At 62.8% G+C, this 56,170-nt stretch carries 52 protein-coding genes; 22 read left to right on the top strand and 30 right to left on the bottom strand.

The genetic code is table 11. The annotated features are described in order from the left end of the window. Positions 1–124: 124 nt before the first annotated feature. On the top strand, positions 125–793 hold the full coding sequence (locus LNV06_RS21270; RefSeq protein WP_263540317.1) for a response regulator transcription factor: 669 nt from the start codon (positions 125–127) through the stop codon (positions 791–793). Then, on the top strand, positions 793–2,241 hold the full coding sequence (locus LNV06_RS21265; RefSeq protein WP_263540316.1) for a sensor histidine kinase: 1,449 nt from the start codon (positions 793–795) through the stop codon (positions 2,239–2,241). The genes LNV06_RS21270 and LNV06_RS21265 overlap by 1 nt, the downstream gene beginning before the upstream one ends. Positions 2,242–2,262: 21 nt before the next feature. Here the strand turns inward: LNV06_RS21265 and LNV06_RS21260 are convergent, their stop codons facing one another. Further along, positions 2,263–3,180 carry a LysR family transcriptional regulator gene (locus LNV06_RS21260; RefSeq protein ID WP_263540315.1) on the bottom strand — a complete coding sequence of 306 codons (918 nt, stop codon included), beginning with the start codon at positions 3,178–3,180 and terminating at the stop codon, positions 2,263–2,265. Positions 3,181–3,270: 90 nt separating this feature from the next. Here LNV06_RS21260 and LNV06_RS21255 point away from each other — a divergent pair, with 90 nt between their 5' ends. The 3 genes from LNV06_RS21255 (at position 3,271) to LNV06_RS21245 (ending at position 7,152) form a co-directional block, all read left to right on the top strand. Then, positions 3,271–3,522 carry a DUF1127 domain-containing protein gene (locus LNV06_RS21255; protein ID WP_263540314.1) on the top strand — a complete coding sequence of 84 codons (252 nt, stop codon included), beginning with the start codon at positions 3,271–3,273 and terminating at the stop codon, positions 3,520–3,522. 654 nt (positions 3,523–4,176) lie between these two features. Beyond that, on the top strand, positions 4,177–5,700 hold the full coding sequence (locus tag LNV06_RS21250; RefSeq protein ID WP_263540313.1) for an AMP nucleosidase: 1,524 nt from the start codon (positions 4,177–4,179) through the stop codon (positions 5,698–5,700). A gap of 189 nt (positions 5,701–5,889) precedes the next feature. Next, positions 5,890–7,152: a tyrosine-type recombinase/integrase gene (locus LNV06_RS21245; RefSeq protein WP_263540312.1), complete on the top strand. Its 1,263-nt coding sequence runs from the start codon at positions 5,890–5,892 to the stop codon at positions 7,150–7,152. A 12-nt stretch (positions 7,153–7,164) separates the two neighbouring features. Here LNV06_RS21245 and LNV06_RS21240 read toward each other — a convergent pair whose 3' ends face one another. Both LNV06_RS21240 and LNV06_RS21235 read right to left on the bottom strand, forming a co-directional pair. Continuing rightward, a complete protein-coding gene (locus LNV06_RS21240; RefSeq protein WP_263540311.1) occupies positions 7,165–8,007 on the bottom strand; it encodes an arginase family protein in 843 nt (280 codons plus the stop codon). Between the two features lie 88 nt (positions 8,008–8,095). Continuing rightward, on the bottom strand, positions 8,096–8,329 hold the full coding sequence (locus tag LNV06_RS21235; protein WP_263540310.1) for a hypothetical protein: 234 nt from the start codon (positions 8,327–8,329) through the stop codon (positions 8,096–8,098). A 157-nt stretch (positions 8,330–8,486) separates the two neighbouring features. On the opposite strand from LNV06_RS21235, the gene LNV06_RS21230 reads away from it, so the two are divergent. Beyond that, positions 8,487–8,882, top strand: coding sequence for a hypothetical protein (locus LNV06_RS21230; protein ID WP_263540309.1), 396 nt, complete (start codon positions 8,487–8,489; stop codon positions 8,880–8,882). A 212-nt stretch (positions 8,883–9,094) separates the two neighbouring features. Here the strand turns inward: LNV06_RS21230 and LNV06_RS21225 are convergent, their stop codons facing one another. The 3 genes from LNV06_RS21225 to LNV06_RS22695 are packed head-to-tail and all read right to left on the bottom strand — an operon-like array spanning position 9,095 to position 11,276. Further along, positions 9,095–10,696: a plasmid recombination protein gene (locus LNV06_RS21225; RefSeq protein ID WP_263540308.1), complete on the bottom strand. Its 1,602-nt coding sequence runs from the start codon at positions 10,694–10,696 to the stop codon at positions 9,095–9,097. Beyond that, positions 10,693–11,076, bottom strand: coding sequence for a helix-turn-helix domain-containing protein (locus LNV06_RS21220; protein ID WP_263540307.1), 384 nt, complete (start codon positions 11,074–11,076; stop codon positions 10,693–10,695). Before LNV06_RS21220 ends, LNV06_RS21225 begins: the two co-directional genes overlap by 4 nt. A gap of 35 nt (positions 11,077–11,111) precedes the next feature. Then, a complete protein-coding gene (locus LNV06_RS22695) occupies positions 11,112–11,276 on the bottom strand; it encodes a helix-turn-helix transcriptional regulator (RefSeq protein ID WP_411970151.1) in 165 nt (54 codons plus the stop codon). Positions 11,277–11,676: 400 nt separating this feature from the next. Between LNV06_RS22695 and LNV06_RS21215 the strand changes: the two genes are divergently transcribed. Both LNV06_RS21215 and LNV06_RS21210 read left to right on the top strand, forming a co-directional pair. After that, positions 11,677–12,888, top strand: coding sequence for a sensor domain-containing diguanylate cyclase (locus LNV06_RS21215; protein WP_263540306.1), 1,212 nt, complete (start codon positions 11,677–11,679; stop codon positions 12,886–12,888). 89 nt (positions 12,889–12,977) lie between these two features. Then, positions 12,978–13,667: a GNAT family N-acetyltransferase gene (locus tag LNV06_RS21210; protein ID WP_263540305.1), complete on the top strand. Its 690-nt coding sequence runs from the start codon at positions 12,978–12,980 to the stop codon at positions 13,665–13,667. Positions 13,668–13,688: 21 nt separating this feature from the next. Here the strand turns inward: LNV06_RS21210 and LNV06_RS21205 are convergent, their stop codons facing one another. The 9 genes from LNV06_RS21205 to LNV06_RS21165 form a co-directional block, all read right to left on the bottom strand. Next, positions 13,689–14,669, bottom strand: a complete 981-nt coding sequence (locus LNV06_RS21205; RefSeq protein ID WP_263540304.1) for a diguanylate cyclase — start codon at positions 14,667–14,669, stop codon at positions 13,689–13,691. Next, entirely contained in the window at positions 14,666–20,401 is a 5,736-nt protein-coding gene (locus LNV06_RS21200) for a PAS-domain containing protein (protein ID WP_263540303.1), read from the bottom strand. Before LNV06_RS21200 ends, LNV06_RS21205 begins: the two co-directional genes overlap by 4 nt. A gap of 241 nt (positions 20,402–20,642) precedes the next feature. Continuing rightward, the gene (locus LNV06_RS21195) at positions 20,643–20,867 is read right to left on the bottom strand and encodes a CsbD family protein (protein WP_263540302.1); all 225 of its coding nucleotides are present in this window, start codon (positions 20,865–20,867) and stop codon (positions 20,643–20,645) included. A gap of 43 nt (positions 20,868–20,910) precedes the next feature. Continuing rightward, a complete protein-coding gene (locus LNV06_RS21190; protein ID WP_263540301.1) occupies positions 20,911–21,243 on the bottom strand; it encodes a BON domain-containing protein in 333 nt (110 codons plus the stop codon). Positions 21,244–21,295: 52 nt separating this feature from the next. Further along, entirely contained in the window at positions 21,296–21,808 is a 513-nt protein-coding gene (locus LNV06_RS21185) for a ferritin-like domain-containing protein (RefSeq protein ID WP_411970150.1), read from the bottom strand. A 142-nt stretch (positions 21,809–21,950) separates the two neighbouring features. Then, the gene (locus tag LNV06_RS21180; RefSeq protein WP_263540299.1) at positions 21,951–30,650 is read right to left on the bottom strand and encodes a glycoside hydrolase family 94 protein; all 8,700 of its coding nucleotides are present in this window, start codon (positions 30,648–30,650) and stop codon (positions 21,951–21,953) included. Continuing rightward, positions 30,651–30,899 carry a hypothetical protein gene (locus LNV06_RS21175; protein WP_263540298.1) on the bottom strand — a complete coding sequence of 83 codons (249 nt, stop codon included), beginning with the start codon at positions 30,897–30,899 and terminating at the stop codon, positions 30,651–30,653. Between the two features lie 17 nt (positions 30,900–30,916). Next, positions 30,917–31,858, bottom strand: coding sequence for an OmpA family protein (locus tag LNV06_RS21170; protein WP_263540297.1), 942 nt, complete (start codon positions 31,856–31,858; stop codon positions 30,917–30,919). Positions 31,859–31,907: 49 nt separating this feature from the next. Beyond that, the gene (locus LNV06_RS21165) at positions 31,908–32,318 is read right to left on the bottom strand and encodes a DUF4398 domain-containing protein (RefSeq protein ID WP_263540296.1); all 411 of its coding nucleotides are present in this window, start codon (positions 32,316–32,318) and stop codon (positions 31,908–31,910) included. A 289-nt stretch (positions 32,319–32,607) separates the two neighbouring features. On the opposite strand from LNV06_RS21165, the gene LNV06_RS21160 reads away from it, so the two are divergent. Together LNV06_RS21160 and LNV06_RS21155 are read left to right on the top strand one after the other, a co-directional pair. Beyond that, a complete protein-coding gene (locus tag LNV06_RS21160) occupies positions 32,608–33,324 on the top strand; it encodes a Crp/Fnr family transcriptional regulator (RefSeq protein ID WP_263540295.1) in 717 nt (238 codons plus the stop codon). Between the two features lie 124 nt (positions 33,325–33,448). Further along, positions 33,449–34,162, top strand: a complete 714-nt coding sequence (locus LNV06_RS21155; protein ID WP_263540294.1) for a Crp/Fnr family transcriptional regulator — start codon at positions 33,449–33,451, stop codon at positions 34,160–34,162. Positions 34,163–34,166: 4 nt separating this feature from the next. On the opposite strand, the gene LNV06_RS21150 is transcribed toward LNV06_RS21155, so the two are convergent. The 8 genes from LNV06_RS21150 to LNV06_RS21115 all read right to left on the bottom strand — a co-directional run bounded on the left by LNV06_RS21150 (position 34,167) and on the right by LNV06_RS21115 (position 39,606). Then, positions 34,167–34,823, bottom strand: a complete 657-nt coding sequence (locus LNV06_RS21150; protein ID WP_263540293.1) for an ABC-type transport auxiliary lipoprotein family protein — start codon at positions 34,821–34,823, stop codon at positions 34,167–34,169. After that, positions 34,820–35,815, bottom strand: a complete 996-nt coding sequence (locus tag LNV06_RS21145; RefSeq protein WP_263540292.1) for an MlaD family protein — start codon at positions 35,813–35,815, stop codon at positions 34,820–34,822. Before LNV06_RS21145 ends, LNV06_RS21150 begins: the two co-directional genes overlap by 4 nt. Then, positions 35,812–36,657 (bottom strand): ABC transporter ATP-binding protein, encoded by an 846-nt coding sequence (locus LNV06_RS21140; RefSeq protein ID WP_263540291.1) that lies wholly within the window; start codon positions 36,655–36,657, stop codon positions 35,812–35,814. Before LNV06_RS21140 ends, LNV06_RS21145 begins: the two co-directional genes overlap by 4 nt. Continuing rightward, positions 36,654–37,829, bottom strand: coding sequence for an ABC transporter permease (locus LNV06_RS21135; RefSeq protein ID WP_263540290.1), 1,176 nt, complete (start codon positions 37,827–37,829; stop codon positions 36,654–36,656). Before LNV06_RS21135 ends, LNV06_RS21140 begins: the two co-directional genes overlap by 4 nt. Before the next feature lie 24 nt (positions 37,830–37,853). After that, positions 37,854–38,255: a hypothetical protein gene (locus tag LNV06_RS21130; RefSeq protein WP_263540289.1), complete on the bottom strand. Its 402-nt coding sequence runs from the start codon at positions 38,253–38,255 to the stop codon at positions 37,854–37,856. A 68-nt stretch (positions 38,256–38,323) separates the two neighbouring features. After that, positions 38,324–38,665 (bottom strand): hypothetical protein, encoded by a 342-nt coding sequence (locus LNV06_RS21125; protein ID WP_263540288.1) that lies wholly within the window; start codon positions 38,663–38,665, stop codon positions 38,324–38,326. Beyond that, the gene (locus tag LNV06_RS21120) at positions 38,662–38,916 is read right to left on the bottom strand and encodes a hypothetical protein (RefSeq protein WP_263540287.1); all 255 of its coding nucleotides are present in this window, start codon (positions 38,914–38,916) and stop codon (positions 38,662–38,664) included. The genes LNV06_RS21125 and LNV06_RS21120 overlap by 4 nt, the downstream gene beginning before the upstream one ends. 165 nt (positions 38,917–39,081) lie before the next feature. Continuing rightward, on the bottom strand, positions 39,082–39,606 hold the full coding sequence (locus LNV06_RS21115; RefSeq protein ID WP_263540286.1) for a BON domain-containing protein: 525 nt from the start codon (positions 39,604–39,606) through the stop codon (positions 39,082–39,084). 229 nt (positions 39,607–39,835) lie between these two features. Here LNV06_RS21115 and LNV06_RS21110 point away from each other — a divergent pair, with 229 nt between their 5' ends. The 5 genes from LNV06_RS21110 (at position 39,836) to LNV06_RS21090 (ending at position 44,951) form a co-directional block, all read left to right on the top strand. Continuing rightward, on the top strand, positions 39,836–40,264 hold the full coding sequence (locus tag LNV06_RS21110) for a hypothetical protein (protein WP_263540285.1): 429 nt from the start codon (positions 39,836–39,838) through the stop codon (positions 40,262–40,264). Next, the gene (locus LNV06_RS21105; RefSeq protein ID WP_263540284.1) at positions 40,261–41,748 is read left to right on the top strand and encodes an ATPase domain-containing protein; all 1,488 of its coding nucleotides are present in this window, start codon (positions 40,261–40,263) and stop codon (positions 41,746–41,748) included. The genes LNV06_RS21110 and LNV06_RS21105 overlap by 4 nt, the downstream gene beginning before the upstream one ends. Before the next feature lie 27 nt (positions 41,749–41,775). Further along, positions 41,776–42,609 (top strand): GGDEF domain-containing protein, encoded by an 834-nt coding sequence (locus LNV06_RS21100; protein ID WP_263540283.1) that lies wholly within the window; start codon positions 41,776–41,778, stop codon positions 42,607–42,609. A gap of 75 nt (positions 42,610–42,684) precedes the next feature. Continuing rightward, entirely contained in the window at positions 42,685–43,524 is an 840-nt protein-coding gene (locus LNV06_RS21095; protein WP_263540282.1) for a Crp/Fnr family transcriptional regulator, read from the top strand. Next, a complete protein-coding gene (locus tag LNV06_RS21090; protein WP_263540281.1) occupies positions 43,521–44,951 on the top strand; it encodes a class II fumarate hydratase in 1,431 nt (476 codons plus the stop codon). Before LNV06_RS21095 ends, LNV06_RS21090 begins: the two co-directional genes overlap by 4 nt. Positions 44,952–45,018: 67 nt before the next feature. Here LNV06_RS21090 and LNV06_RS21085 read toward each other — a convergent pair whose 3' ends face one another. Continuing rightward, positions 45,019–45,504 (bottom strand): CBS domain-containing protein, encoded by a 486-nt coding sequence (locus tag LNV06_RS21085; protein WP_263540280.1) that lies wholly within the window; start codon positions 45,502–45,504, stop codon positions 45,019–45,021. A 675-nt stretch (positions 45,505–46,179) separates the two neighbouring features. Beyond that, positions 46,180–46,398, bottom strand: a complete 219-nt coding sequence (locus tag LNV06_RS21080; protein ID WP_263540279.1) for a hypothetical protein — start codon at positions 46,396–46,398, stop codon at positions 46,180–46,182. A gap of 263 nt (positions 46,399–46,661) precedes the next feature. Here LNV06_RS21080 and LNV06_RS21075 point away from each other — a divergent pair, with 263 nt between their 5' ends. From LNV06_RS21075 to LNV06_RS21060, 4 genes are all read left to right on the top strand, one after another. Then, positions 46,662–47,141 carry a PRC-barrel domain-containing protein gene (locus LNV06_RS21075; RefSeq protein WP_263540278.1) on the top strand — a complete coding sequence of 160 codons (480 nt, stop codon included), beginning with the start codon at positions 46,662–46,664 and terminating at the stop codon, positions 47,139–47,141. A gap of 63 nt (positions 47,142–47,204) precedes the next feature. Next, positions 47,205–48,932, top strand: a complete 1,728-nt coding sequence (locus LNV06_RS21070; protein WP_263540277.1) for an ABC transporter ATP-binding protein/permease — start codon at positions 47,205–47,207, stop codon at positions 48,930–48,932. Between the two features lie 140 nt (positions 48,933–49,072). Further along, positions 49,073–49,231, top strand: a complete 159-nt coding sequence (locus LNV06_RS21065; protein ID WP_263540276.1) for a DUF3309 family protein — start codon at positions 49,073–49,075, stop codon at positions 49,229–49,231. Between the two features lie 129 nt (positions 49,232–49,360). Next, positions 49,361–50,629, top strand: coding sequence for a PQQ-dependent sugar dehydrogenase (locus tag LNV06_RS21060; RefSeq protein WP_318013546.1), 1,269 nt, complete (start codon positions 49,361–49,363; stop codon positions 50,627–50,629). On the opposite strand, the gene LNV06_RS21055 is transcribed toward LNV06_RS21060, so the two are convergent. The 4 genes from LNV06_RS21055 to LNV06_RS21040 all read right to left on the bottom strand — a co-directional run bounded on the left by LNV06_RS21055 (position 50,613) and on the right by LNV06_RS21040 (position 53,089). Continuing rightward, complete coding sequence (locus tag LNV06_RS21055) at positions 50,613–51,101, bottom strand: hypothetical protein (protein WP_263540274.1); 489 nt, start codon at positions 51,099–51,101, stop codon at positions 50,613–50,615. The genes LNV06_RS21060 and LNV06_RS21055 overlap by 17 nt on opposite strands. Positions 51,102–51,172: 71 nt before the next feature. Beyond that, positions 51,173–51,547, bottom strand: coding sequence for a hypothetical protein (locus LNV06_RS21050; protein WP_263540273.1), 375 nt, complete (start codon positions 51,545–51,547; stop codon positions 51,173–51,175). 73 nt (positions 51,548–51,620) lie between these two features. Continuing rightward, positions 51,621–51,785 carry a DUF1328 domain-containing protein gene (locus tag LNV06_RS21045; RefSeq protein WP_263540272.1) on the bottom strand — a complete coding sequence of 55 codons (165 nt, stop codon included), beginning with the start codon at positions 51,783–51,785 and terminating at the stop codon, positions 51,621–51,623. Between the two features lie 224 nt (positions 51,786–52,009). Beyond that, positions 52,010–53,089, bottom strand: a complete 1,080-nt coding sequence (locus LNV06_RS21040; RefSeq protein ID WP_263540271.1) for a sensor histidine kinase — start codon at positions 53,087–53,089, stop codon at positions 52,010–52,012. A gap of 55 nt (positions 53,090–53,144) precedes the next feature. Between LNV06_RS21040 and LNV06_RS21035 the strand changes: the two genes are divergently transcribed. Continuing rightward, positions 53,145–53,777, top strand: a complete 633-nt coding sequence (locus tag LNV06_RS21035; RefSeq protein ID WP_263540270.1) for a response regulator — start codon at positions 53,145–53,147, stop codon at positions 53,775–53,777. Between the two features lie 26 nt (positions 53,778–53,803). On the opposite strand, the gene LNV06_RS21030 is transcribed toward LNV06_RS21035, so the two are convergent. Continuing rightward, a complete protein-coding gene (locus LNV06_RS21030) occupies positions 53,804–54,205 on the bottom strand; it encodes a response regulator transcription factor (RefSeq protein ID WP_263540269.1) in 402 nt (133 codons plus the stop codon). A 374-nt stretch (positions 54,206–54,579) separates the two neighbouring features. Between LNV06_RS21030 and LNV06_RS21025 the strand changes: the two genes are divergently transcribed. Beyond that, positions 54,580–55,380: a beta/gamma crystallin-related protein gene (locus LNV06_RS21025; protein ID WP_263540268.1), complete on the top strand. Its 801-nt coding sequence runs from the start codon at positions 54,580–54,582 to the stop codon at positions 55,378–55,380. A 197-nt stretch (positions 55,381–55,577) separates the two neighbouring features. Next, entirely contained in the window at positions 55,578–56,123 is a 546-nt protein-coding gene (locus LNV06_RS21020; protein WP_263540267.1) for a hypothetical protein, read from the top strand. Positions 56,124–56,170: the final 47 nt, after the last annotated feature.

Below are 56,170 nucleotides of genomic sequence, written 5' to 3'. Positions count from 1 at the left end.
GGAATTGGACTGCAGCAACTATCGCCGCAGAAAGCTCAGTGCAACATCAGCGTCTTCTTAAGATTGCATTAATGCAACGCAGTTCACCCCAGGGTCATCGGGCCCGCTTGGTAGAGTCGGCCCCATGAGAATTTGCCTCGTCGAAGATGACCTTGAGCTGGGCCACAGCCTGCAGGCGCTGCTGCAAGACGGCGGCCATGAGGTGGTCTGGGTGCGGCGCATCACCGAAGCGCGCTTTTGGTTGGACCAAAAAGGCTTTGACGCCTTGATCTTGGACTTAGGGTTGCCGGACGGCAACGGCCTGGATTTGCTGCGTCTGGCCCGACAGGCCAATAAGCAATTGCCGATTTTGGTGATCACGGCTCGAAGTGGTATTGAAGATCGCCTGCACGGTTTGGACAGCGGCGCCGACGACTATTTGGTCAAGCCTTTTGCCGGGCCGGAGTTGCTGGCGCGGCTGCGCGCGGTGGCGCGGCGCTCGGGCCTGCTGGGCCAGGGCGGCGAGGCCGACTCGCAGGAATGGCTGGTCAAGGACCTGAAGCTGGACGAACGCCGCATGACGGTCACGCGCAATGGCACGGCCATCAATTTGTCCAAGACCGAGTTCGCGATTCTGCTGGCCTTGCTGAAGCTGCCCGACCGCGTCATCACCCGGCGCGAACTGGAAGCCCGCGCCTTGCCCAATGCCGACAGCCATGCCTTGGATGTGCATATGTTCAATCTGCGCAAGAAGATTGGCGAGGGCTATGTGCGCACCGTGCGCGGTGTCGGCTTTGTCCTTGAACGCGCCTGATGCTGCAGCAAGCCTCCTCTGCCCCAAGCTCTGCAGCGCCGGCCGCGCCTGTCGCGCCAGTGGCCAACGCTTCGCTGTTCGGTCGCACCTTTGGCAGCTTTTTCCTGGTGGTGGCCACCATCTGGTGTGTGTTGATGGTGCGCGAGTTTCGCGAGGTCAGCGTCGTCAACACCCGCAACGGCCAGGCCGCCAACAAGATGTGGGCCGAACAAGCCAAGCAGCAAGCCCTGCTCTGGAGCGAGCGCTGGGACCAAGAACCCGAGCTCTTGCAACGCGGCCTGGCCGAACAAGAACATTTGCGCGAGCAAGAGTGGATGGAGATCGGCTACGAGCCGCCGGTCATCGCCCTGCAAGTCTGGCAAGGCGGACGCCTCATCTATCGACAGGGGCCGCCCGAGTTAGACAACCGCCTGACACCCGATGAGCAAAAGTTCGAGAGCGACGCCAGCTGGCTTTATGTGGAGGCTCGCGCGCCCGAGCGCGACATCGTGGTGCGGCGCTGGCAAGAGGTGCCCGGCGATTGGCATTTCAGCGCCCAAGGCCTGATCTACTACGCCCGGCCGCTGTTCTACAGCCTGCCCATCATGTTGATCGTGGCCTGGATTCTGCTGCGCGCCGGCTTCTCACCTTTGCGCCGCATCGGCCAGCAGATTTCGCAACGCTCGGCCAAAGATTTGTCGCAGCTGCCACCCAGCCCCTTCAAGGAGTTGGCCCCGGTGGTGGACTCGGTCAACGGCTTGATGGCCCGTTTGCAAGAGCGGCTGGAGCGCGAGCGCGAGTTCTTGCTCGATGCCGCCCATGAGATGAAGACGCCGCTGGCGGTGATCCAGCTCAATGCCGAATCGCTGCAACAAGACGCTCCGCCACGCCCCAACGAGGCCGAGCGCCGCCGCGAGGCCGTGCTGCGCATGAACGAAGGCGTGCGCCGTGCCACCCACACGGTGCACCAGCTCTTGGCCCTGGCGCGCTCAGGGGCGGACCACGAAGCCATCGACCTGCGTCGCCTCGACCTGGTCGCCCTGGTTCGAGACCGCATTGTGCTGAGCAGCCAACTTGCCTTGCAACGCGGCATCGAAGTCGAGCTGGAGGCGCCCGAGAGCTGCGAGCTGCCGATGAACCGCGAGAGCATAGGCGCCATGATCGACAACTTGGTCGATAACGCGGTGAAGTATTCGCCCAGCGGCAGTCTGGTGAGAGTGAGCCTTAGCCCCAGCGAGGCCGGCGTTGAGCTTTCGGTGCTGGACCAGGGGCCGGGCATTCCCGCCGCCTTCAGGCAAAAGGTTTTTGAACGCTTTTTCCGCCTGCCCGATCAAAGCCAATCCGGCAGCGGCTTGGGCCTGGCCATCGTCGAGCGCGCTGCGGCTCAGCATGGCGCCCAAGTGCGTTTGAGCGAAGGGCCCGAGGGGCGCGGCCTGCATGTGACAGTGAGCTTCCCGCGCGAGGCTTGAGCCCGCGCCTCCAAGGAAAGTTCAAGCCAAGGCTTCAGGCGCACGAGCAAAAGCTCTGAGCGCCGCCAAGACCTGCAAAGCCCCGGGCGGCAGCACCTCGGGCCGGGCATGCACCAGCACCGACTCGCGGGTCATTGCGGGCTTGAGCGGGCGGAGCTGCATGCGTTCATGCAAGGCCAAGACATGCGGCGTGCTGTCGCTCTCTTGCGGCATGATGCTCGCGCCATAGCCGGCCGCCACCATGCTCTTCATCGCCTCGGTGTAATTGAGTTCAATGCCGGTCACCGGGCTGAAGCCGGCTTGCGCAAACCAGGCCATGGTGTGACGGTACATCTGCGTGCCGCTCTCGTTCATGATCAGGCATTTGTCGGCCAGCCACTCGGGCGTGACCTGCGCGGGCGCCTCCCAGTGCGGCGGCAGATAGGCCAGCACCGGATCGCTGCGCCAGGCCTCCCGGTGCAAGTCGCCAAATTCAGCCGGCAAAGGCAGGGTCACCACGCCGAGATCTTGGCGCCCTTCGCGCAAGGCCTCCAGAGTGTGCTGAGTGCCCAGCACCGACACCTCCACCTCAATATCCGGGTGGCTTTGCTTCAGGCCCTGCAAGACCTGCGGCAACAGATAGACCAAGACCCCGGTCTGGGCCGCCAACCGCACCTTGCCCGCCAGACCTTGCGCATGCCGGCTCACCAATTCGGTCGCAGCTTGCGCATCGCGCAACAAGGCTCGGCCCCGCCCGACCAGGGCCTGCCCGGCCGACGTCAGCTCCACGCCGCGTTTGCCGCGCAGCAACAATTGAGCGCCCAGGCGCGACTCCAACTCGCTGATGTGCAAGCTGACCGTCGGCGGAGCCAGATGCAAGGCCTGCGCTGCGGCGGCAAACGTACCCAGGTCGGCAATCGCCACCAAGGTGCGCACTTGGTCCAGATTCAGTGATCGCATCAGGTTTTCTGAATTAAATGTTCAGATGATTCAACTTTTCAAACGATACACCAACTCGGAAGATGCGGCTCATACCCACGGAGCCCCATCATGCAAGCCGACACCCCCGCCCAAATTGCCTCCCCTCAGCCCGGCGCCTCTCTCAGCGTCTGGGTCTATCAACTGCTTTCACGAGGGTTCAGCACTTGGAACCAGGCTATGCAACAGCGCCGCCACAAGGTGCAACTGCGGACCGAGCTCCAAAGCCTCGAATCCCGCGAACTGGCAGACCTGGGCATCGGCCGGGGCGAGTTGGACTACTGGCTGACCGAGACTCAGCCCGGTGCTCGGACCAAAATCTAGCGCTTTGCGCGTGAGGCACGGCAGCCCAGGACGCCGCCGGGCTCATGGCTCGGGGGTCGGCCCTGGCGGGCCGACTGCCTTGCGCTGCTCACGACTTGGGGCCGGCGCCGAACTCACTGCACTCGCTGCGCTCGTTTCGTTCAGACACGCGGCGCCAAGTCAGAAGTTGAAGCGCGCTGCGCGCGCGCCCCAAATCGCTGCGCTGCTCAGCCCCTCACAAATCGCCCAGCAGCGTCCCGAACTGCCGTGCGCTTGCATCGCGAACGCACGGTTTCACCCACCGTCGCGAACCCCCGCTTCGATTGGACTCGGTCCGACGACGGGCGATTTGTGCGCGGCCGAGAGCGCAGCGTAGCGGGTCAGGCGCGCACAGCGCGCTTCAACTTCTGACTTGGCGGCACTTGTCTGAGCGCAGTGAGCTCCTGCGAACGCAGCGAGTTTGCCGCCGCTGACCTGCGTAGTGAGCACCGAGGGAAGTCGGCTCGCCAGAGCCGACCCGCGCACCATGAGCACGGCGGCGGGCCGAGTCAAAGCGCGAGTCAGAGCATCAACCGAAGAGCCGTTTCAGGCACCGAGCTGGAACAAAACCGCAGTCTCTGCATTGCCCCTCGTTCCGGCGCGCCACAATCAGCGTCAAAGTGAGGAGCCTTGCCGATGAGTTTCAGCCCACCGTTTTTTGCCCCTATCGTCTTCCGTGAGGCCGCCGCCGCGCTGGCCCAGGCGCAGCAGATTTACAGCGCCAGCCTCCAGCATTTGCGTGATGCGCTGCAGCGCTTCGTAGCCGGAGAGGACTTCCCGGACAAGGTGCGCGCTTGCTACCCCTTTGTGCGCCTGCGCAGCAGCACCAGCCTGCGCCCTGACTCTCGCCTAGCCTACGGCTTTGTGGCCGATGCCGGCGTGTTCGAAACCACGCTGACCCGCCCCGACCTGTTCGCCGACTACGACCTTCGCCAGTTCGAATTGCTCTTGGCCAACCACGGCGCGCAGGGCTCGGGCCTGGAGATTGGCAGCAGCAACCAGCCCATCCCACTGCATTTCGCCATCGGCGAGCAAGAGCATATTGAAGGCCAGCTGAGCACCGAGCGCCGCCGCCTCATGCGCGAGGTCTTTGATCTGCCCGACCTGGCCGCCATGGACGACGGCATTGCCAACGGCACGCAAGACCTGGCCCCCGGCGCGCCGCAGCCACTTTCACTGTTCACCGCGCCACGAGTCGACTACTCCTTGCACCGGCTGCGCCACTACACCGGCACCCGCGCCGAGCATTTTCAAAACTTCGTCTTGTTCACCAATTACCAGTTCTATATCGACGAGTTCGTACGCATGGGCCGCGAGTTGATGAGCACTGCGCCCGACCCGGCTCGGCCCAGCGAGTTGGACGACTGCATCGCCTTTGTCGAGCCCGGCAATGTGCTCACCCGCCGCGTCGGCTGCGCACCCGAGCCCCACGATGCGCTGGGTGCGCCGCCGCCCCGGCTGCCGCAAATGCCGGCCTATCACTTGGTGAGGCGCGACCGCAGCGGCATCACCATGATCAATATCGGCGTCGGCCCCGCCAATGCCAAGACCATGAGCGACCACATCGCCGTGCTGCGCCCGCATGCCTGGTTGATGCTGGGCCACTGCGCCGGCCTGCGCAACAGCCAGCAGCTGGGCGACTATGTACTGGCCCATGCCTATGTGCGCGAGGACCATGTATTGGACGAAGACCTGCCGCTGTGGGTGCCGATTCCGCCTCTGGCTGAAATTCAATTGGCGCTGGAGCAGGCTGTCGCCGATGTCACGCAACTCAGCGGTTATGAGTTGAAGCGCATCTTGCGCACCGGCACCGTGGCCTCCACCGACAACCGCAATTGGGAACTGCTGCCAAATGACCGCCACGGCGGCCCCGAGCGCCGCTTCAGCCAGAGCCGCGCCATCGCCTTGGATATGGAAAGCGCCACCATCGCCGCCAATGGTTTTCGCTTCCGCGTGCCCTATGGCACTTTGCTGTGTGTGAGCGACAAGCCGCTGCACGGCGAGATCAAGCTGCCCGGCATGGCCGACCAGTTCTACCGCGCCCGCGTTGATCAACATCTGCGCATTGGTCTGCGCGCCGTCGAGTTGCTGCGTTCGGGCTCGCTGAGCCAGTTGCACAGCCGCAAGCTACGCAGCTTCGCCGAGGTGGCCTTCCAATAGCTTCCGGTAGAGAATCCACAAAGGCGGCTTACATCAACTCAACAAGAGCAGCAAACCCATACAAATCAACGACTTACAAATTAAACCCGGATCAAGCCAGCGCAACACAACTCATCGAAACGCATGGCAAAACGGGGGTAACGGCTGGGGTAATGCACAATGCACCGCCACACCATCCAAAGCCCTGCCATGCTCACCGAACTACAGCTAAAGAACTTTTCATGCCCGGCAAACAAGACAAAGACCCGTCTTGCAGACTCCGATGGACTCTTCTTGGAAGCTACGCCAAATGGCTCCAAGCGCTGGTTCTATCGCTACACCCGGCTTGGCAAAGAGCGAGTGATTGCCCTGGGCCACTACTGCCGGGCTGGCAGCAAAACCGTCGAAACAAGCCTCAAAGATGCGCGAGCCGCCCGTGACTCGGAGAGGCTTAAGCTGAAAGCTGGGGCCGACCCAATACAGCAGCGCCAGCTTGATAAGGATGAATCCGGCCGGCGAAGCGCAAACACCTTCGGCGCCATCGCCCGCGAGTTCCATGCAAAGAAGGCGAGCCAATGGAGCGACAGGTATGGCAAGCAATGGCTTAAGGCTGTAGAAAAGTACCTGCTCCCCCGGCTTGGAACAATGCCTATTGCAGCCATTAACGTGCGGCTATTGTTGGATGTGTTGAGACCCGTTGAAGAGTCAGGCTATCTGAGTGTTTTGCAGAACTTGAAAGAGTCTGCAGACCAAGTTTTCCGCCTCGCTGTGCAGACAGACCGATGCGCCTTTAACCCTGCCAGCCAACTCAAGGATGCCCTGCAATCACATCAGGGCAAAAGCCACGCCGCGATCCTTGACCCAGTGCAGGCCGGCGACTTGATGCGGAAGATTGACGCTTGCAATGCACATCCATTTACCCGAGCAGCTTTGAAGCTGTCGGCATTGACCTTTCAACGCCCGGCGAACATCACAGGAATGGAATGGGCTTGGGTCGATCTTGAAAAGGCAATGATCTCAATCCCGCCTGAGCACATGAAGGGGACGAAAAAGCAGAAGGCCGAACGTACGCGGCCCCACCTAGTTCCACTTTCTACCCAGGCGGTAGACATTCTGAAGGGCTTAGGGCCACTTTCGGGCAGCGGTAAGTATGTGTTTCAAAGCAAGCTAAAGCGCGGTACGTCGATGGGCCGCATGACCATGAACAACGCTCTTCGAGGTATGGGGTACACGAACAGCCAAATGACTGCGCACGGCTTTCGTGCAATGGCCCGCACAATGATGGTTGAGCAACTGAATATCAACCCCGAGGCAATCGAAGCCCAACTTGCCCACGCAAAGGCCGGGCCTCTTGGGTCAGCTTATGACCGGGCGCAGTACATGCCTGAGCGGGTGGCCGCTATGCAGGCATGGGCCGACTATTTGGATAAGCTCAAAGCAGGCGCCCAAGTGCTGCCTTTCAAAGCGGCCTAAGCTGCAGGCAAGCTATTGCCTATAGAAGCCTTGCGCCCTGGTGGCTTCTTCCATAGTTTGCCGGTGCAACTTCAGCACTGGCTCGATTGTTCCGGCCTCGTCCGTCTGGTAGCCGCCTGCCAGATTGAACGCAACCGGAACACCCCACCGTGCGTAGGACTGGAGAACGTATTCGTCCCTGCGCTTCATTTCAGCGGTAGTCAACAAGCCGCCAAGCGGGTCTTTGATGTGCTGATCGGCGCCGGCTTGGTACAGCACAAGGTCAGGCGCCCGGCCAAAGTAGTCCCGCGTCGATAGGAGCATGTCGGTCATGCTAGACATGAAATAGCGCCCCATTCCCTCGTCAACCTCAAGGCCGGCGCGGATGTGGCAGATGCTTTTCTGCAGCCCCAGGCGCTTGCGGATATCGTCGGTTCCGTCCCCGTAGTGCATATCGAAATCCACAATGGCGATCCTGGCGCCGGGCTTCTGCGCCATGACTTCCAGCGCGGCAACCATCAGGCCATTGAAAGTGCAGTAGTCCCCCGCCTCCGCATACCTCGCATGGTGGAAGCCGCTCGACGGAGAGCAAGCAATGCCGCCATGCTCAAGCGCATGAGTAGCTGCAGCGACCATGCTGCCCACGGTGTAAGGCAGCGAGTCGGCAACCTCCCGACTTCGATTGCCAAAGCCATTGGGCAACTCACAGCGCATGATTCCATCAACATACGCTGGGCTATGTGCTCGCTTCACCTGCTCTTCAGTCGCCGGGTCGAAACTCACGACATCGACGCTCAGGCCGCACTTGATCCAATCGGCCACGGCAAGCGCTGGCTTGTTGCTGCTGGGGCTGAAGCTCTTGGTGTTGGCCGACATTTCAGGCCGATAGAAAACTGGGATCATCTGCAACACCTCTTGTTTGATTTCTTGGGAATCGCCCCATTGGCTTTGGAGACTGAATGAATCAATTGCCTATCGCCGCGCAATAGAGCACATAGTGAATCGCAGAGAGATACGCGAGCAACAGCCCAGTAACCCAGTTGGTTTTCTTGCAGCCCACCATTGCTTTCCCCTTCGCCTCTGACGAAACACGATTCCCCGAGTGAGTCGCATGAATGTCGTCTGCGGCACCAAAGCCCGACTTCCATACAGAAGAGAGGGCAATTGCAACGGGAACAATGCAAGTGCTGAAACTCATGAAAGCGAATCCGATAGGCGACATCAAGATTGACCCTTAGAAAAATGCGTCCATCTTAATAGTTAGCAAAAAAGGCCAACTTTTAGGATGTCGCTATTCGCCCGTCTATCTGCGCGGTAGCCATGTTCCGCACAGGGTCAAAGTTTGGGGCCGGGCAATGGCACTGAGACTGCCAGCCGGCAATCTCGCCGAACTTGACCAGACCATGACACCGACACGTTTACTAGGCCAGCCGGCCAGCCGCCCCGACACCGCCGCTATCAATGCATGGTTTGCAAACCTGCGCCCTTGTGTATGCCTGAGAGGGCACGAAAAGGCCGAGGCTGCGCTTTTGATGATGGGCGAACCCTTCCCCCTTTGGATGGCTGCGAATCACCCCGAGAGGCTTTCCGATGCCGCCAAGCGGCTGATGCGCCCAAGCCCCGAAGAACTGACCCGCAGCGCTGCCCTAAGCCTTGCGGGCATTGAGTCGCTGGCGCTGCTCGACACCGACCCCGAGGCGCAAGAGAGGTTCGCCCGCCGTGTGGCCGGCCCGTTTCTATCCGCCCGGTAGACCTGTCCAGTTTTGGATTGATGTCGGCCTTTTCCACAGACTGTGGAAGACCTATAGCGCCCTATCGCCAAGACTTCCTCCAGCGACTTGGGTCTGCTCAGTTTTTAGCAAGCCCATTGAACCCCGCCCGTAGCTGTCCGGCAGATCGGCTGAGAAGTCAGCCCAGCTGCTGCACAACTACGGAAGCCTCGTAGTTGATCGCCAAGCCTTAGTCACACCCGATCCCATGCGCCGGCCTTCTTCCAGGCCTTCATGACCCGCCTGCGCTGTTCCCTCGATAGGCCCACGGCAGGGCCTAGGGCAACATCGCGCAGCAGCTTGTAGCGCCAGCAGCCGGGGGCAGCTTCGTAGGGCTGCAGGCAATCGTCAACGCGATCAACAGCGGCATCCCCTCTAAGCCCGCCGCATGACTTGCCCTCACCCTTGGCTGCCAAGATCAGGCTATCCGCGACTTCGGCCGGATTGGCTGGGCGGTCAATCAGCCTCCACCCAGCTAGCCCCGATTCAAAAGGGCCATACAACCACAGTTGCCGCACCTTGCCCGCCGCCCGTCTTGCCCCTACAGCCTCGTCGCAACTATCAAAAACCATCTGCGTTAGGTCTTGGCCGTCTAGCTGCCCTGCCCCTGATGCCGACCCAGGCGACACGACATGGCCGATAGGCTGGCCCTGCTGCTGAAGCTCTGGTATGACCACTGCGCCGCAAGAGTTGCCGGCAGGCTCGGCGCCATCCGTGGCAGCGACGAACTCAATCACCCCGTCAGCGTCCACCGATTGCACGGCTAGCCCTTGCCCCTGGGTAGCCGCCTGCCGCTCTTCTGCATCGCGCTGCTGCGACTCAGGGAGGGGGCCGGATTGGAGGGATTGAAAGCCTTCCTCTACACAAGATAGAGGAAGCACTTTTCCCGCTCCTCTATAGATTTCCTCGCCCCCTACGCATGGCTCGCTCGTTTCTCTATAGAGCTTCTGGCTTCCTCTATAGATGTTCTCGCTTCCTCTATAGAGTTGTTTGTCCTCCAGTGTTTTGCACCCTGTCCCTGTCATGATCTGGATGAAGTCCCGGCTCGGCTTTGCAAGAGGCTCCAAGCCCAAACACTCCATGAAGGGCTGAGGGTTGCGCAGAATCACAGCCTTGATTGCCTCCCATGCTGCGCTATTGGTGGCCGCATCGCCGCTTTTTTCCATGTGCGCGATGACTTGGCCGCCGCCCCTTGCAATGTCCTCCCCTGAAAGCTTCTCGCTCCGTGGCTTCTTCAGCCCGTGGCTCTTGCCTAGCTCTTCATAAAAGTTGTTCCGGCGTTCGCTAACTTCCTTTTTGTAGCCCACCAATTCAGAGGCATTTAGCCGCCCCTCAAGAATCGGGAGAATTAGAGCGTGACAATGTGGCGTGGCCTCATCCAAATGCACCACGGCGCTGAGAATGTTTTCAGGCCCGCCGAATTGACGCCCGGCCCATTCCACGCAGGCCATGAACACATCACGGTCATTCAGCCCATGCCCAGCCGGCAGACTGAACAAAAGTTCAATGGCGAGGACGGCGCCCGCTCGCGGCTTGATGCCTAGCTCATCCATCCTCTGCTGAGCCTGCGCTTCAACCTCCTCTGGCTTGTCAGGGCCAATCAAGACCTCATTCAAACAAATGCGATCCGGATCAATGTTCCCCCGCCTCCCGTACTCGGCAGGGTTTGAGCGAAGGTTATGCTGCGCCGCCTTGAAGATAGCCCTTGGCCCCTTTTTCTTGGAGTTGAGTTTGTAGATATTGAGGAAACACTCAACACCCCCCGCGCCCTTGGCCCTTGCCTTGCCTCCCTTCACGGCGCCCCCTTCTCGCCCCCTGGCATTTCATCGGCCGCCACCGTCAGGGAGTATTGGCCGAAGCGATGCAACGCGCCCCGATCCCCATACTGCCGAACCCAGGTGGTTTCGATTTGGTACCCCTGTTTGCGTAGGTTTCTCACCCTTGCGGTTACATCGGCCATGTCCAGATGCTTGTAGGCCTCTCTTGTGGTCAATGGCCCGGCCATCAGCGCCAGCAATAGGCGCTGCTCTTGCGTTTCTAGTTCGACCCCTGGAAGGCGGTCATACAGCCTGTGCAGAAAAGCGATCCGCTCTGGCGCTGTCGCTATAACTGGCGCCGGCTGGCTTTGCTCTTTTCGACGCTGGCGGGCAACCATCTTGGCGCGAGAGTCACGCATGGCCGAGACTCGCTTGACGCCTCCGCTGCGCCGGCTCATTGCGCACCGCCTTTCTGAGCCTCAAGCCATGCGCGAACTTCTCCAGCCTTCCAGCGCGAAGCCCATTGACCGATCTTGCAGGGGGAGGGAAATTGACCCTCCTTGATGTACCTGTAAATGGTCGCCCGTGAAAAGCCGGTGAACTCGACCACCGAAGCCATACCGAGCAATGCAAAGTCAGAGTCAAGCAAATCTACCGGCTGGGCTCTTTGACGGGGGCTCTTGCGAGCGGGACGGCTCAAGCTTGGGGCGCGTGTCTTCATGGCGCCTGCATTTCCGTTATCTAGCTGATGAATCACTTGGTTCCTCATTGGTTGTGTGATGGGGGGTGACTTTGAGCCGACCGCCTCGACACGCCCAGACCGGTATACCTCTGGCGGCAACCATGTGTAGCCGCCCCAAGTCATCTCATGGTCAGGTAGAGTGGCCCTACGCACTGCCCATTACGTAGTCCTAGCCGTCGCCTTTGACTGGGGCAAAGACTGGGGTAAATAGGGCAGCAAGAACAAAGAACCACGATTCCATCGGATCAAAGCGCCGCTGCACTTATTCCGGTAGAGAATGGCCAATATGCACTTCGACAACCCGACCCTGTTCAATCTGCTGCTGGTGCAGACGCTCTCGTCCAGCCTGCTCATGCTCTTGCTGATGGGCTTGCGCCCCAGCCCGGCGACGCGCTGGGCGCAGGCCTTCATGGGCTTGCAAGCGCTGGGCTGGTTGGCCTTGGCGACGGCAGGCTCCGGCAGCGCCAGGTTGTGGCAAACCCTGGCCATGCTGGCCTTCAGCGCCAGCCTCAGCGCCTTGTGGTGGAGCTTGCGTCTGTGGCTGAAGCCCAGGCCCGGCCGCGCTTTGGCCCTGTTGGCGCCGGCCCTGATGCCGTTGGTCTACGGTCTGCAGTTTGAGGATGCGAGTTTTCGCGTCGCCTGGGCGCAGTTCTGGTTGGCTTTGCAACTGGGTATGTTGGCGATTGGCCTGATGGCGTCGCCCAAGCCGGAGGCTGCGCCGCGAGCACTCTCAGAAGCCTTGCCCAACACCGTGCCGGGCGTCGACAACCGCCATTGGCGGCTGATGTTGCTGCTGGCTATTTTGCCGGCGCTGCTGGCCTGCCTGCTGCGCGGCGTCTGGGGCGCTTATGCCAAAGACTTGCCCAGCTTGCTGTCAGACGATGCCATCAACACCGCCCTCGGCCTGGCCGCCTACTGGGGCCTGAGCCTGGCTGTCTTGGCCCTGGTGTTGGCCTGGCGCGCCGAGACCGAATCAGAACTGGCCCGCCTGGCGCAGACCGATGGTTTGACCGGCCTGCCCGACAGCCGCGCCTTTTCGGCACGCTCGGTGGACATGATCTCGATGGCGCGGCGCCACCAAGAGGCGCTGGCCATGCTGCTGCTCGAAATCGATGACATCAAGACCATCACTCACGAGCATGGACCGCAAGCCGCAGAGCGCGCCACCGCCCTGTTTGCCAGCTGCGTCCAAGCGCAGATGCGATTGGGCGATCTGGCGGGGCGAGTCAACCGGGAGCAATTCGGCTTGCTGATGGCCCGCTGTGAGGCGGAAGGGCCGCAGGCCATGGACCTGCGCATGCGAGAAGCGCTGGCACTGCGGGCGCCGGCGGAGTTGGGTTTCGCACTGAACTTCAGCGCCGGCTGGGCCAAGCTGCGCCATGGCGATCGCAATATCGACGACTTGATGCGCCGCGCCGAGACGGCGCTTTACGAGGCCAAGCGCGGCGGCTTTGGCCGCCTGCAAGCCGAACCGGGCCTGGAAGGCTAAGAGCCCGCCGAAGTTGGCACGGGCTTTGCAAGTGAGGGGCTAGCGCTGTTCAAAAGACAGCCCTTCTCTTCACTCGCAAAGGCCCCCTCATGAGCGTCCACCACCTCAGCTCTTCCGTCCTCAGTCCGGCCGCATACAGCCCTAGCCTTGTCCAGGCCACCGTGACAACGCCGGCTCGCAGCACCATGCGCACGCTGGCGCAAAGAGCCCTGCTGGCGCCCACGGGCGGTCAGGCCCAGCTACGCCAGCTGGCATCACACGACTTGCAATGGCTGCCCCAACTTTGTGAATTGCTGACCGATGGAGTGCACCGAGGCGCCAGTCTGGGCTTTTTGGCCCCGCTGTCCAAATACGCGGCGCTGGAGTACTGGCACGGCGTGTTCGCCCGACTCGGCCCGCGCCACCAGCTCTGGGTGGCTTGCGAGGGCGAAGGTAAAAATGAGGGCACGGAAGCCAACACCCGCCTGCTTGGCTCGGTGCAACTCTCGCTCTGCCCGTCGGCGAATGCACACCATCGGGGCGAGGTGCAGCAGCTGATGGTGCACAGCCAAGCACGCGGCCAGGGCCTGGCCAGCCGCTTGATGACCCGGCTGGAATGCGCGGCGCTGGCCCAAGGCCGTTCGCTCTTGGTGCTGGAAACGCAAAGCGGCTCACAAGCCGAGGCCGTTTATGCCCACCTGGGCTGGCAGCGCGCCGGCGAAATCCCAGAGTACGGCGCCTGCGCCGAAGGCCAGTTACAAGGGGCTGCGCTTTACTACAAGCGCCTGCAACGCCCTTGATCCACCCCTAAACCGACCCGATCAAAGCGCCAGGCCGCAAACCCGCCCGCGGCCGCGCGACTTGGCCAGGTAGAGCTGCTCATCAGCCGCCACGATCAGCTCCGCCTCGACCCGCCCCGGGCCTGGCTGCATGGTGGCCACACCCAAGCTGAGGGTCAGGTAAGGCCCCACATCAGAACCGGCATGGGCAATGTGGGCGGCCTTCAAGGCGGCTTCCATTTCGGCGGCCAAGGTGAGTGCGCCCTGCAAAGGCGTGTCGGGCAAGATGCAGGCGAACTCTTCACCGCCATAACGGCTGATCAAATCGGCAGGACGTTTCAGCTGCGAGCGCATCAGCTGCGCCACTTGACGCAAGACCTCGTCGCCCGCTTGATGGCCATACTGGTCGTTGTAGCGCTTGAAGAAATCCACATCCGCAATCAAGACGGCCAGCGTGCCGCTGCTGCGGCGGGCCCGTTGAAACTCGGCGTCCAGGCGCTCATCAAAAAAACGCCGGTTGTGCACGCCGGTGAGGCCATCGACAAAAGCCATCTGCCGCAGCAGATCCGCCTGCAATTTCAGCGTCAGATGCGTCTTGACCCGCGCCCGCACCACCGCCGGGGTGAAAGGCTTGGAGATGAAGTCCACCGCGCCGACTTCCAAGCCGTGGGTCTCGGCCTCAGCGTCACTGTGCGCGGTGACAAAGACCACCGGCAGGTCCTGCAACTGCGCATCGGCCTTGATCTGCCGGCAGACCTCGTAGCCATCCATCACCGGCATCTGCACATCGAGCAAAACCAGATCGGGTTGTTTGTCACGGCAGATGGCCAGCGCCTGCGCACCACTGGTGGCCATGAAGACTTGATGATCGGCCGCAAACACTTGATAGAGCGCTTGGATATTGACCGCCTGGTCATCAACGATCAGCAAGCGCGGCTTGCGGCCCAGATGCTGGAGCGGATTCACGGCCAGCGAACTCATGGACTGCTGAGGCGTCAGCAGCGACACAGCGGCGGCATTCATGCCTTGGCCTCGCGCAGCAAACGCTGACAAATGAGTTGTGCGGATTCAAAGTCCAAGCCTGAAACCGCGGCATCCAAGGCCTCCAATTCCGCGCCCAAACGCGTGGCATGCTGCTCGCGCAACTGCGCAAAGGCCTCGGTGGCCCCCATGTCAAAGCTGTCCAATAGCTGCATCAAACGCCCTATCGCTGTTTTGAAGACCTCCAGGCTTTGCGCAGGCGCCCCGTCCCTTGCTGTCGGCTTGGGTGCGAGATCGCAGAGCTCTTGTGCGGCCTGCAGCATATCCCGGCAGCCGGCCGTGATGTTGAGCGCTAACTCGCCGATCCAGGCCTCGGCCAGACTGTCGCCGCGCTTGAGCACTTCTTCCCCTTCGGCGCCCCAAGCCGCCAATTGCTCGGCGCCCAAAGTGGCCGCCAAGCCCTTGAAGGAATGCAAGGCCATCGCCGCCTCACCACGCTGCTGCTCTGGTCCCGGGGCCAACAGCGCTCTCAACTTGTCTGGCAAGGCCGTGGCGGAGGCACTGAAGGACTTGACCATGCGCAGGAACAGATCGGTCTTGCCCATGAAGCGATCCATGGCCGCTTGCAGATGGATGCCTTGCGCCTGCGCACGATCGCGCAAGGCGGCCGGCACTTGCAATGAAGCGAACTGAGGCATTCTTTCTGGCTCGTCCTCGGCTTCACTCGGGCCCTCATCCTGTCTGTCGGGCTGCGCAAGGCTCTGGCCATCGGCCTGAACGCCTGCTGGGTCAGCAGGGCCACTTGCACTGGGCTGCCCCGAGCTCTGCAGGCGATCCTCACTACCGTGCGATTTGCGCCCGCACAGGCGCAGCAGCACTTGCACCAAACGATCCAGATCAAAGGGCTTGCCCACATGGTCGTTCATGCCAGCGGCCAAGCAGGCATCCCGGTCGGAGGCCATGGCATTGGCGGTCATGGCCACCACCGGCAGCCCAAGCAGGCCAAGCTCGCCGCGGATCAGCTGCGTGGCGGTATAGCCATCCATCACCGGCATTTGCACATCCATCAGCACGATGTCAAAAGCCGCGGCGTCGCCGCGCAAGAGATCCACTGCCACCTGGCCGTTCTCGGCCAGTCGCACCGTGGCCCCCAAATCCGCCAAAAGCTCTTGCGCCACCTGCTGATTATTGGGGTTATCTTCCACCACCAAGATGCGCATGGCGTGCAAAGGCCGGGCGGCTGAAGTGAGCTGTTGGACCCTGGGCGGCGCATGGACCACCGGCCCACTGCGGGCGGCTAGCATCGACTCCAAGAGCATGGCCGGGGTCAGCGGCTTCACCAGCAGGCCGTTCAGCAGGCGGTTCAAGAGTCGCTGGTCGGCCTCGCTGCGCTGGCTGAGTTGTTCGCGCCCATGGGCACTCACCATCATCAGCATCATCAGCGGCGGAGACTGGTTCGCAGCCAGTTCCTGAATGCGCTGCGCAGCTTCGAAACCATCCAGCTCGGGCAGCGGCCAGTCGATCAGCACCGCTTCATAAGGCCGTGCGTCCGACTGCGCGCGCTCGAGCTGGGCCACCGCAGCCTGTGCGCTGCCGGCCAACTCGACCTGCCAACCCAAGCCCTCGGCCATGGCCCCCAAGACTTCTAGCGCCACCGGGTTGTCATCCACGATCAAGACGCGCAAACCCGCGCAGGCCAGGGCTTCGGTCGCCGTGGCCAGGCTGGCGCCTTCCAAACGCCCCATGCGCAGCTTGAAGGAGAAGCAACTGCCTCGTCCAGGCTCGCTTTGCAAGGCCAGCGTGCCGCCCATCAGGCTCACCAGGCGCTGGCTGATGGCCAGGCCCAGGCCCGTGCCCCCAAAGCGCCGGGTGGTGGAAGCCTCGGCTTGGCTGAAGCCAGAAAAAATGTGCTGCTGATGTTCCGGCGCAATGCCAATTCCGGAATCACGGACCGCGAATTCGAGTTCAACCTCGGTCTCGTGGATGCTGAGCAGATTGACGCTGAGCACCACCTCACCGCGCTGGGTGAACTTGATGGCATTGCCGCCCAGATTGATCAAGACCTGCTGCAGGCGCATCGCGTCCGCCATCAACACCGAGGGCAGCGCGGTGTCCACATCAAACAAGACTTCCAGCGGCTTGGCACCGACATTGGCCGACATGATGACCGACAGGTCGCGCAGCAAATGGTCGATGCTGAAAGGCTGAGGATCCAGCGACATCTTGCCGGCTTCGACTTTGGAGAAGTCCAGGATGTCGTTCAGCAGGCCAAGCAGCGACCTGGCCGCGCCCTCGGTCTTGCTGGCGTAATCGAGCTGGCGCGTCGTCAAGGAAGTCTTTTGCAGCAGCTTGAGCATGCCCAAAATGGCGTTCATTGGCGTGCGAATCTCATGGCTCATATTGGCCAGGAATTGACTCTTGGAGCGCGAGGCCTGCTCGGCCGCCTGGGTGGCCAGCATCAAGTCGGTGATGTCGATGCGAAAGCCCACCGTGTGTCCATCGGCCATCTTGCGTTCGATGACGCGAATCCAGCGGCCGTCATCGAGCTTTTGCACCATCAAGGTGTCGCCCTGCTGATGCGCCGCCATGCGTTCGCTGACCCAGTCTTCAATCCGCCCCTGGGCCTCCAGATACTGGCCGCGCAGGGCGCCGCCGCGAATGATGTCTTCAAAACGGGCGCCGGGCACGATCAGATCGCCGGACACGGCATACATCTGGCGGTATTTTTCATTGCAGAACACCAGCCGGTCTTCGGGGTCGTAGAGCACAAAGGCTTCGCCCACCGCATCGATGGAGCCGCGCAACAAAGCCTCGGCCCGACGCAACTCGGCCTCGGCCCGGCGTCGCTCGCCCACATCCATATAGGTGGTCACAAAGCCACCGCTGGGCACCGGGTTGCTGCGCATTTCCAGACTCAAACCATTGGGGCGCTGGCGCTCCCATTGATGCGGCCCTTGCAAAGCGGCCAAGCCATGCTCGCGCGCTCGGTGCAAAGCCTCGGCAATGCTGATCGAGCCGTCTTCGCCTCGCTCGGCCATCAGGCGCGCCACCCGCTCCACCGTCAAAGGCGCTTGCTGCAGGAAATCCGCATCCAAGCCATACAGCTCGGTGTACTTGCTGTTGTACAGCGTCACCCGCAGTTCAGCATCGATCAGACTCAAGCCACAAGGCAAGCTCTCCAGCACCACCATCAGCAACTCGGCGCTGCGGCGCCGCTCGTCTTCCAACGAGCGGCGCTCGGTGATGTCCACATAGGTCGTGACAAAGCCGCCTTCAGGCATTGGCGAGCCGCGCACCTCCAGCGTGCGCCCATTCGGACGGGTACGTTCGAATTGATGGGCCGAGGGGTGCAGGGCCCGCGCCACGATCTGCTCCACCGTGGCCTCCAGACTCTCGCCATGGCCATACTCACCGCGCGCCGCATTGAAGCGAATGATGTCTTCAAAGCGCACCGGCTGGGTTTCAAACAAGGACGCCGGGAACTCCAGCAGGCTCAGGAATTGCTGGTTATAGGCCTGCAGTTTCAAGTCGGCGTCAAACACGCTCAAGGCGCAAGGCAGGTTCTCCAACACGCTTTGCAGCACTTGATGGCTGCGCTTGGTTTCGGCCTCCAGCGCGCGGCGCTCCGTGATGTCTTGATAGGTACCGACAATGCGCACGGCGCCGCTGTCATCAAACACGGCCTCACCCACCGAGCGTACGTCGATGCGACGTCCGGTCTCGGTGCGCAAGCTCAGCTCCATATCCCAGGACTCGGTGAACTCAACAGCCCGCCGCATCGCCTCGGCCAAGCGAGCACTGTCGCTGGCCGAGAAGTGCGAGAGCGCGTCCTCCAAGGTCACCAAGCGATCCAGCGGAATCTCATGCAGGCGATAGGTCTGCTTGGACCAGCTCAGCAGCTGGGTGGCCATATCAACCTCCCAGGCGCCCAACTCGGTCAGGCGCTCGGCCCGGTCCAGCACCATCTGCTTGTGCAAGAGCAACTCTTCGGCCGCCTTGGCCGCACTGATGTCCAGATGGGTGCCGGCGATCCAAGTGGGCTCGCCTTCGGCGGTGCGCTCGTAGAGCTTGCCGCGCGCCAACACCCAGACCCAATGGCCTTCGCGGTGACGCATGCGCAACTGGCATTCATAGAACTGGGTCTCGGCGAAGAAATGCCGCATCAGCAGTTCTCGAGCCTTGAACATATCGTCCGGATGGCACAGGTCCACCCAGGTTTGCCCGCTCACCGGCTCGAGTTCCGCCAAGGTCCAGCCCAGCATCTCGGCCCAGCGCTCATTGAAGCGCGCCTCGCCGGTCAGCACATTCCAGTCCCAGGTACCGGCATTGGTGCCTTCGATGATGCGGTTCAGGCGATCTTGCTGCTCGACCAGCTCGGCCGCCGCCCGCTTGGCGCCGGTGATGTCGGTGCGGATCGAGATGTACTTCTGCACCCGCCCCTTTTCATCCTTGATGGGCGCGATGATGCAGTCCACCCAGTACAGGGCGCCGCTTTTGGCGCGGTTGCACACCTCGCCATGCCACGACTGACCCTGGCTGATGCTGCGCCAGACCGCCGGCCAGAAGTCCGCCCCTTGAGTACCGGAATTGATGAGCCGGTGGTTCTGCCCCAGGAGCTCTTGCAAGGAATAGCCACTGATGCGGCAAAAGGCCGGGTTGGCCTCCAGGATCGAACCGGACGGATCGGTGACCGACACGATGGCCTGCTGAAAGATGGTGTCCAGCAAGGCCTTGTTCTCGCTAAGCGCCCGCGCCAAGTCTGCAGTCATAGTCTGGGCCAGCGCCTCGGCGCGCTCACGGCCGGTGTTCAAGAGCCACACCACAAAGGCGAGCGCCAGCGTCAAAGCTGTGCCTGAAAGCACCAAGTTACGTGCCGGGCCGTCGTCCAGCAGGCGCTCAAAAGCCGGCGTGCTGCTGGTGCGCAAATGCAAGGTTCGGCCCGCAAACACAAAGCTTCGCTCGGCCACAAAGCGCGCACTGCGGGCCTTGCTGGCTGAAGAGCCGGCGGGCAAGGCCGCCCGGCCCTCAAAGAACCTTTGGCTGTCATGCGCCACACTGCCGTCAAACAACTCGAAATCCAGCAACTGATCGGCGACATCGCCCACCCCGGCCAAGAGTTCAGACACCACCGCGGGCGCATAGACAAAGCCCACAAAGGCACGCTCTCGCTGCTCGGGCGTTTGTGGGTCGGCGCCGGTGCGATAGACCGGCACAAAGAGCAAGAAGCCTTGGCGCTTTTGTTCGTCTTGCACCAGCGTGATCGGGCCGGATAACGCATCCTCACCGCTGCGCAATGCGCGCTCGGCAGCCTCACGCCGAATGGCCTCCTGGCCGATGTCAAAACCCATGGCCTGGCGGTTTTGAGACAGAGGCTCGATATAGCGGATGACAAAAAGATCGCTGGCCTCGCCAGCGCTGCGAAGCTCAAAATCCGGCGCACCGTCCTGCTTGGCTGCCTTCACATAGGCCGGCACGTCCGAGCGCTGCAGTCGCTCAATGAAACCAAAGCCGCGCACACCCGGAAACTCCCGCTCGAGCTGACGCGACTCCACATAGCGCCGAAACTCATCGCGTCTCACGGATTGGCCGGTGGCATAGACGCCCCGTGCACCTTTCAAACCATACAGGGGCAGGCGCAGGCGCTGGTCGACTTCTTTTTCAATACGCTCCGACAAACGCTCAAAGTGCAGTTGGGCGTCGCGCTGGCTTTGTTGATGGGCGGCCCAACCCAGCGCCAGGCTGAGCGTCAGCCCCAGCAGGAGGATGGCCGCCACCAGGAGCGGCTTCGCCAGCGCGCCGCCCAGCTGCAGCCGGCCCCAAGCGGGCGACCGGCCAAGCCATGGATTCCGCCCATTGCCATGCACTCGCATCATGTGTCAGCACCTGTGAGTGCTTTGCCAATGTGCCGCCCAGTCTAGTGCAGAGCAGAGCACTTGCACACATAGAAAAACGCCAGCTGTTGGGCTGGCGTTTTCTTTGGCATGCCAAGGCAGCAGATGCTGCGCAAACCCGAAATTACGGCCCGGGCTTGAACCATGCATCGGTGGCGGAGCGCTGCCAGGCTCCGATCTGCGCTTCAGCCTCCTCTTTGGCCAAGCCATAACGCTCCTGGATCTTGCCAGCCAAGATGTCGCGGCGACCCGCCACCACATCAAAGTCGTCTTGGCTCAGCTTGCCCCACTGTTCAACAGCGCGGCCCTGCAACTGCTTCCAGTTGCCTTCGATGCGATCCCAGTTCATGGTGCTCTCCTGTGTGTGAGGGTGTTGGGTGAACAATGCCGGCTCAAGGGCGAACCGCGATCTCGTTCTTGACCGCCTTGACGCCGTTGATCTTCCAGGTCAGGGTCTGTGCGGTGTCCTTTTCCTTTTGACTCTTGGCGAAGCCTGAGAGCATGACCGTGCCCTTCATGGTCTCGACGCTGATGGCCGAGGCGTCCACATCGGGGTTGTCGACAAAGCGGGCCTTGACGGCCGTGGTGATGGCGCTGTCGTCGATATAGACGCCCAGCGGTTCCTGACCGCGGGTCACGGCGCAGCCAGTGGCCAGCAGCAAAGCGGTGACGCCGACAACAGCAGCCAGCGTGGAACTGGCGATACGGGAAGTGATTCGGTTCATGGTGGGTTCTCCTTGGGGATGGTCTTCAACAGAAATGGGACGACGGCGGGCTTCAAGCCGCCAGCCAGTCCTTCAGTTCCTCGGCATGGGCTTGCTCATCGCCGAGGATGCTTTCAAGCAGGCGCCGGGTGGTGCTGTCTTTGTCGCCAATCAGGGCAATCATTTGGCTGTAGCACTCAATCGCCACACGCTCGGCCACCAAATTGGCGCGGATCATGTCCTTCAAGTCTTCGGACTGGTCATAGGCCGCATGGCTGCGCGTGCTCAAGGTGACCGGTGAATAGTCAGGGGCGCCGCCCAGCTGCACGATGCGTTGCGCCAGCCGATCGGCGTGGCCCGCTTCTTCATTGGCATGGACCAGAAACTCCTCCGCAATCTTGGGCGAGGCCAGGCCCTGGGCCGTAAAGTGGTGGCGCTTGTAGCGCAGCACGCAAACCAACTCGGTGGCCAGCGAGTCGTTCAGCAGCTGAACAATCTCGGCGGCCCAGGGCCCGTAGCTCGGCGTCACCGCCCCCTGCTCCACCCCATGACGGGCCGCCTCGATGGCGACCGCGTCCAAGACCATGGGCGAACTTTCCTCGCGGTGCCGCTGGGCGGGGTCTCGGTGTTCTTTGTGATGCGTCATTGGGGCGTCCTGCGGTTGGAGGCGCTCAGCGAGAAATGCCAAACGACAAGGCCACTGTAGAAAAATGCCGCCGCTCGAGGCATCAGCGGGCACCGCTTTGCGCTGTAGGAGGAGAGCCCGCCGCACCGTGAGCCACCGCGCCCAGCAAGGGGATGAGGAAGCGGCTCTGCGCTGGCAATTCGGGCCAGATCAAGGCCTGGCCCGGCAGCAAGACTTGTGCGGGCTCGGCGGCGCTCAACTGAGCTTGCTGCGCCTGCGCCGCGCTGCAGCGCCGCAACACAAAATGCATCACCCTGCCCGCCTGCCTCAGCGTCAACTCAGCCTGCGGCCAATGGCTAGGCAGGCAGGGCGTGAATACCAGCTGATGGGCCTCCAAACGCAAGCCAAACATAGACTCCAGCGCCGCCCGGTGCAACCAGGCCGCCGCGCCGGTGTACCAACTCCAACCGCCGCGCCCCACATAGGGCGGCTGGCTATAAACATCACCGGCCAGCACATAGGGCTCAGCGCCGTAAACCGGCCCCCGGCGCGCATGCGCGGACCGATGCGCCGGGCTCAGATAGCTGAAATAACGGTAGACCGCATCACCGGCGGATTCCATGGACGGCTCCCCCTCAGACGCGCCCACACTGGCAGCATCGCGCTGCGCCAGTTGCGCCCAAGCCATCAGCGCCCAGACGCCGGCATGGGAGTACTGGCCGCCGTTTTCGCGCACGCCGGGCGGATAGGCCTGGATATAGCCGGCGCTGGGCAGCGCGTGTTGCAAGGGCGGGTCCAACAGGCGCAGCAGGCCGGCTTCGGCATCGACTAAATGGGTTTGCGCCGCAGCCATGGCAATGCGCTGCAAGGCAGGCGGCGCCGCCCCAGACAAGACACTCCAGGCCTGGGCGATCAAATCAATACGGGCTTCCGGGTTCTGGCCGCTGCCCAGCGCCTCGCCGTCGTCGAAGAAGGCGCGCTTGAACCACTGGCCGTCCCAGGCCGGGCCAGCCAAGGCGGCTCGCCAAGCCACGGCAGCAGCCTCCCAACGCGACGCACGCTCGGCCTCGCCGCGCTCGCGCGCCAAGGGGGCAAAGTCCGCCACCACTCGGCACAAAAACCAGCCCAGCCAGACCGACTCGCCGCGCCCCTCGATGCCAACTCGGTTCATGCCGTCGTTCCAATCACCACTGCCCATCAAGGGCAGGCCATGCAGACCGACGCGCAGGCTGTGGTCAATGCTGCGGGCCGCATGCTCGTACACCGAAGCCGCAAGGAGGCTGCGCGTCGGGGTGAAGTAAGCGTCTTCGGCGCCGTCAGGAATGGCCGCGCCATCGAGGAAAGGCACCGTCTGCGTCAACAGGCTGGCATCACCGCAGCACCGCAAATAGTGGGCGCAGGCCAGCGGCAGCCAGAGCAGGTCATCGGAGAAATGGGTACGCACGCCCGCGCCTGAGGGCGCATGCCACCAGTGCTGCACATCGCCCTCCACAAACTGGCGCGAGGCGCACAAGACGATTTGCTGGCGCAGCAAGTCCGGCGCGGCCCAACTCAGAGCCATGGCGTCTTGCAACTGGTCGCGAAAGCCGGTGGCGCCGCCTGCCTGATAGAAGCCTGACTTGGCCCAAAGCCGGCAGGCCACCGCCTGGTAGAGCAACCAGCGATTCACCAGCGCATCGAACAAGGGGTCAGGTGTTGCCACCTGCGTCGCGCCGAGGATCTGGGACCAGCTGACCCGGGTTTCGGCCAAACGCTGAGCCGCGCTGACGCTGGCTGCTTGCTCAGCCAACTGCCGTGCTGCCTCCGGATTGGCGGCGTAGCCGAGTAGGAAAACACGCTGCGCACTCGCCCCCGGCGCTAAACGCACGGGGATGGACAAGGCCGCACAGGGGTCTAAACCCAGGCCTTGCAGCTTGCCGAAATGGTCGGGCAAGACGAAGCGGCCTCGGGCGTCGAAGAACTCGCGGCGGTCGCAGGTCCAATCCACCGATTCAAAGTCGCGACCAGGTGTTTCCGCCGGCGCCAGCAAGGCAAAAAAGGCGCTGCCCTCGCCAAAACCTTGGGCGCGCTCCCGCTGGGTGGCCAGCAAGACATTGGGCCGCTGATCGCTGGCGCGCGAAGGCCGCGCTGCCGTCAGCACCGTGCTGCGATAGTCCCGGCTGGCGCCCATCAGCCACTCCACCATGCCGACGACCCGCAGCGACAGGCTGCGACTGCCGTGGTTGACCAAGTCAAGCTGAATCTGCTTGACCGAGCTCAGCGCGTCCACGCACCAAGTCACCGTCACCGCCAAATCGCCGCGCCGATGCTTGATGACGCTATAGCCCTGGCCGTGCACCACCTCATAAGCGGCCTCGGGCGCCCACCAGGGGCCGGGAGCCACGCTCCAGCTGGCGCGCGTGGCCAGGTCTTGCAGGAAAAAATACTCGCCGGCCGGGTCAGCCACCGGATCATTGGACCAGGGCGTCAGCTGATTCATGCGGCTGTTCAAGGCCCAGCTGTAGCCACCGCCAGCCTCTGACAGCTGCGCGCCGAAATGGCTGTTGGCCAGCACATTGACCCAGGGGCGCAAAGGTCGATGCTGTGCGTCAACGACAAAACGGAACTCACCTTCGGCCGCACTTCCTGCTGCGCCAAACTGTCCGCTGAATTGGCCAGGCAGCGGCCGCTCAGCAGCAGGTGCTTTGCGGGCTGAACCGTCCTGCCCCAAGCTGCTGCTGGAGGCCTGCTGGCGCAAATCCAAAGCCTGCTCATGCTGCGCAAGCCAATCATCGATATGGTGCGCCAAGGGACGGCCATCCGCATGCAGACGCAAACAGGCCAGGCTGCGCAGAGTGGCCAACTCAAGCTCGGTCAAGGTCTCGGCGCGCAGCACATGCAGGCCGCTGGTTTCACGACCCTCCGCAGAGCTGGCGGCCTTCTCCGCCTCGTGACGCTCGCGCAAGGCCAGCAACTCGCGCTGTACCGCCATCAGGTATGAGCTCGGCTCGGCATTGATGATGACCAGATCGCAGGCCACACCGGCCCAGGCCCACACACGCAAGGCCTTGGCCAAGGTGCGCAGCAGACCCAAGCCTTGCAAGACACCGGCCGAAACCAAGATCAAGGGCTTGTCGCCCGACACCCCGAAGCGCCAAAGCAGGCGTCGATCGCAAGCGCCGCCGCCTGTGCTTTCAAAATGCGCTTTCGCGCCGGCACCTTGCAAGGCTCGCTGCCCTTCGCCCACCCAGGCCGCACTTTGAGGCCGGCTCAGCGTCAAAACCAAGGCGGTACTGATGAACTGCAGAGCGACCAGATTCTCGGCGCTGAGACCCAGGGTACGCAGGCGAATGCCGGTCAGCGTGGCCGACATCAGCGAGGCCCGTTGCACATGGCTGGCCTGGCGGTATTTGTCGATGATGGCGTCGAGGCGCGCATCCTGCTCAGACACCGCGGTCGCAAAGGTCAGTGTGACCTTGCCCTGCGCAGCGATGCGTACCCGCGCGGCCAGCGCACAGACCGGGTCCAGGCCGGTGTCTTGTCGGCCAGGCTCGGCATCCGCTGCGGCCTCAAAATCTGCCAAGGGCTGGTGGGTGGCTCGATTGCGGCCCAGCCAATGCTGCCGGTCGGTCTGGCAGCGCAGGCCCAGCAAATGTTCACCGCCATCGGCCAGAAAATGCGCGGCCAAGACGCCGCGCTCGGTAGCCAAGCGCGGCTTGCGCTCGAACAGCAGCGCTTGTTCGGATGCCCGCCATTCGGCCCGCACAAACAAGTTTGAGAAGGCCGGATGGGCCTCGTCGGCGCGCGGTTCGGCCAAGCTCATTTCAAAAGCCGAGATCAATTCGAACTCCAGCGTCGCATCGCTCAGATTGCGCAACTCGACCTGGCGGAACTCGATATCGTCCTCAGGACTGACCCAGACCGTGCATTGCGCCTGCAGCTGCGGCCAACTGGCCTCAAAACAAACCCGGTCCGCATGAAAGCTGCTGCGGTACTGGGCCGCCGGATCGGGCGCCGGATGCTGGGTGAGCGACAAGAGCTGCGGCGACTGCGGCTGGTGCAGGCCGCGCAGATAGAAGAAGCAGCCCAAGGCATCGCGCAGCGCGTCATCGCGAAAGCGGTTGATGCCGATGCGGCCCCAGCGGCTCCAGCCCGCCCCATTGGCGCGCAGCGCAACGCTGTAGCGACCATTGGAGAGCAAATGGGTCGGCTCCACCGCCGTGGCCCCCGGCAAGACCTCGCGCAAGAGGCTGGGCGGCCGCGCCTCGCGGGCCTGCAAGGCGAGCGCACTCGGAGGCTCGAACAAGAGCGAGACCTCACGCGGCGCCCGTTCATGCAGCAGCGAGGCCACCGCCTCCATCGGCGGCGGCGCCATGCCCCAGCGCTGCGCTGGGCCGCCAAGCAAGACATTGGCCAAAGCCACGATGCTCATGCCCTGGTGGTGGGCCATCAGGGTCACCACCGGCGTGAAGCGAGACTTGGCCGCCTGGCGCGCAGGAGAAAAGTCCAAGGCCTCAATGAAACCATAACGGCCTCTGACCACGGAACTGGCGCCACCCTCCCCACTCAAGCCCAGGGCCTCCATGGCCGCGAAGTTGCGGCAGGCCGCTTGCGGCGCGATCAAAGCCGCCAGGGCGGTGGCATAGGGCGCGATCACCAACTCATCGCTGGGCGTGCGGCGCAAGGCCAGACGCGGCACCCCTTGCGGTGCGTATTGATAGGCCAGCGTGAAGTCACGTCCGGCATAGGCCGATTCCGAAATGCCCCAGGGCGTCTGATTCTGCGCGGCATACACCATCTGCTCCTGCAGCGCCGCCAAGCAGGCCTCGCGCAAGACGCTGCCATGGGGCTCGTCCAAGACCAGGCTGGGCATCAGGTACTCGAACATTGAGCCCGACCAGGAGCGCAGGCCGGCCGCCGTGCCCACCGCAAAAAATGGCCGGCCCAGCGCGCCCCAGTGCCGCACGGGCACATCGCCCTTGGCGATCGCTAGCAAGCTGGTCAGGCGTGACTCTGAGGCCAGCAAATCGTAGAAGCCCGAGTCCAGCTGCTGCTCGGCCACTCGGTAGCCAATGTGAAAGAGATGCCGCTTCGGGTGATAGAGGAAGTTAAATCCCGCCTCGGCCACCCAGGCCTCAAAACTTGATGCCAAGGCCAGCAGGCGCTCCGCAGTCGCCGCCGGGTCCTGGCTCAGGCGCGCTTGCTCGTCCAGCGCGGCCGAGCGACGCGTCGCCCGCAGATCGGCCAAGCACCAGTGCAGCTGACTGCGCAGGGCTGCTGAGCCGCCACAACGCTGCGCAAGCAATGGCGCCAAGCGTTCATGCGCCAGTTGCTGGGCTTGAGTGCTGGCGTTCCGATCAGCCCTCTCAAGCGGCATCGCCCCCACAAGCGCCCATGCACGACAAGCCTGGGCCACGGCCAGTAGGTGCCCGCAGAGATTGCCGCTGTCCACCGTTGAAACATAGCGGGGCAGCAAGGCCTCGCCGCGCTCGGTGTCGTACCAGTTGAGGAAATGGCCTCGATGGCGTTCCAGCTCGGCCATGCTGCTGCGCGTGGCCTCTAGGCGACTCAAGAGCTCCTGGCTGCCGATCCAGCCGAACTCGCGGGCGCAGACGCAGCTCAGCAGATACAAGCCCATATTGGTCGGCGAGGTGCGGTGCGCCAACATGTCCTGTGGGTCTTGCTGCAGATTGTCGGGCGGCAGATGGCGGTCCTCAGGCCCCACGCAGCGCTCAAAGAAACGCCAGGTGTCGCGGGCAATGCCCAGCAAATAGGCGCGGTCTTCCGCCTGCAAGACCGGCTGCTCACAGGCGGGATTCGGCCGGCTGACCCACCAGCTGCACAGCGGCGCCAGGCACCACGCCAGGCACAGCGTTCCTGCCAGCCAGGCGCTGCCGCTGGCCGCCTGCATCCCTCCTAACAAGGCAAAGCCAGCAAACAGCAGCAGCGCCAACAGTGGCGCCGGCCATTGCTGGCGTAGCACCGCAGGCCAGCGGGTCTTGGCCGCCGCCTGGGCGGCAGCGGCCGTGGTCCATTGCAGCAGCAGGCGGCGGCTGATGAACTGGCGGTACAGCGCCCGCCCCACGGCGTCCAGCGCCATCCAGGCTTGCTGCAAAAGTTGGCCCAGCAACCACAGCCCGCTCAGCAGGGCTCGCAACAAATCAGCCGCGGCTCGCGCATAAAAGTGGCGCAAGGCCAGATCGTCTCGGCTGGGCGCAAAGCCAGCCAGCGCGCCCAGCAAGGGCCCAGCCGCCAGCGCCGCAGCCACCAGGCCCAAGGCCGCCCAGGGGGAGCCGCCCAGACCTGCCAAGGACAAAACCAGCAAGCCCACCGACATAGGCGCGACCAGCGAGCGACGCAAGTTGTCCAGCATCTTCCAGCGACTGACGGCCGGAAAGGGGTTGCGCCAGGGCTGCAAGAGAATTGGCAATAACTGCCAATCGCCCCGTATCCAGCGATGCACCCGCGAGGCGGCCACCTCGGCATGAAAAGGTGCGTCCTCCACCAGAGTGATGTCGCTGACCGCCGCGCAGCGTGCCAGCGCGCCCTCCAGCAGATCGTGGCTCAGGATCTGTCCCTCGGGCAGACGAGCGTTCAGCACCGCATACATGGCCTCGATCTGCAGCAGGCCCTTGCCGCTGAAGCTACCTTCGTCAAACAGGTCTTGGTAGACCTCGGAGCTGGCGGCGCTGTAGGGGTCGATGCCGCATTGGCCGGCGAAGAACCAGTGATAGAGGGTGAAGTCCTTGGGCGCGGGCAGCGGCGTCACCACGCGCGGCTGCAAGATGCCATAGCCCTGCACGACAAAACGCCCGCTGGGGTCCAGACGGGCTTGGTTGCCAGGGTGAGCCGCAACGCCCACCAGTTCTCGCAGTCGCCCGGGCGGCAGTTGAGTGTCGCTATCCAAGGTGAGGAGGTAGCGCAGCCCCGGCATCGGCTGGGAAATTGGCCCCAAGGCGATAAAGGGCGAGACGCTGAAATCATCGCCCGGCTCGGCCAAGAGCCGGATCAATTGCTCCAGCTTGCCGCGCTTGCGCTCCCAGCCCATCCAGGCCTGTTCGCTGGGGCTGAAAACTCGCCCACGGTGCAAGAGCAGAAAGCGCAGCCAAGGGACCGGGCTCTCGTCCGGGGCAACGGCATGCTGCAGATTGAGCGCGGCCAGTTGCGCGCTGGCCAGGTTCAACAGGGCCAGGTCATCCGGCAAATCAGGCGTGGCAGCGTCGCGCCAGTCGCTCAGCAAGGCGAACTGCGCTTGCGACTCCGGATTGGCCAGATAGTGCAGATGCAGGCGATGCACCAATTCCGTAACGACGGCCGGGCCGCTCAGCAGCGCCGGGATCACCACCATCACCCGGTGCTCGGCCGGGATGCCTTGCGCCAGCGCCAAGCGCGGCAACAAGCTGGGCCGGGCCGACTCGCTGATCAAGCGGTTGATGACCGCCACCACCGCCTCCGAGGCCGGGAAGAACATCAGCACAGACAGCAGCAGCGAGCCCGCAGCGAAGTTCCAGGCGCTGGCCGGCAGCAGCGCGGCCACCAGCCACAAGCTGCCGCCCAATAGGGCCGTTAGATAGAGCGGCAAAGCCAGCGGCCGCCCCCAGCGGCGCAGCGTGGCGCCCAGTGCTTCCAGCAGCGCAGCGCGGCGCGGCAGGCCAACAGCGGCCACCAGCGTGGGTCGGCCGGCCCCGCTGAGCCAATAGCGCGCATCGGTCTCGCTGCCGGCATGCATCAAGCTCAACAAGGCCTGCGCCACCGCCACCTCGCTGTGGCCGCTGCGCTGGGCCAAGTGCTCAATCGCGTGCAGGCTTTGGTCGCGCGTGAGCATATGCTCGGCTGCAAAGCTGGGCGCACTCATCATCAAGCGCATCAAGCTGCTGCCGCGCGCCACGATGTCGGGCCAATCAGCATCCCCAATCGCCCGCAAACTGCTCAGCGCATTGCTGACGCTGAGGTTGTCGGCGGTTTGGTCGGCCGTGTGCTGCGACTGCGCCGCCGCCAGGTCGGGCAAAGCCTCGATCAGCCAGGCGGCCCGCCAGTTGTCGTCCAGGCTGCCGCCGGTCAAGCGGTGGTCTTGCAGGCGCTGTGCCATTTGCGCCAAAAACACCCGCGCCACGCCGCAGCGGGTCAGCAGCGCCAGCAGTTGCTGCAAGTCCTCGCGCTCAAAACTGTCAAATCGGTCGAAGCAAAGATTGGCGACCTCGCGCGCCGCTTTGTTGCTGGCCACCCGTTCGGCCAGACGGCGCAGGTTTTCCACCAGGACCACGCGCAAGGTCGTGGGCAAGGCCCAAATCTCGCTGAGACTGAGTTCGCGCGACTCTTGGTAGGCGGACAAAAACTGCAAGAGCAGCTCTTCATCAAACGCACCATCGGTATGCGCCACAAAAGCCCAGGCCACGCCGTAGATGCGCGGCAGACCGGCCAGCGGCTCGGCCAATAGGACCGGCAGCGCACGGAAGTAGCTGCGCGGCAAACCCTCATGCACTTCCTTGAGCTGGGCCTCGATCAGGTGAAAGTTGTCGAGCAGCCACTCGGCGGCTGGGCTGATGTCATAGCCGCTCTTGGCGCGCTCGCCGATGTAGCGATGCGCCTGGCGCAAGGCTTGGATATTGCTGCGCAGGCGCGGAAAGAAACTCGCCGCCAGCACGCTGGAGCGTTCGGCGCTGTGCGTCAGCCCGAGGCTGCGGCCATGCTGCGCGAAGCGCTGCTGGCCGAAGATCTCGGCACGGATCGGCGGCTGCAAAGCGCCCTGCTGCGCGCTGAGAATCTCGCACAGAAAGGGCGAGGCCTCAGGCAGCAGCTGCTGCAACTCGCAGGCAGCCATCATTCAAGCCAGCGCAAAGCTGAGCGCCGCCATCAAGAGCAGCATCAACATCAGGCTGGTGACGAAGCGCGGCGCAACAAAACCATGCAGACGATCGACCGCGCAGTGCAATCGAAAAATGCGGCCGTGCGCAACGCGGCACAGGCCCAAATGTTCACCCAGCGCTTGCAACTCCCCCGGCGAGGAATCGGCGCTGTCACCGAAGGACGAGGTACTCCAGCTGCAGCCGGAGCCGCTTGTTTTGGCTCGCATGATGCCTCCCTTAGGCTTCAGCTGCGCGGGCGCACCTGTTGCCCATCTTCGGAGACATAGACCTCAACACGGCGGTTCAAGGCCCGGTTGCTGGCGTTGCCGTTGTCGGCCACCGGGAAGCGCTCCCCATGGCCGATGGTGGCAATACGCGAAGCGATCAAATCCTCACCCGAAGCCAGCAGCGCCGCCTTCACCGCATCGGCTCGGCGCAGCGACAAACCGTCGTTCATCGCGCTGCCACCGACGTTGTCGGTATAGCCTTCAATCAAGACCTGGCGCTGCGGGTGCTGGCGCAAGAACTCGGCCAGCTTGCGCAAGGACTGTTGCGCCGCGGGCTTGATCTCGGCGCGACCCAGCTCAAACAGGACGTCACCCAAGGTCAGCAACATGCCGCGTTCGGTTTTTTGCGCCTGCAAGGCGTCCAACTCGGCCTGCTGGCTGCGCAGCTGACCCTGCATCTGAGCGGTCTCGGCCTTGGCCCCCGCAGCCGTGGCCACGGCCATGGCCGAGCTCATTTCCGCCTCATTGGCACGCCGTTGCGCCACACCGGTTTGGGCCCGCGAGCGATCGAGATCGCGGCTGCGTTGCTCGGCCAGCACCCGGGTGCGCTCGTCCTTGCTGCCAATCAGGGTCGCCTCATTGCTCTTCGCCAAAGCCACCGAGACGGCGGTGCGGGCTTGCTGGTTCGCCACATAAGCGGCACTGTCCAGCTCGGGGCCGACCTCGCCCTTGGCTTGCAAGGCATCGGCGCGGCTCAGGGTGTCGGCCGCCTTTTTCAGCTCCAAGGGTGCATGACTGCGCACCAGCGGATCGCCCTCGGCGCCATGCACCGTTTGACGCGCTTGCAGCAAGGCGGCAGAAGGAGGCGATGGCGGGCTGGCGCAAGCGCCCAGGATCAAGCTCACAGCGAGCGCGAGAGAAGTCTTGGGAAAGCGGTGAAAAGCAGAGATGGGATTCATGGCATGAGCCTTTTTTTGAAATGGGAACGAAAGACCGGCACGGCCTCAATCAAGGGCGCGCCGCTTCAATACGCAGCTGACGCAAACCTTCGCGCACCTCGGCCAGGGCGCGCGTCGATCGCAGTGAACGCGCCTGGCTTTCGGCAAATCCCGCGTCGGCCTCGGCCTGCTCGGCCAATTGACGCGCCAGCGCGAAGTCCTTGTTGGTGAACGCGGTTTGAGCCTGGGCGAGCTTTTGGCGAGCGGCGGCCATCTCCATCGGCGCATCAGCCACAGCCGCAGCGTCAGCCCGGTCCACAGCGGCCTTGCCCACCGCCATCTGCGCGGTCGTTGGCGCCGAAGGCTCGCCATAACTGCTGGCACAAGCGGGCAGTAGCATGACCACGCTCGCCAGCAAGCCAAGGGACAAAAGGGCCGCAGCCTGAGGTAGCGGGCGGGTGTTCATGGGGGTGTCATTCATTGCGACTCCGATGTGCTTCGCTTGACACCATCGGCAGCAGAAGTGCTGCGCAGCATTTGCGTTCAAGTGATGCCGCCATGATGCGCAGCAGACCCCAACCCCACCATCGGCAGAGCGCGCAAGCGCATGTCGGACAAGGCCTACAGCTCACCCCTATGTTCGCCAACGCACAGGACAGCGCGGCTTGTCCGCTCTACACTGGGCTCACACGCATGCTCAGGAACATCCATGCGGACTCCTCGTTACTGGGTGTCCTTGTTTGATGTCCTCCGTTTTGGAAAGTGTCTTGATGCAGCCCAGCCTCGCCCGTCAGAACCAATTGCTGGACGCCTTGCCCGAGCCGGAATGGCTGCGCCTGCAACCGCACTTTGAAAGCGTGGATTTGCCCTTGGGCTTGGTGCTGTATGAACCGGGCAGCACCCTGAGCCATGTCTATTTCCCCACCAGTGCCATCGTCTCCTTGCTCTATGTGATGCAAAACGGCGCCTCGGCGGAGATCGCCGTGGTGGGCTTCGAAGGCCTGGTGGGCATCTCGCTCTTCATGGGCGGCGACTCCACGCCCAGCCGCGCCGTGGTCCAAAGTGCCGGCAAGGGCTTGCGGCTGAAGTCCGAGGTGATCAAAGAAGAGTTCGCCCGCTCTGGCCCGGTGATGCATTTGCTGCTGCGCTACACCCAGGCGCTGATCACCCAGATGTCGCAAACCGCGGTCTGCAACCGTCACCATTCGCTGGACCAACAACTGTGCCGCTGGTTGCTGCTCAGCCTGGACCGGCTGCCCAACCATGAGCTGCAAATGACGCAGGAGTTGATCGCCAATATGCTGGGTGTGCGCCGCGAAGGCGTCACCGAGTGCGCGCTCAAGCTGCAGCAGGCCGGCTTGATCCGCTATGCCCGCGGGCATATCTCGGTGCTGGATCGTCCGGGCCTGGAGCGCCGCAGCTGCGAATGCTATGCGGTGGTCAAACAAGAATACGAACGACTGCTGCCCAAGGCCTTGGCCTCTTGATGCAGGGCCAAGGCGAAGCGGCGTGCGTGTAGGACAGAGTTGACAGGCACTTCAGCCCCTGGCTGATGGTGGGCCGAGGCCGGCCATTCAAAGATAGGCGCTCCCCATCTGCTCTGGAGCCGCCATGAAATCCCGCCCTGCCCTGCTCTGCGAGCCGCGCGACAACCAGCTGCTCGCCGCCCTGCCCGAAGACGATCTGGCCCGCTGGGCCGCTGCCCTGGAGCCGGTTGAACTCCATCTGGGCCAGGTCTTGTGCGAGTCCGGCAGCACCGCCCCTTACGTCTATTTCCCGACCACTGCGATCGTCTCCCTGCTGTATCTGACGCTGGACGGCGCCTCCAGCGAAATCGCCGTGGTGGGCCGCGACGGCTTGGTGGGGGTCGCACTGTTCATGGGCGGCAACGCCACCCCCAGCCGCTCGGTGGTGCAAAGCGCCGGTCTGGGCTTACGCATGCCGGCGCAGCGTGTGCAGCAGGAGATCAGTCGCCCAGGGGCCATCCAGTCCATGCTGCTGCGCTATACCCAAAGCTTGATGGCGCAGATGGCTCAAACCGCCGTCTGCAATCGCTATCACTCCATCGATCAACTGCTGTGCCGCCGCTTGCTGATGGGCCTGGACCGACAGTCCTCGCAGGCCTTGATGATGACCCAAGAGTTGCTGGCCAATCTGCTCGGGGTGCGCCGCGAAGGCGTCACCGCTGCAGCGCTGAAGCTGAGCCAGGCCGGCTTGATCAGCTACCGCCGCGGCCGCATCGCCGTGCTGGACCGCGGGCGCTTGGAGCAGCGATTGGACAGCCCCGCCAAGGCCATGGCCCAAGGTGAGGCTCTAAGGGCTTAGGGACTCAGGGCCTAGGGCTTGATGAAGGCAGCGGCGCAAAGTCCGTCGCATCCGCCAGCTCGTTCAGAATCTGCGTCAGGGCCACTGCCGCGGCGTTCACCCCGCCCGCAGCGTCCTCGCTGGCTGCAGCGCAACGCGACTCAAACACCCGACTGACCAGCACACGGCGGCTCTGCCGCTCCATCAAGCTCAGGCGCAGTACCAGCAGGACTTGGCTGGGCGACTGGGAAAAGTCCTGCTGCAGGCGAATCACTTCGCTGTCCAGGCTGTACTCGGCCAAGGCCGCGCTGGGCGCCGCCATCACCACCCGATAGCGCCCGCTCGCCTCCATGGCCGCCAGCAACAGCGGCGCCAACATGCGCGCCGGCGTATCCACCCACTCATGCCGGGCGTAATAGTCCAGGCGATTCGGCTCACGCAAATAAATGATGCGCCGGCTGTCATAGCCCGCCGCCGACTGCGCCGCATTGATGTGCAAGCTGGGCAATCCGGCCGGCCTGGGTGCTGCGAGCTGCTGCCGCTTTGCCAAGGGCGCGGCACTCAAAAGATGCAGAGCGGGTGGTAGCGGCGGCGTCGGGAGCAAGCTGCCGCAAGCGCCCAGCGCCAGCAGCGAGGCCCCGCAAACCGTGCGGCAAGCCTTTGCGAACGGGATTGAATTCATGGGGTTTCTCGCAGGCGATGGGTTTTCTCGGCAGGCGGCGCCTGTTGCTGCTCTTGCTGCTCTTGCCTTTCGCCAGGCCCGTTGGGTGCGAGGCCCTGGCCAAAGACCAAGCCGCTGGGGTTGCGCTCCAGTTGCTCACTCAAGCGCCGCAGCGACACCGCCAGCACCGCCAGCTCGCCCATCAGTTGCTGCAGATCCGGCAGCGCCGTGGCGGTGAAGCGCTTCACATCGCTGCCGACCTCGCTCACGGTGCGGCCAGCGCTGCTGCTGGCCTGCGCGGTGTCGATGCCCATCTGCTCCAGCGCTTGCGCGGCACGGTCCATGCGAGCGATCAGCGGCCCCGCCTGACGCCGTAACTGCTCGGACACGGCCGCGCTGTTGTCAAAAGTCTGCGCCGCGCTGCGCAGACCAGCATCTATGGTTTGGCGACGTTCTGCCAGCGTGTGGCTGAGCAAGGCAATATCGCCCAAGGTGGCACTAAAGGCACGCTGGTTTTGCGGACTGAGCAAGGCGTTCAATTGCGTGGAACTGCTGTCCAGCTTGCCGAGCACGGTGCTGAGCATCTCTTCCAATCGCGCGCTCAGCGAAGGCTTGCTGCGAATCTGCGGATACCGCTCAGGCGGCACGGCCTGCAAGGCTGGCGAGGCCGCCGCGCCCCCGTCCAACTCCACATAGGCAATGCCGGTCAGGCCATGGGTCTTGAGGACAGCCACGGTGTCCCGCCGCACCGGCGTGCCGCGATCAATCGCAAACAGCAGACGCACCCGCTTGGGGTTGGCCGGCGCCAAGCTGATGGCCTGCACCTTGCCCACATTCACGCCCATGTATTTGACCGGCGCATTCAGGTTGAGGCCCGCCACCGACTCCTCCATCACCGAAAGATAGAGGTCTTGCCGTTTCGCCCAGGCACCGCCCGAGGCCAGCCACAGCACGCCCGCGATCAGCGCCGCGCCCAGCAGCAGCACAAAGCCACCGACCAGGGTGTAGTTCACTTTGGTTTCGATGGCCTGCTCCCGATGGACTCATTCTGGTCAGTGGTCTGAGCTTGAGTCATAGCTTGACGGCCGCGCTTGCCCGAGAAGAATTGATGCACCGCCGGTGTGTCCATGCCGGCCAGCTCCTTCATCGAGCCCACGCCCTGCACCTTGCCGTCGGCCAGCACGGCCACCCGGTCGGCCACCTGCCAAAGCAGATCCAGGTCATGCGTGATCATCACAATGCTCAGGCCCAAGAGCTCGCGCAGCTTGAGCACCAAGTCATCAACCCCGGCCGCACTGACCGGGTCCAGGCCTGCGGTCGGCTCATCCAGAAACAAGAGCTCCGGGTCCAGCGCCATGGCGCGCGCCAAGCTGGCGCGCTTGAGCATGCCTCCGCTCAACTCAGCCGGGTACTTGTCGCCCACATCCGGGCTCAAGCCCGTCAAGCTCAGCTTCCAGGCGGCCAGCTCATCGATCAGCGCATCGTCCAAATCGGTGTGCTCGCGAAAGGGCAGACCGATGTTCTCCTTCACCGTCAGGGCACTGAACAAGCCGCCATGCTGGAACATCACCCCCCAGCGCCGCCGCAGCTTCAGCGCATCGACATCGCTGATATCCAGCAGATCGCTGCCCAACACCCGCAGCGTGCCGCTGTCGGGTTTGTGCAACAAGATCATCTCGCGCAGCAGGGTCGATTTGCCCGAGCCGCTGCCGCCAATCAGGGCAAAGATTTCGGCACGCTTCACCTGCAAGCTCACGTCTTCATGCACTCGGTGGCTGCCAAAGCTGGTGTTGATATGGGCCAACTCGATCACCCACTCGTCGGCGGGCGGCTTGGCCGGGGCAAGTGTGTTCATAGATCGAGGGCGCTGAAGGCCACCGAGAACAAGGCGTCGGCCACGATGACCGCGAAGATGGACTGCACCACGCTGCGGGTGGTGTGCTGCCCCACGCTGTCAGCGCCGCCGCGGGTCTGAAAACCTTGGAAACAGCCCACCACCACGATGATGGCGGCAAACACGGGCGCCTTGCCAAGGCCAAGCAGATAACTGGTCACCGAGACGGCCTTGACGAAGCGCTCGGCAAACTCGGTGACGCTGACCTCCAGCTGCACCGTCGCCATCAGCATGCCGCCCATCACGCCCAGCACATCGGCAAAGACGGTCAACAAGGGCAAGGCGATCAAAAGCGCAATCAGCTTGGGCAAGACCAGCAACTCGATCGGCACCAAGCCCAGGGTGCGCATGGCGTCGATCTCCTCGGTGACGGCCATGGTGCCAATCTGCGCGGTGTAGGCCGAGCCGGAGCGGCCGGCCACGATGATGGCCGTGATCAAAGGGGCAAACTCCCGCAGCATGGACAGGCCAACCAGATCCGCCACAAAGATATTGGCGCCGTATTGGCGCAACTGACTGGCGCCTTGATAGGCCACCACCAGGCCCAGCAGAAAAGACAGCAGTCCGACGATGGGCAAGGCATCAAAGCCGGCGCTGCGCAGATTGAACAGACAGGCCCGCCAGCGCCAGCGGCCGGGATGCGCGACGCTTTGCAACAAGACCTGGGTGCACTCGCCGATGAAGCTGAGCATTTGATGCGCTTGGTCCAGCAAGCCTGCCAAGTGCTGGCTGACGTAGCGTCCCAAGGCTTCCACGCGCTTCGGAACAGTAGCGGCGATAGGCTTGATTTGCGGCTGCGGCGCCAGCTGGTCCGCCACCTCGCTCAGCAAACGCGCAAAGCCGGTGGGCAGGCCGATCAGCGGCGCCGGGGCGTCCTGCGCCCCCAGGCGCAAGAGCAGCTTTTGCAGCGCCCAGGCGCCCACCGTGTCTAAGGCCAGGATCTGACTGGCCTCGACTTGCAGCGGCTGACCCGAGGGGCTTGCCTGTTGCGACAGCGGCGTCATCACATCCCCCAGGCCCAAGGCCGTCCAGCGGCCCGAGAGCTGCAAGCGCCCTTCGGAGTCCAGCTGACAAGCGGCCGCATCACTGAGGCTTTGCTGCGGTGCGGGCTTGGGCACATCCCTTGGGGCCATGGCCGCCATCTCGCCAGGATGGCTCTATTGCCCTACCTTGTCCGGCACCGTGCTGCGCAGTTCGCGGGCAATGCCACCGCCGGACACGCTGCCGCTTTGGCTGCCTTGGCCCTGCATGCGCGCCACGCATTCATAACGTTCGGGTGAAGGCAGGCTCATGCAGCGTTCATGCGCATTGCGGGCGTAGGCTGCCGGGCCATCGTCCAGATCGCCTTTTCTGGCTTGAGCAAAAGCAGCGCGCGCTTCACGCTCACAGGTCGGCCGCGCTTGCGAAGATCGGCCACTTTGGCAATCCGCCAACTCTTGCTTGTAACGCGCCATTTGATCGGCAGCCTGGGTTTGGGCCAAGGCGGGTGCGCTGCCCAGCAGCGCAGTCAACAAGAACACGCCGCAAAGCGGAGCGGCCGGGCGGAAATGAATCTTCATGGAAGTCTCCTTGTGAGAAAGCGGTAGAAGCCAGGATGGCGATCAATGGGGGGACCTTTGGGCGGGCCTCAGGGCGCGCCTGCGTTCAGCGTGGGTGAGGCCTCGGCCGCTCGTCTTGCGGCAGCGTTCATGGCCAGCAGGCAACGCTCTTGCGCCCCCCCACCTGCCAAGCTGAGGCATTGCTTGGCCTGGGGCACTTGCGTCGCCAAAATGCTGCGGCGCTGATCGGCCTGGGCCACGCCCTGGAGCAGCACACGCTGCAGACTCAAGAGCAAGGCCAGACACAGTAGTAGCGCCAGGCATTGCCCGAGCTTGCCGGACCACGCCGAGGTCTTTTTGGCGTGGCGGCGCTCGGACGCTCTCACCGAGCCTGCGGCCCTTCGTCGCGCGCCCATCGCCATCGCACTCATGCTGGCTCCTGTGAATCGCGGGTCATAGACAGGGCCAGGTCGCTCGCATCGCTGGCGTCGGTGCCACTGAATTCGCCCGGCCCCATGAAACTGGGGTTGGCCGACTCCATGCCGAGGTGTTCCATCTCCAGCGAGTCAACCCACAGAACCTGCTCCGCCGGCTCGGCAAAACGGGCCAGGGCGCGCCTCACCCGACCCAAGCCGCTGCTTGGCATCTCCGACCCGTCGTCTTTGTGACCCAGCTCCCTCACGTCCATCTCCTTGGTCGAAGGCTGTGCAGGCTTGGCTGCTCATCCTGGCCGTCCCACAAGACTGCGGGACTTTGCTGATGGCAGATTGCGCCGAAACTCAGCGCTAGCCCATCAGCCAGGAACGCCTTGCGCTGTAGGACGCCCCCGACACAAGCACGTCTTCGCTCAGGTCTTTTTGGCCACCATCAACTGGTTGTCAACCGCCGTCACGCCTTTGACCGCGCTGGCGATCTGGCGGGCCCGTGCCACAGCCCCCGCATCCGCCACCGAACCGCGCAGCGTCACCCGCCCTTGGCTGGCGTCGACATTGATGCTGGACACGGTCATCAAGGTGTCGGCCGCAAGCTTGGCCTTGATGGTGGTGACGAGGCCGGCGTCGCTGAGGTCGGACCCCAGTTGTTCTCGCGCTTCCAGCGAGGCACTCTTGAGTTCATGGGCGGCCTCGCTGGCAGCTTGGCGCGCGTCTTCGGCACCGCGCTGCACCTCAGCCTTCATCTGCTCGCCCTGGCGCTCGACTTTGGCGATGCCTTCGTCCAGCTTTTCGCCGGCGCTGCGCGGCGGCTCGGCTTCTTTGCTGCATGCCGCCAAGCTCATGGCGACGATGGCCGCGGCCAAGATTCGCATGGACGGTAGTCCGGCCGGAAATTTGGCCGAAGCCTTGAAAGAACTCAGGGGGTTCAAGCTGCGCATGACAGGTCCTCATCAATGGGTGGATACCCCTGCAGCCTAAGCTTTCCATCCACGCTTTGTTGTGGGCGTGCGCCGCCTTGCGCTGTCAGACAAGGCCGACAGCTGGCTTATGTGCGCCAACGTACAGACTCCGCGTCGATTCGCCGTTACGGTCATTCCCAAGGCGGGGCTGAACATGCCCGCTGGCCTGCTTTTTGAGAGACCTTGATGACCGCCCCAAACATCGACCATGACCCCTCCACACCGCCCTCAAACGCTCGCTTTTCTGCCCGAGTACCTGGAGGCTGCGGCCGACTCGGCGCAGCTGGCTGCGCTGTTCGGCAAGGTCTGCCTGGAGATTGATCGCATCTTGGTCCCTATCGTCGGGCAGCGCGGCGTCGCGGCCTTGTTTTCGCGCAGCTTGCACCAGTGCGTCAAAAGCCTGCCCTGGCTGGGCGCTGGCGAGCGTCAACTGCCGCTGGAATTCAGCTGGGTGGTGTTGCGCCCCCTGATCGCCCTGCAGCCCCGCGCTGAGGCGCAGGCGGCCGTCTGTCTGATGCTGCAGACCTTTTGTGAGTTGCTCACCAAGCTCGTCGGGCGCCCGCTCACCGAACGCTTGCTGCGCAGCCCCTGGCTTATTTTCTTAAGCGGCTCGGCCGCACAGGAAGACCCGCAATGACAAGCAAAGTCACCATTCGCCCCTTGCACACCGGCGTACCCGGCCTCGACCAAATTTTAGGCGGCGGTCTGCCCGAGTTCTCCTTCAACCTGATTGCCGGCCAGCCCGGCTGCGGCAAGACCACCTTGGCGCATCAAATCATGTTTGCTCTCGCCACACCGCAACGGCCAGCGCTCTATTTCACGGTGCTGGGAGAGCCGCCGATCAAGATGCTGCGCTACCAGCAGCAGTTCGAGTTCTTCGACAACCGCCAAATCAATGACTCGGTGCGCTTCATCAATGTGTCGGAAGACGCCGCCAGCGGCGATCTTGACCGCGTGCTGGCCCGTATCGGTGAGGCGGTGGCCGCCTACGAGCCGGGCCTGGTGGTGGTGGACTCGTTTTGCTCGGTGATGATCGCCAGCGAAGGCAACACCACGCCGCAGACGCGCCTGCAGCAATTCGTCCAGCAACTCGGCATGATGATGACGAACTGGCAAGCCACCACCTTCTTGATTGGCGAGTATTTCAAGGAGACCGAAACCAACCCGGTCTTCACCGTGGCGGACGGTCTGATCTGGATGCGCCAAAGCGTGCAACGCAATTCCATGGTGCGCAAGATCGAGGTGCTGAAAATGCGCGGCCAGCCCACGCTGCCTGGTTTGCACACCTTTCGCATCAGCAGTCGCGGCATTCAGGTGTTCGCGCCGCCGGCGAACATCCCGACTCCACTGCCAGCCAACATCCCAAGTGCAGCCGATGAAAGCGAACGGCGTTGGCCGGCCAATTCGAGGCTTTTGCTCGGCGTGCCCAAGCTGGACGAGATGCTGGGCGGCGGCTTGCCGCGTGGCTATTCGCTGCTGGTGGCCGGCCCCTCGGGCTCGGGCAAAAGCATTCTGGCGGCCGCCTTTCTGGCCGAGGGCGCACGTTGCGGCGAGACCGGCGTCTTGGCGGCTTTTGAGCAGCGCCCTCGGCACTTGCAGAACCGCGTCATTGCCGATCTGGTGGACAGCGGTCAGGTCGGCCTGGTCGACAGCCGCGCCCCGGATCTCTCCATCGACGAGGTGATCAGTCTGCTGCTGGCCGAGATTGCCCGCCTGGGCGCCAGCCGTGTGGTGATCGACTCCCTGTCGGGTTTTGAGTTGTCGATTGCGCCCACTTTCCGCGATGACTTTCGCGAGTCGCTCGCGCGCTTGGTGACGGCGATGGCCGGCGCTGGGGTGACGATTCTGATGACCTCCGAACTGGAGGACCGCTACACCGATCTGCGCTTCAGCCCTTATGGCACGGCCTTTCTCACCGACGCCATCATCGTGCAGCGCTATATCGAAATCGACAGCCGCTTGCGCCGCATGTTGGCCGTGGTCAAGTTGCGAGCCAGCGCTCATGCCGATGAGCTGCGCGAGTTCCACATCACCGATGCGGGCCTGCAGATCGGCGACTGCCTGGCCGATCAAGAAGGCTTGCTGGGCGGCCGGCCTCGCCTCAAGGCAGCAAAGCTCTGAAGCCCTGCCCCTCGAAAGCCAGACACCGTGCAGGACCCCGCCCCCGCGCCCTCCGTCGACAGTGCTGCGCTCGACTTGGCCCGCGTCACCCAGCGGGTCGAGACGATGCGGCGCGTGCTCGGTCGGCTCTTGCAAGAGGTGGTGCGGGCCGAGAGCTTTCTCGATCGCAATCAAAGCGTGCTGCTGCTGGAAGCGAATGAGCTCTTGACGCTGACCGCCCTGGATGCGCAAAGAGACAGCCAATCGGCTCTGCAAGCGCTGGATGAGGCCGCACGCATTGCCGGCCTGGACCCCCTGACGCAACTGGCCAACCGCGCCTTGGCCTTTGACCGGCTGGAGCAGGCCATCGCTCACGCCAAGCGGCAGGGCACACAGCTGGCCTTGCTGTTCGTCGACCTGGACAAGTTCAAGCAGATCAATGACGGCCATGGCCATGCCGTCGGCGACCAGGTGCTGCAGTTGGTGGCGCACTGCTTGCTGTCGGCGGTGCGACAGTCGGACACGGTCAGCCGCCGCGGCGGCGATGAATTCCTGGTCTTGCTGGACGACTTGGCCCAGATCGACGATGCCTGGCAGATCGGCGAAAAACTCAGAACAGCGCTGCAGTCCGCTCGCCTGAGCCATACAGACTGGGCCGATCTGAGCGCCAGCATAGGCATCAGCATCTATCCGCGCGATGCCGAAACCGCCGACCAACTGATCGCCTGTGCCGACCAAGCGATGTACCAAGCCAAACGCCTGGGACCGGGCGGCATCGCCTTCTTCTCCGGGGTACGCGAGCGCAGCCCAAACGCGTCCAGCAGCGCAGCGCAAGACACCGTGCCGCCCAGGGCGCTGGACGGCGACAAAGACGCGACTTGATGCCTTGGGTTCGATAGCGCACATACGCCGTGGTGCTGGCGCCCTAGCCTGCAGCTATCCAACCCGGGAGTCGCTATGGTCAATGTCTTGCAGCATCGCATCGAAAGCCTGAGCAGCTTGCGTCCACTCACGGTGAAGCCAGTGCTAGCGCTGCAGCGGACGCCCAAGCCTTTTGAAACGCTGCGCCGCAGCGCCCCTGTTGTGCTCAGCGAGCCTGGCAGCCCAGGCGCCCAGCAGATCGCGCGAACTTTGGCTTTGCTGCTGGAGCATTTGCCGGTGCGGCGCCGCGTGCTGCATGCTGGCGACTTGATCTTTGAGGCGGGCATGCCATTTCACCAGCTCTATGTGCTCAGCTCGGGCAGCGCCAAGGTCATCACCAGCGCCGCAGATGGCCGCGATCAAGTCGTGGGCCTGATGCTGCGCGGCGACTGGTTGGGCCTGGAGGGCATCGCCCAGGGCCACTACGCCTGCAGCGCCCAGGCTTTGGAGATTGGCGAGGTCTGGGCACTGCGCTATGACGCGCTGCTGAGCGCCGCCTCGTCGCAGCCGCAACTGCTGATGGACTTGCACCTCGCGATGAGCCGCACGATCTGCCGCGGGCGTGATGCGCTGCTCTCCAGATGCACGCTGCCGGTAGCGGCCCGCGTGGCGGAGTTCTTGCGTCAGTGGGCTGACGCCTTAGCGGCCCGTGGCTTGCGCAATGACCAGATGGTGTTTCGCCTCTCGCGGGCGGAAATGGGCAACTACCTGGGCATGACGCTGGAGTCTGTCAGTCGCGCCTTGACCGGGCTGGAGCGAGCGCAGGTGATTCGCTTTACCGGAAAAGGACGGCGCATGTTTCAGATCGCCAACCCGCGCGCCCTGGACGCCTTCATTGAGGCGCAAGCTTCGATGCACAACCCGCCCTTGCAATGAAGCCCAGTCGCGAGGAGAGCGACAGCCTCGGCAGTATGGAGGTGCCCGGCGATGCGCTTTGGGGCGCACAAACCGCGCGCAGCCTGCGCTTCTTCAAGATTGGCTTGCCGCCGGGTGCGCAGGACCTTCAGCAGCGCATGCCATCAGCGCTGCTGCAAGCCATGGCCTGGATCAAATGGGCCGCCGCTCTGGTAAACCAAGACTTGGGTCTGCTGGAAGCGCCGCAGGCGCAGGCCATTGCTGCGGCGGCACGCGAGGTGGCCGAGGGCGGTTTTGCGGCCCAGTTCCCGCTCTCGGTCTGGCAAACCGGTTCGGGCACGCAAAGCCATATGAACCTCAACGAGGTCTTGGCCAATCTGGCCTCGCAGGCCATCGGCGGCGGCATGGGTTTGCAGCGCTCGGTGGACCCACACGCTCAGGTGAATTTGGGCCAGTCCTCCAACGATGTCTTTCCCAGCGCCATGCATCTGGCAGCAGCGCTGCGCATGCAACAGTCCCTGCTGCCAGCCTTGGCGCGGCTGCAAGCGAGCTTGCACAGCAAGGCGGCGGAATGGGCCATGTTGATCAAGATCGGGCGCACCCATGCGCAAGACGCCACGCCGGTCACGCTGGGCCAGGAGTTTGGCGCCTATGCAGCGCAGCTGCAGCTGGCCGAGCAAGCGCTGCGCAGCGCCCTGCCCGCGCTGCACCAGCTTGCCATCGGCGGGACAGCCGTCGGCACCGGCTTGAACACCCACGCCGAGTTCGGCCCGCGAGTCATTGCCCGCCTGAATGATCAGTTAGCCCCTCAGCTAGCACTCAGCCTGAGCCAGGCCAGCAATCTGATGGCGGCCCTGTCGGGGCATGAGGCGCTGGTGGGCCTGCACTCGGGGCTGAAGATGCTGGCCATCGCGCTGACCAAAATGGCCTGCGACATCCGCTGGATGGGCAGCGGCCCGCGCGCCGGCCTGGGTGAGTTGCGCTTGCCCGAGAACGAACCGGGTAGCTCCATCATGCCGGGCAAGATCAACCCGACTCAGGTGGAAGCGCTGACCATGGTCTGCGCCCAGGTGATGGGCCATGACGCAGCCATCGGCTTCGCGGCGTCTCAAGGCCAGTTCGAACTCAACGCCTACAAGCCGCTGATCATTTTCAATGTGCTGGATAGCTTGAACCTGCTCAGCGATGCCATGGACAGCTTTGAAGCGCATTGCTTGCGCGGCTTGCAGGCCTGCCCGGCGCGTATCGACGCGCTGCTGCAGGCCTCGCTGATGCTGGTGACTGCCTTGGTGCCGCACATCGGCTATGCAGGCGCCGCCGCCATCGCTCAACAGGCCGAGAGCAGCGGCAGCAGCCTGCGACAAGCAGCGCTAGACCTGGGCGGGCTCAGTGCCGAAGATTTCGATGCCTGGGTAGACCCCCGCGTGATGCTGGCGCCCAATCGCTAAAGCCCACAATTCATGCCCCCGATTCATGCCTCCGATTCAAGCCCCAGTCGCACCGATCCCAACACATTCACTGGTAGCCGACGCCCATCACATAGTTGCGCAGCAAGGCCTCCTCCTGCTTCCCCGCCAAGAGCAGTGCGCGCAAACCATCTCGAACCGTGACCACGCCCAGCGCTTTGTTGGCGGCGTCCGTCAGTAGCATGTGCACCAAGCCATGCTCATGCATGCTCGACAAAACCTCGGCGAGTGGTTCTTGCAATTGACAAGATCGGAGGCTGCGCGTCATGACCGCGCCGGCCGTCGTGGTGAAAAAGTCAGCTTGCCCCAAGCCAAGTTGCCTGACCAACAAGGTCTCGGTGATCAGGCCTTGCACCGCGCCCGCGTCATCACAGACCACCACGACGCTGATCTGTGCATTCGAAAGCAAGGCGGCCACCTGAACCAAAAGGGCATCGGCACTGACCGTCAACAGGCGCGAGCGCGCAACGGTCTCAATGGCGCTGACCGCAAGCGGCGCTAGGCTGCGACTCACATCGGTGTCGGTATCGCTCATGGCATGTGCTTTCGAAACGAAGGGCGCTGGCTGCAAAGGTTCTTCACGCGCTGAGGATCCCTGATAAAGACTCCCCGGTCTGTTACTCAGCGCACAGACCCAGCGCGCAGGCCGGCGCACATTGCAGCCACATTCATCCCTCAGGCTGGAGGCAACTCTTGGAACACCTTCTGCTACACGTGATCAGGCTCGACTCCTTGCGGGCTGCAGTTCAAGCAAGCCCATGGGTCCGCAGCGCACCTTGGCTGTCCATCGGTCGCGGGCCTGCCATTGTTCTCAGTTTGCTCTGCGGCCTGCTGGCGGCCTGCGGTGAACGTGCGCCAGCTCTACGAGAGGAAAGTGCAAAGCCGCCAGGTGTTGAATCCGACTCCAATGCGGCCAGCATTGGCATTGGCCTTGGCATTGGCACTAGCAACGGTGCAGCCTCTGGGTCGCAGAACGCCCCCTCGCCGTCTGAAACCTCCGTGCCTTCGGCCGCCTCGGCCTTGCCACAAGCCGCCACATCCACCATGCCCAAACCGACGGCAGGGCGCAGCAATCGCGCGATGAGCCGGGAGCAGGAGTCGGCTGAGATGCCCCTGCCGGGCCAGAACAATGATCATTCGGCCCCCCTCAATCCGGCCAAGCCGGCCAGCGCTGTCCACCAACCCTCATGAAGGCAGGCGCGGACAGCACTCACTCGCGGGTATCGAATTGAATCACCCGCGTCGAAACATAGCGATTGAAATCAGACAGCGGCAAGGCCGTTGAACCGCGGGTTTCTCCATCGGTCCAACTGAGGGTGACGTCGAACTCCGACGTTTGTACCTCGCAAGGTCCTCGACGAATCAAGATATTGGCCCCATCGCCCTCGCGATATTCGATGTCGCCGGTGATGTGTGCGCTTTGGCTCATGGCGGATCCTTTCTTGCTGGGTTGGCTGCTTTTGGCTACACGTCCCTGCCGCATAGCCCAGGCAGCGTGCGCATGATGGCTCGAGCCTTGGCCGGCGTCGGTGCGCCGCCGCACATGGCCAAGAAGCCGCGAGCCCGTCGCTGTGTTCGTCAACGCACAGTGAGAAAGAGCCCCAGCCCCTAAGTTCAGGCTCATGCGCGGTTTGCTCATTGCCGCGCAGGGAGCAGCGCCCAATGAGCCAAGTCCACCAGCAGGAACACCTCATGAACTACACGGAACGCGACCCCTACGGCATGTACCGCAGCCAGGCCAACCCAGTCAAAGGCAACTCACTCAACAACACCGGCAGCGGCGGCTATGACCCTGAAATTCACCAAGGCCCCGGCCCCAGATTGATGGGCGCCAACACCTTGATCGGCAATGATGTCTACAACCATGTGGGCGAAAACTTGGGCGACATCAAGGAGATCATGTTGGACGTGGGCAGCGGCCGCATCAGCTATGCGGTGCTGTCCTTTGGCGGCTTTCTGAGCCTGGGCGAAAAGCTCTTTGCCGTGCCCTGGAGCGCCCTCAAGCTGGACACCTACAACAAGCGTTTTACTTTATCGATTGACCGTTCGCGCCTGGAAACAGCCCCCGGTTTTGACAAAGACCATTGGCCCGATATGGCCGACTCCGAGTGGGCAGCAGGCATCCATGCCTACTACGGCACCCATCCCCATGGCGACACCTTGATGAACTGAGGCAAATTCGCCCAGACCTTGACCGCGCCTTTGCTGACCTTCAAATGTTCTCCGCCAAGCCCTGTGAACAGCGAAGGCGCCCCCGGTTTCAATGCCCGTTTGTGGCATCGCTTTATTGCCATCGCCCAGCCGTATTGGCACAGTGCGGAACGCTGGCGAGCCCTGAGCCTGCTGGCGCTCTTGGTGCTGTTGCTCTTGGGCCAGACCGCCTTCAACGTCTTGTTCAACCATGAGACAGGCGAGTTCACCTCGGCGCTGGCGGCCCGAGACAGCGAGCGCTTTTGGCGCGCGATTGGCCGCTACACCGCCATTCTTGTGGGCGCCGTGCCCATCTATGCACTCTACTTTTATGTGCGCGACAGCCTCGGCTTGCGCTGGCGGCGTTGGCTGACGGATCACTTTCTGGCACGCTACTTCAAGCAGCGCGCCTACTACCGGCTGACGGCCGCTTCCGGCATCGACAACCCGGACCAGCGCATCGCCGAAGACATCAACGCCTTCACCCAGCAGTCGCTGTACTTCTCGATGATTGCGCTGGGCTCCTTGATGCAGCTGCTGGCCTTTGCCAGCGTGCTGTGGACCATCTCGCAAGGCTTGGTCTATTTCCTGATCACCTATGCCCTGTTCAGCAGTTGCTTCGCCGGCACCGTGTTTGGCCGACCCTTGATTGCCCTGAACTTTCGTCAGCTGCAGCGCGAGGCCGACTTTCGCTACAGCTTGGTACGTGTGCGAGAGCATGCCGAGCCGATCGCCTTTCATGACGGCGAAGCCCGTGAGATGGCCTCGCTGCAGACGGTGTTCCAGTCGCTCTACCGCAATTTCCAAGCGGTGCTGCGCTGGCAATTCAAGCTCAATCTCTTTCAATATGCCCACAGCTTTCTGACTGCGGTGCTACCGATTGTGATCATTGCGCGCGAGGTCTTGAGCGGCGAGCTGGAGGTGGGGCGAGCCATCCAGGCAGCGGGCGCTTTTGTCGCCATCTTGAGTGCACTGACGGTGATCGTGGAGCATTTTGAAAGCCTGAGCCGCTTCTCTGCAGGCGTCGACCGCTTGCACGCCTTCTCCATCGCGCTGACCCAGCATGATGCACTTGTGCAGGGACAAGCGACAGAGGGAGCGCAGCAGATAGTGACCGTATCGGACCTCGGTTTGCGCTTGACCGGGCTGACCGTATTGACGCCTCAGCGCGAGCATCTGCTGATTCAATCCTTGGACCTGTGCGTGAGCCCGGGAGAAGGTTTGCTGATCGTCGGGGCCAGCGGCTCGGGCAAAAGCTCGCTCTTGCGCGTGATCGCGGGGCTGTGGACCACGGGTGCCGGGCAAGTGCTACGCCCGCCTGGCTCGCAGCTCTTGTTCCTGCCACAGCAAGCTTATTTGCCGCTAGGGACGCTGCGCGATCAGCTGAGCTACCCACACAAGCAAAGCGAAGTGTCCGACCCGGATTTGCTCCGCTGGCTCGAACGGGTGAACTTGTCCGCGCTGGCTCAGCGCTTTGGCGGCCTGGACGCGGTGCAAGACTGGGCGCGCGTGCTGTCGGTCGGCGAGCAGCAACGCCTGGCTTTTGCTCGCGCGCTCTTGGCCAAGCCGCGCTATTTGCTGCTGGACGAATCGACCAGTGCGCTCGACGGCGGCAACGAGGCTGCGCTCTATGCCCAGTTAGCAGGCTTGGGCATCACGCCGGTCAGCGTCAGCCACCATCGCAGCTTGCTTGAGCAACACCGCCAGGTCCTGCACTTGCCGGGCGACGGCAGCTGGTCCGTGCATGCGGCTACACGTTATGTGTGGCACTGAGGCTGCACTGTCGGTGTGATCGGCCTCTGCCCTTGTGTTCGCTAGCGCACCGATGCGGCGCCGGGCCTGCCCTAGGCTGAAATCAGCGCTTGGTCCAAGGCGGCATTGGCTGCCAGGCAGGCCCTCAACAGGAGAACACCATGAGTTTAGGCACCATTCTTTTGATCGTTTTGATCTTGATGCTGATCGGCGTCTTCCCCAGCTGGCCGCACAGCCGCGGCTGGGGCTACGGGCCAAGCGGCGGCATTGGCTTGGTGGTGTTGATCCTGTTGGTCTTGCTGCTCTTGGGGCGGATCTAAGCAGCAGCCATGTCTGCGCCTCCCAAAGCCCGTTCATGGCGTGCCCAACGGGCAGGCCTCAATTTTAAGTCCGCGGCGAGCCCTCGCGGTTCACTCGTGTTGCTGTGGGCTCTGAGTGCCTGCGGGGAGATGGCGACGCAAAACCTTTCAGACGGCAGCGGCCTTCACCCCCGTCTGCCCGCGCCGGTGACAAGCCTCATACCCACGGTACATATTGCCCCTGCCGTGCCCTGGGCCGACGATGCTCAGCCCAGGGCCGCACCAGGGCTTCAAGTGAAGGCTTTTGCACGAAGGCTCGATCACCCGCGCTGCTTGCTGGTGCTACCGAACGGAGACGTCTTGGTGGCCGAGAGCAATGCACCGGCCAAGCCCCACCCAGAGTTCAGCTTGAAGGCCTGGGTGATGGGCTTGTTCATGAAGCGCGCCGGCGCTGGCGGGCCAAGTGCCGACCGAATCACCTTGCTGCGCGACAGCGATGGTGACGGCGTGGCTGAATTTCGCGCCCCATTCCTGGAGCAGTTGCATTCCCCTTTTGGCATGGCCTTGGTCGGCCAGTCTCTCTATGTCGCCAACACCGATGCATTGCTGCAGTTCAAGTACAGCAGCGGCATCAGCCGCATCGTAGGCCCTGGCCGGAAAGTACTGGACTTGCCCGCTGGCGCCGTCAATCATCACTGGACCAAGAACTTACTGGCCAGCCCCGACGGGCAAAGGCTCTACATCACGGTCGGTTCCAACAGCAATGTAGGCGAGCGAGGCCTGGCACTGGAGCAGGGTCGGGCAGCCATCTGGGAGTTTGATTTGCAGAGCGGCCAGCAGCGCCTGTTCGCTAGCGGGCTGCGCAACCCCAATGGCATGGCCTGGAGTTCGAACGGTAGCGGTAGCGGCCCCGAACTTCTGTGGACCGTCGTCAATGAGCGCGATGAACTGGGCAGCGATTTGGTGCCCGACTACCTAACGTCGGTCCGAGACGGTGCCTTCTATGGCTGGCCCTTCAGCTATTACGGATCCCACGTCGACATCCGGGCGCAGCCTCCTTCGCCAGAATCGGTCGCACGAGCGGTGGTGCCGGACTACGCGCTAGGCGCCCATACCGCACCCCTGGGCTTGGCCTCGGCCAAAGGCAACAGCCTGCCTGCCGTTTTCGCGGAGGGTATGTTCGTGGGTTTGCATGGATCCTGGAACCGCCGTCCGCACAGCGGCTATCAGGTGGTGTTCGTGCCCTTCAGCGCAGGGCGTCCCAATGGGGAAGTGCCGATGGAGGTCTTGTCGGGTTTCTTGAATGCGCAAGGCGAGGCGTCTGGCCGACCGGTATGCGTGGCCTTGGATCGCAGCGGCGCACTCTTGGTCGCCGACGATGTGGGCAATGTGATCTGGCGCGTCAGTGCGGCCCCTTGATGGCAACTTCTGCGGCATGAGCCCCGGCAGCGGTGACCTCACTTGAGCCAGGCCGATCCGCGAGGTGAGGAGTCGAGCAGGCGTTCAGCCAGTCGCCCAAGGACAAGGAACTGAGTCGCCTCGTGAGTTGCGCATGATCCGCGAGCAGGCGCTGACGCAGTTGCTCGAATAACGCTGCGTCGCTCAAGGCACGGGAAGCCGAGGCCCGCCAACAAAGCCATGCCAAGATCAAGGGCGGCATCGGCACGCAAGGCAGCATCCAAGCCGCATGAATATGTTGAGGCGGCGATACTGCCCACAGCAGTGCGGCAACGCCAATCAGCCCCAGGCCCAAGGCTAGGCTGCACATGACGATCGCATGCAGCACAAACCGGTGCCGAAGCGCTGTCTTGGCAGTACCCAACTCCAGCAAGAACAAGTCCACAAAGGCTTGGGCCTCTGGGCTGGCTATGGACGCCGGCGCTGTCGACATCAGACTGGCCTCAGCTTGCTGCAGGGTGATGGGAATTCGCGAATCAACCACTGATCCGCGATGGAGGCGAATTAGCCTCGCGCCCGACTCAGCAAGCGAAACAAGGCCATCAGGAGAGCTCCGCCGGCTGCCGCGATCAGCACAGACTTGACCGGCTCCTCGCGGATGTAATGGGTGGTGTTCTCACCCGCGCGCACCGCTTGCTCACGCAATCGGAGCGACCGCTCATGCAGCGCATCTGCCGCCCGATGCGCCATGCTGTTCGCGCTATCGCTCGCGCTGTGAAGGGCAGGGCCAACTTGCTCGCGCAAGTCTTGCACACCATGCGACAAGGCATCCAAGGTGTCCTGCACCAAGGACGAGTTAGGCGGCAGCACACCGTCAGCGGCGCTGCTTTGCGCCAAAGAACCATTTGGGGACGAGGAGGATTGGGGCTTACCGAACATGAGAATTCCTTGGTGTGATGAGGGAGTTGAAACAGAACAGGCGGCAATAGCCTGCGGCAGGAAAGTCCATGGCTCAGTTTTTAGAAATCAAGCCAAACACAAAGCTAGCGACAGCCAAGATTGCAAAGACCACAAACAAGATCTTTCCAATACCGGCCGCGCTGGCCGCTATGCCGGCGAAGCCAAACAAGGCGGCGATCAAGGCGATCACAAAGAACACGACGGCGTAATGCAGCATGGTGAATAGCTCCGGTGGGTCTGACAAACTTTGAACAAGAGGCGCTAGGGGCAATTGATGGCCCCAGCCCACGCCAGAGCTCTGGCGGCGGGCACTCAGGTTCGGTTCAAACGGAGTCTGCGCGCAACACGCCCCAGACGCGATCAGCGGAAGCGCCGTCGCTGCGTCAGCAAGAGAAGGACAGCCGTGTAGGACGCCGCTGGGGGGCGGGGATAGTTTCGGCCTCAGCCCTGCGTCCCGATGGCGGGCAAGAACAGCTGAATCACCGTGCCTTGGCCGGGCTGAGACACCACACTCAAGCGCCCCCCCTCAGCTTCGACGCGCACTCGCATGCCCAGCAAGCCATAGGCGGAGCGCGGCTTGGCGGCGCTGTCAAAGCCTTGGCCGTCGTCACGCATCAACACCATCACCCAGCCGTCTTCTTGCCTCATCTCCACCCAGATTTGGCTGGCCTGCGCGTACTTTGAAATATTGGTGATGGCCTCTTGCAGGACGCGGTAGACGACGATTTCAGTACCACTGGCCAGTTCCACGGGGTGCAGATCGCAATGCACTTGCAAGCCTTTGGCTTCGGCAAACTCGCGCACCAAAATCTCCAAGGTGGGCACCAGGCCGAGATTGCTAAGAGTTGACGGGCGCAGGTCTTCGATGATGGTGCGCCCCAAAGCAATGCTGGCATTGAGGGTGTGAACCAAATGTGCCAAGCGCTCGAGAGCCTCAGGGGCACTGCCCGCCAAGCGGGACTTGATTCGTGCTGCGTCGAGCTTGGCCGAGGTCAGCAATGCGCCCAACTCATCGTGGAGATTGCGCGCCAGGCGCCCGCGCTCGTCTTCACGCGCGGTCAGCAAATGCTGCGTTAGCTCCGTCAGCATCAGGGTACTGATCCCGGCCTCTTCTCTGAGTTGCTCCAACTCGTCTTGCAAAGTGCGCTTGAGATCTATGGTTTGCTGCTTCAAATCATGGATCCGGCGCTGCGCCCATAGCACGGCAAGCAGGCCGAGCGCCAGAAGGACCGTCAAAGCCAAGCGGCTGAACGATCTTGCACGCGTGAGCGTTTGTCGTTGAGCTTCGACGCGCTCAGCCGTGACTTGTATCGATGGCCCAACTTGCTGCAGTTGCGGCCTTGATGCAGCGCCCTGCACAGCACTCGAAAGGATGTCGGCTTCGCGATACGCCACGGTTTCATCGATCGCCGCGATGGCCAAGCCATACACGCGCTCGTTCAGCCAGAAGATCAGCAACGCAGCCAGGCCGGCCAGCAAAACGAGCAGTGCACTGCGAATTGCCTGGGATAGTCGATTCATACAAGCACCTGGCCACTATTCATGGGATCATGACAGCAGGAGCGCTAAAGCACCCATGATTCGAATTGCCATCGCAGATGACCACGCCATTGTTCGAGCAGGACTGCGCCAGTTCTTTTCGGATCAGATGGACTTTCAGGTGGTCGCAGAGGCCACAACCGGTCGGGAGGCGGTGGACTTGGTGCGAAAAGGTGATGTGGACGTGATGTTGCTGGACATCTCTTTGCCCGACCAGAGTGGCGTTGAAGTGCTGGCCGCGATCAAGGCCAGAGCGCCTGATCTGCCAGTGCTGGTCTTGAGTGGCTTTCCGGAAGCTCATTACGCCACCACCTTGCTGCGCCAAGGCGCCAGTGGCTACTTGAACAAAGACTGCGACCCCGAGGAGATCGTCCGCGCCATCCGCACCGTGGTGCGCGGGCGCAAATACATCACCGCAGGTGTAGCGGAACAACTGGCGGACGGTTTGAGCCATGGCGGTGACCGCCCTTTGCACGAACTTTTGTCTGAGCGAGAACTGCAGGTATTTTTGCGGCTCGCCAAGGGTGAAACGATAGGCAATATGGCCAACAGTATGTCGCTCAGCGTCAAGACCGTCAGCACCTACCGCACCCGCGTGATGGAAAAAATGGGGCTTGAGTCCAATAGCGACCTGACCTACTACGGGCTGAAAAACGGCTTGATTCAGTAGCCCCAGCTGGGCGGTCTCGCCTTGGGTCAACACAGGTCAAGGCGGCCGGTTTCGCCCGTCGCCAAGCGGCAGCAATAGTCCAACAAGCTGTCAATTTCATTGGACTTATCGAACACGCGGGCGGCACCTAACTCCATGCACTTACGGCGCATGTCAGCGGTCGCGTAATTGCTCAGCACCACCAAAGAGTGCGGCCTGTCCAAAGCCCCCAGCGCCCTCAGCACGCCGATGCCAGACCCTTGCTTCAAGAAAATATCGACGATGGCCAAATCAAAGCGATCACTGTTCTGTCGCATCCACAGAACAGCAGAGGCCTCGTCCTCAGCTGTACCGACCACCTCAATCGGCCCCAATTCTTCCAAGGTCGCAATCAGGTTCTCTCGGATCACCGGGCTGTCTTCGACGATATAGGTCTTGAGCTTGGACATGGAGCGGTGGGTTGCAAGCCGAGCACAGCACGTTGAGTCGAAGACCCGTCTGACGAGACGACCAGAAGTCATCAGGCAAGCAGGCAATTCGTCTCTAAAGACTACAGCTTTGAGTTGGGTCCAGTGTGCCAGTAATGCTGGCTCGGTGGCAGACGACAGCGGCGCGCTTGTTTGTAGGACGGGGCCTACACGAAGCAGTTAAACCACTGACGGAGCTGCTTTGGATGCGGCTGGAGTAGGACGAGAACTACAGACGAGCCAGACTGCCTCTGCTTGTACGTCGGAGGCAGCGTCCGAATACTGCATCAGGCCCAGTAACTTGGAACTTGCCTTGCGCTCTGCGGGAGGCCCCCTCAAACCATCAGGAGACCTTGATGCCCACCAAATTGAAAATTTTGCTTTCAGGAGTTGCGCTGCTTGCAATCTCCGGTCCCGTTGCCGCTCAAATAACCTTCTATGAACACGAACGGTTTGGAGGGAGGTCGTTCACCAGCCAAGGCCAGTTGAAGAATCTTCAGCGCAAGGACTTTGATGAAATGGCCTCCTCAGTCGTCGTGAGCGGCCGAGACTGGGAACTCTGCGAGCAGCAGAACTTTGGGGGACGCTGCGTGATTCTGCGGCCCGGCAACTACCTGTCGGTATCTTCCATGGGGCTGAATGACCGAATTTCATCGGCGCGTCCATTGACTCCAGGGCATCGTCTCGACAACTCAAACTACGGGCCGGCTCCGAGCACTATTTACGATGCCCGTCGCCGCGGCAATGAACGGCTTTTCGAGGCGGAGGTGACGTCGGTTCACGCCGTCATGCGTCAAGAGAAACAGCGCTGCTGGGTTGAGCAGCAAGAAGGTCCGCACAGCAACAGCAATGTTCCGGCCACATTGATGGGGGCTTTGATCGGAGGTGTCCTCGGCCACCAAGTCGGTAACGGACGTGGCCAAGACCTAGCAACAGCAGGTGGAGCCGTCGCTGGCGCCGTGGTGGGTTCGAACTTGGCGTCCGAACGATCAAGCCCGATGCAAAACGTCGAGCACTGCACCCAGCAGGGGGACAACCGCTCCCCAGAATACTGGGATGTCGGCTATCGATTCGGAGGTCAGGAACACCGCATTCAAATGAACTCCGCCCCGGGCAGAACAATCATCGTGAATCGTCAGGGTGAGCCGAGAACCTGAAGGATAGGTCTACGGTACCGCCTAAGGCGCTTGTAGGACATCGATGACTTCGAGAGGCGAAATCGTCTGCTGTATGAAAACGAGTGGAACAAAGACACTCGGTACGCACCAATCAGTCGGGTGCGCACGCAACTGAATATTCATGGAAGGCGCGCGGATGCGACTGCCTCTTCAACCTCGAACGAACAAGGAATCCTATGAATTTCAAACTCAAGATGAGCGCCATTTGTCTGGCCATCTTCGCCATACCACTCGCTCAGGCTGCCCTGATCTCTAAGGAAGACTACCAGGCCCAAAAAACACGCATCGCTGCTGACTACAAGTCAGCCAAAGCAGCTTGCTCTTCTATGAAAGCGAACGCCAAAGATGTTTGTATTGAGGAAGCCAAAGCCCACGAGAAAGTGTCCTTGGCTGAGAACGAGTATTCCCATACTGGCGCGGTCAGCGATGGCAACAAAGTAACCGTCGCCAAAGCCGAGTCGAACTATGCCGTCGCCAAAGAGAAATGCGACGATAAGTCAGGCAACGACAAGGATGTTTGCGTCAAGGAGGCCAAGGCCATCGAAGCCAAAGCACTGGCTGACGTCAAGATGAATAAGAAGATCGACGCCGCTGTGAAAGACGATATTCAAACCAAGCGCGACGCGGAATACAAGGTCAGCCTTGAAAAGTGCGATGTTCTATCTGGGGATGCAAAAACCAATTGCGTTGCCAGTGCCAAAACCAGTTTCGGAAAGAGCTGACCAGATTTCCGCGAATTTCTAGGACAAACAAAAACGCCCCTGATTCC

This window comes from Paucibacter sp. Y2R2-4 (assembly GCF_025717535.1).
In the GTDB taxonomy this organism is placed as follows: domain Bacteria; phylum Pseudomonadota; class Gammaproteobacteria; order Burkholderiales; family Burkholderiaceae_C; genus Paucibacter_A.
The sequence above is the reverse complement of the archived record's forward strand: the minus strand, read 5'-3'. Positions and strand labels throughout refer to the sequence as shown.

Bases quoted from the DNA above. Each gene is read 5' to 3' on its own strand.
- LNV06_RS21270 (WP_263540317.1), top strand. From the start codon at position 125: ATGAGAATTTGCCTCGTCGAAGATGACCTTGAGCTGGGCCACAGCCTG.
- LNV06_RS21265 (WP_263540316.1), top strand. From the start codon at position 793: ATGCTGCAGCAAGCCTCCTCTGCCCCAAGCTCTGCAGCGCCGGCCGCG.
- LNV06_RS21260 (WP_263540315.1), bottom strand. From the start codon at position 3,180: ATGCGATCACTGAATCTGGACCAAGTGCGCACCTTGGTGGCGATTGCC.
- LNV06_RS21255 (WP_263540314.1), top strand. From the start codon at position 3,271: ATGCAAGCCGACACCCCCGCCCAAATTGCCTCCCCTCAGCCCGGCGCC.
- LNV06_RS21250 (WP_263540313.1), top strand. From the start codon at position 4,177: ATGAGTTTCAGCCCACCGTTTTTTGCCCCTATCGTCTTCCGTGAGGCC.
- LNV06_RS21245 (WP_263540312.1), top strand. From the start codon at position 5,890: ATGCTCACCGAACTACAGCTAAAGAACTTTTCATGCCCGGCAAACAAG.
- LNV06_RS21240 (WP_263540311.1), bottom strand. From the start codon at position 8,007: ATGTCGGCCAACACCAAGAGCTTCAGCCCCAGCAGCAACAAGCCAGCG.
- LNV06_RS21235 (WP_263540310.1), bottom strand. From the start codon at position 8,329: ATGAGTTTCAGCACTTGCATTGTTCCCGTTGCAATTGCCCTCTCTTCT.
- LNV06_RS21230 (WP_263540309.1), top strand. From the start codon at position 8,487: ATGGCACTGAGACTGCCAGCCGGCAATCTCGCCGAACTTGACCAGACC.
- LNV06_RS21220 (WP_263540307.1), bottom strand. From the start codon at position 11,076: ATGCGTGACTCTCGCGCCAAGATGGTTGCCCGCCAGCGTCGAAAAGAG.
- LNV06_RS22695 (WP_411970151.1), bottom strand. From the start codon at position 11,276: ATGGCTTCGGTGGTCGAGTTCACCGGCTTTTCACGGGCGACCATTTAC.
- LNV06_RS21215 (WP_263540306.1), top strand. From the start codon at position 11,677: ATGGCCAATATGCACTTCGACAACCCGACCCTGTTCAATCTGCTGCTG.
- LNV06_RS21210 (WP_263540305.1), top strand. From the start codon at position 12,978: ATGAGCGTCCACCACCTCAGCTCTTCCGTCCTCAGTCCGGCCGCATAC.
- LNV06_RS21205 (WP_263540304.1), bottom strand. From the start codon at position 14,669: ATGAATGCCGCCGCTGTGTCGCTGCTGACGCCTCAGCAGTCCATGAGT.
- LNV06_RS21195 (WP_263540302.1), bottom strand. From the start codon at position 20,867: ATGAACTGGGATCGCATCGAAGGCAACTGGAAGCAGTTGCAGGGCCGC.
- LNV06_RS21190 (WP_263540301.1), bottom strand. From the start codon at position 21,243: ATGAACCGAATCACTTCCCGTATCGCCAGTTCCACGCTGGCTGCTGTT.
- LNV06_RS21185 (WP_411970150.1), bottom strand. From the start codon at position 21,808: ATGGTCTTGGACGCGGTCGCCATCGAGGCGGCCCGTCATGGGGTGGAG.
- LNV06_RS21180 (WP_263540299.1), bottom strand. From the start codon at position 30,650: ATGATGGCTGCCTGCGAGTTGCAGCAGCTGCTGCCTGAGGCCTCGCCC.
- LNV06_RS21175 (WP_263540298.1), bottom strand. From the start codon at position 30,899: ATGCGAGCCAAAACAAGCGGCTCCGGCTGCAGCTGGAGTACCTCGTCC.
- LNV06_RS21170 (WP_263540297.1), bottom strand. From the start codon at position 31,858: ATGAATCCCATCTCTGCTTTTCACCGCTTTCCCAAGACTTCTCTCGCG.
- LNV06_RS21165 (WP_263540296.1), bottom strand. From the start codon at position 32,318: ATGAATGACACCCCCATGAACACCCGCCCGCTACCTCAGGCTGCGGCC.
- LNV06_RS21160 (WP_263540295.1), top strand. From the start codon at position 32,608: ATGCAGCCCAGCCTCGCCCGTCAGAACCAATTGCTGGACGCCTTGCCC.
- LNV06_RS21155 (WP_263540294.1), top strand. From the start codon at position 33,449: ATGAAATCCCGCCCTGCCCTGCTCTGCGAGCCGCGCGACAACCAGCTG.
- LNV06_RS21150 (WP_263540293.1), bottom strand. From the start codon at position 34,823: ATGAATTCAATCCCGTTCGCAAAGGCTTGCCGCACGGTTTGCGGGGCC.
- LNV06_RS21140 (WP_263540291.1), bottom strand. From the start codon at position 36,657: ATGAACACACTTGCCCCGGCCAAGCCGCCCGCCGACGAGTGGGTGATC.
- LNV06_RS21135 (WP_263540290.1), bottom strand. From the start codon at position 37,829: ATGGCCCCAAGGGATGTGCCCAAGCCCGCACCGCAGCAAAGCCTCAGT.
- LNV06_RS21130 (WP_263540289.1), bottom strand. From the start codon at position 38,255: ATGAAGATTCATTTCCGCCCGGCCGCTCCGCTTTGCGGCGTGTTCTTG.
- LNV06_RS21125 (WP_263540288.1), bottom strand. From the start codon at position 38,665: ATGAGTGCGATGGCGATGGGCGCGCGACGAAGGGCCGCAGGCTCGGTG.
- LNV06_RS21115 (WP_263540286.1), bottom strand. From the start codon at position 39,606: ATGCGCAGCTTGAACCCCCTGAGTTCTTTCAAGGCTTCGGCCAAATTT.
- LNV06_RS21110 (WP_263540285.1), top strand. From the start codon at position 39,836: ATGACCCCTCCACACCGCCCTCAAACGCTCGCTTTTCTGCCCGAGTAC.
- LNV06_RS21105 (WP_263540284.1), top strand. From the start codon at position 40,261: ATGACAAGCAAAGTCACCATTCGCCCCTTGCACACCGGCGTACCCGGC.
- LNV06_RS21095 (WP_263540282.1), top strand. From the start codon at position 42,685: ATGGTCAATGTCTTGCAGCATCGCATCGAAAGCCTGAGCAGCTTGCGT.
- LNV06_RS21090 (WP_263540281.1), top strand. From the start codon at position 43,521: ATGAAGCCCAGTCGCGAGGAGAGCGACAGCCTCGGCAGTATGGAGGTG.
- LNV06_RS21085 (WP_263540280.1), bottom strand. From the start codon at position 45,504: ATGAGCGATACCGACACCGATGTGAGTCGCAGCCTAGCGCCGCTTGCG.
- LNV06_RS21080 (WP_263540279.1), bottom strand. From the start codon at position 46,398: ATGAGCCAAAGCGCACACATCACCGGCGACATCGAATATCGCGAGGGC.
- LNV06_RS21075 (WP_263540278.1), top strand. From the start codon at position 46,662: ATGAACTACACGGAACGCGACCCCTACGGCATGTACCGCAGCCAGGCC.
- LNV06_RS21065 (WP_263540276.1), top strand. From the start codon at position 49,073: ATGAGTTTAGGCACCATTCTTTTGATCGTTTTGATCTTGATGCTGATC.
- LNV06_RS21060 (WP_318013546.1), top strand. From the start codon at position 49,361: ATGGCGACGCAAAACCTTTCAGACGGCAGCGGCCTTCACCCCCGTCTG.
- LNV06_RS21055 (WP_263540274.1), bottom strand. From the start codon at position 51,101: ATGTCGACAGCGCCGGCGTCCATAGCCAGCCCAGAGGCCCAAGCCTTT.
- LNV06_RS21050 (WP_263540273.1), bottom strand. From the start codon at position 51,547: ATGTTCGGTAAGCCCCAATCCTCCTCGTCCCCAAATGGTTCTTTGGCG.
- LNV06_RS21045 (WP_263540272.1), bottom strand. From the start codon at position 51,785: ATGCTGCATTACGCCGTCGTGTTCTTTGTGATCGCCTTGATCGCCGCC.
- LNV06_RS21040 (WP_263540271.1), bottom strand. From the start codon at position 53,089: ATGAATCGACTATCCCAGGCAATTCGCAGTGCACTGCTCGTTTTGCTG.
- LNV06_RS21035 (WP_263540270.1), top strand. From the start codon at position 53,145: ATGATTCGAATTGCCATCGCAGATGACCACGCCATTGTTCGAGCAGGA.
- LNV06_RS21030 (WP_263540269.1), bottom strand. From the start codon at position 54,205: ATGTCCAAGCTCAAGACCTATATCGTCGAAGACAGCCCGGTGATCCGA.
- LNV06_RS21025 (WP_263540268.1), top strand. From the start codon at position 54,580: ATGCCCACCAAATTGAAAATTTTGCTTTCAGGAGTTGCGCTGCTTGCA.
- LNV06_RS21020 (WP_263540267.1), top strand. From the start codon at position 55,578: ATGAATTTCAAACTCAAGATGAGCGCCATTTGTCTGGCCATCTTCGCC.